The organism is Roseburia hominis (assembly GCA_040702975.1).
GTDB lineage: Bacteria > Bacillota > Clostridia > Lachnospirales > Lachnospiraceae > Allocoprococcus > Allocoprococcus hominis_A.
On the sequence record CP159990.1, the window covers coordinates 4,209,602 to 4,257,935 of the forward strand.

A 48,334-nucleotide genomic window follows, 5' to 3' on the forward strand; every position below is an offset into this window, starting at 1 on the left:
TTCATCTTGTTTTACAGTATGTCCGATGAGAAACGCCCCTGCCGCATCTTCATCGTTCTTTTCGCAAATGTGGTTTAAAAATGTATCTACGTAATCTTCTACATAAATCTTTGGAGTATCGCTTACATTTCCTATCTGGCGTACGTTTTTCGGAAATCTGTTTTCCATATACTCTCACCTCAATTTGCATATTTTTGATTATGATAGCATAGGGAAAACGCTGATTTTATCGCTTTATGTCTACGAGATAGGTAAAACGCTCGACAAGCCGGGACAAATCCCTTCGGATTCTGGTGGTATCTACGTCTTTTCGCCGGCTGGTCTCACAGCTTCCGCAGTATTTGTCCGTGAGTGTCGTGATCCAGCCTTCTTTTGTATGCGGAAGGGTAAACAATGTCACGGGCCACATATGACTGCGAATGACATCTTTCTCCGTATCGTTCAGGTCAAAGAATTTTTCCGCATTTTTAAGCGCCACCGCCGGGTGCGTCATACCGTGAAAATGATCGCCGGTCTTCTTTGCATGGGTATGCCAGTCATACAGGAAAAGATCGTGAAGCATACCGCCGCGGGCGGCTGAGCGGGCGTCTAATTTTAGGAAACGGCACCACTGGTAATTGTAATATGCCACATGGATACAGTGCTGATAGCAGTTGCTGCCTCCGTGATGCGGGTAGAGCTTCATGCGAAGGACTACGGGGTGTGTTGCAATGTCTCGTATATTTTCGTAAAATTCTTCATTCCATTTTTGGCGGACGTCCTTTAGTCGTTCGGATAGGTCTCTTCGGATTCTCAGCATAACTGGCTCCTTTGGTTCTTTCTGTGATGGGCGAAATGTTCTGCCATGGTTAAGTATAGCAAAAATGGGAGGGTGAGGGAAGAGGGGGTGGGGAAAATTAGGAAAATCATAAGAAATGTGGGGTGTGGAAAGGGGGACGCGCCCGGAGGATATTAGTATCCGGCACTCGCTCTCGCTCGGACGAAAACGCAGCGGTACGTACGATGCCAGAGGCGCCGCCTGGAAGGGCGACTGCTGCCATCTAGTGCCGGCGTTTTCGACGGTGCCGGATACCAATATCCTCCGGGCGCTGGCTTGTTCCACACGGGGAGAAGCACATAATGGGGTTGCGTGGGGAGCGTTGTTATTTTTTTGGGAGGGTAAATATTATCAACTGGGTGAGAATTCACGACTAATCTGCCTTTTGGGGCCAGTTGTTATCAAGTAGGTACCTTTTAATAAGCTCCTGACTTGGTATTTTTCTCGGGGTTTTCAGCTTTTTTCCATATCCATAGTGCATAGCTGGCAGAGATAACGCACAGTGCCATGGCAGTGGCTATGTTGAATGTCTGGGAGCCTTGAATGGCAAAAATGGTTAGTGAGTTGACGATGCCATGTGTCGCGATACATGGTAGAAGGCTTTTTCCTTTGTAGAAGATTGTTGTGAAAAGGAAGCCGATTGCGGTTGCATAACATATTTGTAGAAGAGTGGGTAATATGTCTGCACCGTTCAGTAAATTTACAATGTGGCCGATGCCAAAGGTGATACTTGAGATCAGGATTGCCTGCTTTACGTTGGTTTTGCAGATTGCTTTGAAGAGAAGTCCCCGGAAGATGACTTCTTCGATAAAGCCTACGCACAGCATGCTCAAAATGTGGAGTATAGCTTCCGTAATGGAAGTGTTCATGGCAACTCCGTTCCATAAATTTGTGGTCATAATTAGGAGAAGCGGCGCGAAGTATAAATAATCCTTGTAATTTCCTTTAAACGAACACAGACCGTATTTTTCTGACAGGTTATGGTTTCTGATCCAGATGAAAAGGAAGAGTGCAAGACATATGCCTGCCGGGGCAGTAATTATTTTTTCAAATCCTAAAGATTCTGAAAGATTATCTGCCACGCTAAACAGGACAACATAGGCGATAATCCACGCCAGTGAAAATGTTAATTCGTTTTTTTCATATAATTTACTCATTATCTTTTTCCTCCTGTAATGCCAGTATCGCTCCACGATAGGCGCGCTCCAAATGGGTTGTCACAACTCTTTCGTCATATTCCAATGCATTGTTAGCAATGATGCTTGCGTACCCGTGAACGAACATGGCAAGTGTTATAAAGACCTCTTTGATCTGGTTTGTATCAAGTCCTGTACCCAAGGGCTTCCCGTATGGGCATTCGGCTGTTTCGCAAGGTATACCCGAGGGCACCCCGCTTGGCCATTCGGCCGTTTCACAAGGTATCGCTTCCTGCATTGCGGAAATGATAGGTTTCAGTTCTTCGGAGTCTACCATTTCAAGCAAATTGTTTTCAACAGCGAAGCCTGACTGGAAGAGAAAGCGGAATAGGTTTGGTTCTTCCACTGCAAAACGGATATAATTCAGCCCAATTCCAAGCATAACGTCTTCCTTCGGATTGATATTCAGGAGATATTCTGTGTGAAACTGGCCCACTTTTTCATAAACTGCTCTTTTCATATCCTCGATTTTTGTAAAATGGTACATAATCGGCTGTGTAGAGCAGCCGAGCTTTTTTGAAACGGTCCGTGCATTGACATTTTGGGCTCCCTCTGCTCGTGTGACTTCAAACGCTGCGTCTATTACCATCTCTTTTGTGATTTTCGCTTTCGGCGGCATGTTGTCCTCCCTATTTGTAATTATTGTTATATAACATTAATTATACTTTGTGAGTCCCCGTTTTGTCAAGTTACAAAGAGGTACATCTACAAAAACGCAGTTGATTTCATGCTTTTCTGCACATAGCGCTTTCGCCCAATTTCTGCTAAACGAAAAGCAACTGGTCATTGTCCTTGTAATCTGATACAATATTCTAAAAGCGAATTTAAAATTTTTCTGCGGTGAGGGTTCCGCGATACGTATGTTGTTCTTGCGGATATTCGGAGGAGTGGATCGACAAGAAGGATATTCCCCTGTTGATTCGTAAATTCAGGTAAGGAGGACTGTTATGAGATGGCTCAGGAAATATAGTGCGCCGCTTATTATGCTGGCGATTTTTGAAGGGGTCGCGATCTCGCTTTGGCTCGGGAAGGGCAATCTGTTCTATCTGTTTAATTTCAGCTATATCGGCGGGGCGATCGCGTTAGGGCTGGTTTTGTATATCCGGAAATATAAGAATGCCCGGCGGGTCGTACAGTTTTTGGTGGGAATGTATATGCTACTGTATCTGGGGCTTCTTGGCAATGAGAATATGCAGATAGAGGGGTTCTGGTATTACCTGTTTACCGGGGTCTTTGAGGCGGCCACAATTCATTATGCAGTGGCAAAGATCTTCGGGCCTTTGTTTTTCGGGCGCGGTTGGTGCGGGTACGCCTGCTGGACGGCCATGATTCTTGATCTGCTGCCATATAAACAGCCCAAAGGTCCCCGGAAAAAGATTGGGTGGATTCGGTATGTCATGTTCGCAGGGTCCTTCGTTTTTGTCAGTATGTTATTCTTGTTTCAGGTGGGAAATCTGGAGCGCATCATGTTCTGGTGTTTTTTGTTCGGGAATCTTTTGTATTACATAATCGGGATCGGACTGGCGTTTTTGTTCAAGGATAACCGGGCGTTTTGCAAATATATTTGCCCGATTACCGTGTTTCTGAAGCCGATGAGTTATTTCTCGGCCCTGCGGGTCAAAATGGACGAAGGAAAATGCATCGGCTGCGATAAGTGCCGCCGGATCTGTCCGATGAATGTGGATATGCGGGACAATTCCCGGAAACGGGAAAATGGAACCGAGTGCATTCTGTGTATGGAATGCGTGGATAACTGTCCGAAAGGGGCTTTGAAAATATAGGAGATGGTTACAGGGCGGCGGACCGCCCTGTTCTTTACGCTTACGGAAAGTCCGGTCTTCTTAGATATTCTTTCGAACCTCTGCTAAATATTTTACTCATTATCCACTCAGGTTGTTGCATTTTTTAGTAAAAAGTGCTATTTTTACTAAAGAACGTAATGACATGATTTTGACTACTTGTTTCTTTAAAGGGGAGATAATATGGCAACATTAAAGGATATCGCTGCGCAGGCAGGCGTTTCACAGGCTACGGTTTCCCGGGTGTTAAACGGCGACCCGTCGCTCAGTGTGACGCAGGAGACCAGGAACCGCATCTGGCAGATTGCACAGCAATTAGATTATAAAACAGTGACCCAGCGGGTACAGCAGCAAACAAAAGCGCCTGGCGCTGCTCCCACTGCCACGAAGAATGAACGGGGGAAGGACGGCGACGGCCAGAGACGGATCGGTATCGCCCAGATGTTTGAACTCAAAGAGCAGATCGAGGATATTTATTATATTGTGTTAAAGCAAATGGTGGACGCAGTCTGCTTTTCCAAAGGCTGGACGACCGTCGTTCTTTCCCGGAATGAGAGCAGACATTTTGTTAAAAATGATGACATTCCGATCGACGCATTAATCGCGATTGGCCGTTTCAGCCGGGACGAGATCGCGGATTTCGAAAGCTATACGGATAATATCGTATTTCTGGACTCCACGCCGGACGCCCTTCGCTACTACAGCATCGTGCCGAATTACCATATGGCTGTCCGCCTGGCGCTGAATTATTGCTGGGATTTGAACCAGAAGCGTATTGCGTATGCGGGAGGGGTGTGTACCCTGGACGACGTCAAGGAGCTTTCAAGGGATCCGCGCTACTACTATTACCAGACCTCCATGGTCAATAAGGGGTTATTTGAGGAGGATTTGGTGATCGACTGCAATATGAATGCGCGCTCCGGCTATGAGGCTATGTGTGCTTATCTTGACAAGCATTCCACTCTGCCGGACGTGATCTTTATTGCCAGCGACGCGGTGGCGCCCGGCATTGTAAAAGCGCTCCGCGAACGGGGCATACGCATTCCGGAAGATATCGGCATCGTCACCTTTAACAACACCAGTTTTTCCGAATATTCCGAACCGCCTCTGACTTCCATTGAAGTATTTCTGGAGGAAAACGCAAAATCGGCCATTCAATGTATTGAGTTTTTGTGGAACGGTTCCAGATCACCCAAAAAGATTGTGGTTCCCTGTGCGATTGTGGACAGGGGAAGCGTAAAAAAGAAATAAGGCATCTAAAACAGAGAATGGTTATCACGCCATTCTCTATTTTAATTCCTTTTCACATTGTGTCTGAATGCACCGGGTTTCTAAATTTGACACACAATCTCCGTGATCAGTTCTTTGAACTGTTTTGCCACCCGGTCAGCCGTCTCCTGGACCTCTTCGTGATTGAGCTGCCCCGAAGATATTCCCGCCGCAAGATTCGTGATGCAGGAAATCCCACACACTTCCATTCCCATATGCCGCGCCGCCATCGCTTCACACGCGGTACTCATACCGACCGCATCTGCTCCCCATGCCCTGCACATGCGGATCTCCGCCGGGGTCTCATAGCTCGGCCCGGTAAGCTGCACATAGACGCCCTCCCTAAGCTCGATTCCAAGTCCTGCTGCCGCCTTCTTTATCACATCGCGCATGCGGGCGCTGTATACCTCGCTCATGTCCGGGAATCTTACCCCCAGCTTATCCAGGTTCTCCCCGATCAGTGGGTTCGGCACGGCCGTTGTAATGTGATCTTTGATCAACATAAAATCCCCCGGTCTGTAATCAAAATTAATGCCTCCTGCCGCATTGGTAAGGATCAGTTTTTTGGCTCCCAGCATTCCCATGAGCCACGTGGGAAGGACCACATCGGACATCGGGTAACCTTCATAGAAGTGGACGCGGCCCTGCATGATCACGACCGGAACTTTCTTCACATACCCAAACACGAATCTTCCCTTGTGCCCCTCCACGGTGGAGGTCGGAAATCCTGCGATCTCCGCATAATCTACGGTGTGCGAGATTTCAATCTCCTCGGCGTAGTCTCCCAGGCCCGATCCCAGGATCAGCGCCACCTCCGGCTGAAAATCAACCCTTTCCCGCACACTTTCCACGCACGTCATCAATTTTTCATATACTTTATTCATCATTTAGTCCCGCTCCTAATATCCAGATGTCTGTTCGTTTTTCACAATCTTCACAATGCGGCTCGTTCCAAGACGCTCTGCCCCCAGGGAAAGGAATTTCTCCGCGTCAGCCAGGGAGGAAATCCCGCCTGCGGCTTTCATCTTCACGCCCGGTCCGATGTGTTTCGCAAACAGTTCTATATCCGCAAAGGTCGCCCCGGCACTGGAAAATCCGGTGGAGGTCTTGATATAATCTGCCCCGGCCCTCGTCACGATCTCGCACATTTTCACCTTTTCTTCCTCAGTCAAAAGACAGGTCTCAATGATCACTTTGAGCACCTTATCCCCGCACGCAGCCTTCAGGGTACGAATCTCCTCTTCAATCAGTTCATATTTTTGATCCTTCACCCAGCCCATATTGATGACCATATCGATCTCGGACGCACCATTTGCGATGGCGTCTTTGGTCTCGAATTCCTTTGCCCTGGTCGTCATATATCCATTCGGAAATCCGATCACCGTGCAGATTGCCATCTTGCCCTCCACATACTCGCTCGCCTGCTTTACATAGCTTGGCGGAATGCAGACCGACGCCGTCTGATATTTGACAGCGTCGTCGCAGATCTGCCGAATCTCCTCCCACGTCGCCGTCTGTGACAAAAGCGTATGGTCTACATGTTTTAGAATCTCTTTCACATTCATGTTCCTGGTCTCCTTCTATCTCTCTTTCTTCTGGTCTTTCTGAATCAAAGTGCGAATCGCCTCGATCGCCACCTGAATCGCCATATCGGTATCATGAACGACCGGATTTTCCAGTCCCAGTCTCTCTCTTTCCTGATTCGCCACAACGAGGAAACAGGAACCCACTCTCACGCGCAGATGGCTCGCCACGACAAATAACGCCGCCGATTCCATCTCCGATGCAAGGCAGCCCAGCCGCTTCCACGCTTCCCACTTATTCATCAGCTCATAGCTTACCGGTTTTACTTCCGGCTCATGCTGGCCGTAAAAAGAGTCCTTGCACTGTACTACTCCCGTGTGGAAGGGGTATCCCTTTTTTTCCGCCGCCTCTGCCAGCGCATTCGTCACGCCAAGATCGGCAACGGCCGGAAATTCGATCGGCGCGTATTCCCGGCTGGTCCCTTCCATGCGGATCGCGCCTGTCGCCACCACGACATCGCCGCTTTTCACTTCCGGCTGCATACCGCCGCAGGTACCGATACGGACAAATGTATCGGCGCCGCACCGATATAACTCTTCCATCGCGATCGACGCCGACGGCCCGCCGATACCGGTAGATGTGACACTGACCTTTACGCCGTCTAAGGTCCCGGTGTAGGTGATATATTCCCGATTATCTGCGATCAGAACCGGATTGTCAAAATACCGGGCGATCTTCACACACCGTTTCGGGTCCCCCGGCATGATCACATAACGGCCTACCTCCCCTTTTGCCACCTGAATATGATATTGTCTGCTTGCATCTTCCGAATAGTTCTTCATAGTATCATTCCTCTCCTTTATATTATATGATATACGATGCAGTTCAAACAAGCAATGCCCTTTGAATAAACCAATTAAAATTCCCCCCTTGACGACTTCTCTTTTTTCCTATAGCATATACGGCAATTATAAATATGATAGCGACTCCTCAGAAATTTTTAGTAAATATTTTATTCTATAAACGGAATTTTTAGTAAAATATTTATTGACTTTTAGTAAAATTTGTGTTATTTTTTTATTAGAAACCACAAGACAATACGTAAGAGAAGGCTTGAATACATGGACATCTGCATTGTTTTGTAGAAAAAGGAATCCAAGTAAAACTTTTACTTCAGTAAACCTGTAACGAGTTTTTACTGAAGTATGCCCAAGGGCACTCCGTATGGCCATTCGGCCGTTTCACAAAGTATACTTGGGAGAAAAAAGGAGGAAACAATATGCAAAAAAAACTGAGTTTTATCTCAAAACTGTGCTTTGGCATCGGTGCTTTTGGTAAAGATGCCGTGTACGCAATCGTAGGTACCTATTTAATGATGTACCTGACAGACTACCGGTCTGTGGCGCCGGCTTTCGTCGGTTCGCTCTTCATGGTCGCTCGTATCTGGGACGCGTTCAACGATCCGTTTATGGGAATGGTCGTGGACAACACCCGTACCAAATGGGGCAAATTCCGTCCGTGGATCATGATCGGTACCGTTCTGAATGCCATTGTACTGGTATTACTTTTCATGGATAACGGCCTGGAAGGAAAAAGCTACCTGGTATGGTGTTCCGTATTCTACATTCTTTGGGGTATGACCTATACGATTATGGACATTCCCTACTGGTCTTTGGTTCCGGCTCTTACGGACGACGAAGACGAAAGAAGCCAGATTTCGGCTATCCCGCGTATCTTCGCAAGCTGCGCATGGCTCGTCATCAACTCATTCGGCCTTTTGATGGTATCCAAACTCGGCGCCGGCAACGATGTTAAAGGATTTTCCATCTTGGCAACCATCATTTCTATCGTATTTATTTTAGCTTCACTTGTAACCGTTCTGACCTGTAAAGAACAGGTGGTAACACAGAACGCGGAAAAAACCTCTGTCAAAGGTATGATCGATGTTTTATTCAAAAATGACCAGGTGAAAATAATCCTTGGTATTGCATTATTTTTCAACATCGCTTACCAGTTATCCAACAGTTTCGCACTCTATTATTTTAAATATGTTGCAGAACGCACCTACGCGGGCGACACGAACGGGGTCCTGTATCCGGTGTACGCAGCGGTAGCGGGATTTGCACAGATGGGTTCCATGGCGATCCTTCCGTTCCTTTCCAAAAAAATCGGGAAAAAGATTTCCTTCTTCTGTGCCAGCTTCTTCCCGGTAATCGGCTTCGCGATTCTTTGGGTGCTTGGTTACGTCGCTCCGAAAAATGTCTTTGCAGTCGGCGTATGCAGTGCTATTATTAATAGTGGTATTGGATTTATGCTGGTATTTATCACAGTCATTCTTTCAGAGGTCGTGGACTACGGCGAGTATAAGCTCGGGACCAGAAATGAGAGTATTCTGTTCTCCATGCAGACCTTTGTCGTAAAGTTTGCCGGAGCATTCAGTGGATTCGTGAGCGGAATCGGACTGACTGCCATCGGATATGTGGCGAACCAGCAGCAATCTGCAGGCGCAGAAAACGGTATGCGGATCATTATGTTCCTGATTCCGGCAGTTCTTTCTGCTCTCTGCTTCTTGATTTATATCAAAGGATACAAATTAACACCTGAATTTTACAGCAAGATGCGTGACGAACTTCATGCAAGAAAGGGGAATTAATATGTGGTTAGGCGTTGATTATTACCCGGAGCAGTGGGATATCTCCCTGCTGGATCAGGATTTGGACACCATCGTGGAGCTTGGCTGCAACGTGATCCGAATCGCCGAATTTTCCTGGCATTTGATGGAGAAAACAGAAGGAAAATACGATTTTTCTTTCTTCGATCATGTAATTGCCCATGCAAAGGCAAAGGGACTCAAAGTGATCATGGGCACTCCTACCGCCACGATTCCTGCGTGGCTGGCCAAAAAAGAGCCTTCCATTTTATCCGAATTTGAGGGCGGCAAAAAGCGCAGCTTCGGCGGCCGGCATGTATACTGTTTTAACTCACCGGTGATGTACGAATATTCTGAGAGGATCATCAGAAAGCTGGTGGAGCATTATAAGGACGAGGAGGCCATCGTTGCCTGGCAGACGGATAACGAGATCGGACATGAGGGCAGTGATGTATGCTATTGCCCGCAGTGCCAGAGGGCATTCCAGAAATATTTGTCCGAAGAATTTGAAAATAATATTGACAAGCTGAACGACATCTACGGAACGACTTTCTGGTCCCAGGAATATAACAGCTTCGATGAGATTCCGACTCCGATGGAGACCATCACCACCCACAACCCGGCGCTTCGCCTTGACTGGGAGCGTTTCCGCAGCAAGAGTATCCTGGATTTCATGAATTTCCAGGCGGACCTGATCAGAGAGATCGCTCCTGACGCCGTTGTAATCCATGATTTCCCGGGCGGAGGTCTTGCCAAGCATGTGGATTACTCCAAGGTGGCGAAGAAGCTGGACACGGTTGCCTACAATAATTACCCGGTATGGGGCGGCCAGAAGGAGCCGATCGCCCCGCACGAAATCGCGTTTGGCCTTGACTATATGCGCGGCCTGAAGGGGCAGAATTTCTGGATCACCGAGGCAATCATGGGCGCACAGGGACACGATGTCACCGGATATTCCCCGCGCCCGAATCAGGCGAAAATGTGGTCCTATCAGGGCTTTGCCCATGGCTGCGACAGCATGATGTATTTCCGTTACCGCGGCGCCACTAAGGGGGCAGAGCAGTTCTGCTATGGCGTTCTGGACGCAGATAATGTAAAGCGCAGAAAGTTCTACGAGGTGCAGAGCTGTTTCCATGAAATCATCAAATACAAAGAGGCGCTTGAGACACCGGTAAAGAGCGAGGTAGCCATCGTCTATGACTACGATTCCCTTGCCGCCTTCCGCATTCAGAAGCAGAGCTTTCTTCTGGACTGCCCGGCGGAAATGCAAAAATATTACAAGGCCTTCTATGATGTGAATGTACCGGTAGATGTTGTGCCCGAGGATACCGACCTGGCGCAATATAAGGTCATTATTTTACCGCAGATGATCATAGAGAAACCGGAATTCTCCGCCAAAGTTCAGGAATTCGTGAAAAATGGAGGCACCGCAGTGCTGACTTATCGGTGTGGCGTAAAAGATGTCCACAACAATCTGACATTTGGAGAAGTCATTCCGCTGCACTACAGCGATTTTGCCGGCGTTACACTGGTGGAGACTGAAAGCCTTCAGGAAGGCCAGGAGTTCCCCGTCATCGGCGAGGGCATCATGTCCGGCGCAGATGGAGTCGGCGGAATCTTCCGGGATATGCTGGAAGTGAGCGACGCTGAGGTTCTGTATCATTACGGCGATACGTTCTATGATGAATTTGCCGCCGTTACCCGCAAAAAGCAGGGCGAAGGTATGATCTACTACTTTGGCTGCGGCCTTGATGAGGCGACAACCAATCGGCTGATGGAGCAAATCATGACCGACTGCCAAATCGTCTCCGAGCCAAGTGCCAAAGGCGTGGAAATCTGCTACCGCGGAAATGGGGAAAATCGCGTCCGCATGGTGATGAACCACAATGGATATGCTGTCAAAAATGGAGAAACTCTTTTGCAGCCATATGAGAGCAGGATTGAAAAAGTAAAATAGAATGCTTGGCAATGCAAAAAGCGGGCGGTCTTCCATTTTTCAGGAATACCGCCCGCAAAATTTTGCCATCATGAATATCTAAGTCAAATACCCCGCAGCAAGCTACGGGGCATTTGACCCTCGCGGCAGTCGCCAAATGACTGCAAGCAGTCGCTTGGCTCGTTGCCCGCGGGAATAAACATTTTCACTCCATCAGCGAATTTATTTCACAAATTCTTTTACCTTATTGTAAATGCTTTCCGCGTCCAGACCATATTTCTTGATCAGCTCTTTCGCCGGGCCGGACTCTCCGAATACGTCCTGCACACCGATCTTCAGAACCTGTGTCGGGCATTTCTCAGAAAGGACATCACATACAGCGCTTCCAAGTCCGCCGATTACAGAGTGCTCTTCTACCGTAACCACTTTTCCGGTCTCTTTTGCTGCTGCAAGAACGAGTTCTTCGTCCAGAGGTTTGATGGTGTGGATATTGATCACCTTCGCATCAATTCCGTCTGCCGCAAGTTTTTCTGCCGCTTCCAGAGATTCGCTTACTTCCAGCCCATTTGCGATGATGGTAACATCTTTTCCTTCTCTTAACACGATACCTTTTCCAATCTCGAACTTGTAATCCGGATTATCATTGATCACCGGTACTGCAAGTCTTCCGAAACGAAGGTAAACCGGTCCCTGATGCTCATATGCTGCAAATACGGCAGCTTTTGCCTCGATATCATCAGACGGGCTGATGACTACCATACCCGGAATCGTTCTCATAAGAGCAATATCCTCATTACACTGATGGGTCGCACCGTCTTCACCAACGGAGATACCAGCGTGAGTTGCTCCGATTTTTACGTTGTTCTTCGGATATCCGATCGAGTTACGAACCTGCTCGAATGCACGTCCTGCGGCAAACATTGCAAAGGAGCTTGCAAACGGAACTTTACCTGTGGTAGCGATACCTGCCGCTACGCCCATCAGGTTGCTCTCTGCGATACCGCAGTCGATGAAACGCTCCGGGAACGCTTTCTTGAAGGTTCCGGTCTTGGTCGCACCCGCAAGGTCAGCATCCAATACGATCACGTCATCATGTAATTTACCTAATTCTGCCAAAGCATTACCGTAGCTCTCTCTTGTTGCGATCTTCTTTACTTCTGACATAATGCTTCACCTACTTTCTCTAAATCTGCCATTGCAATCTTGTATTCTTCCTCATTCGGAGCTTTTCCATGCCATCCTGCCTGATTCTCCATGAAGGAAACGTTTTTTCCTTTTACGGTCTTGGCGATGATAGCGGTCGGCATTCCTTTCGTCTCTCTTGCTTCCTTGAATGCTGCGTCGATTGCGTCAAAATCATGTCCGTCGATGTTAATTACATGGAAATTGAAGGCTTCAAATTTCTTGTCGATCGGGTACGGAGAGTTTACTTCATCAATCGGTCCGTCAATCTGAAGATTGTTATTATCTACGATCACTACCAGGTTGTCCAGCTTCTTAAAGCCTGCCAGCATGGAAGCCTCCCAAACCTGACCTTCCTGAATCTCACCGTCTCCCAGAAGGGTGTATACGCGGTAATCATCACCGGAAATCTTTGCGGAAATTGCCATACCTACTGCTGCGGAGATTCCCTGTCCCAGAGAGCCGCTTGACATATCCACGCCCGGAATGTGCTTCATATCCGGATGTCCCTGCAGATAAGAACCGGTGTGGCGAAGCGTCTTTAAATCCTCCACCGGGAAGAATCCTCTGTTGGCCAGGGTAGAATAGTATCCCGGAGCGGTATGTCCTTTGGAGAGCACGAAACGGTCACGGTCAGCCTTCTTCGGGTCAGCCGGATCGATGTTCATCTCTTCAAAAAATAAATAGGTGTAAATATCTGCTGCAGATAAAGATCCGCCCGGATGACCGGACTTAGCGTTGTAAACTGCGGTCACAATGCCTTTGCGGACTTCATTTGCAGTTTTCATAAGTTCTAACTTGTTCATGAAAGTTTGCCTCCTGAAATTGAATTGTTCATTATTCTACGCCGAATAAGCGTACAACTCACGAATTCTGCGAATTCATGCACTCCGCGCTTATTCTCCAAAGACTGCTTTGTAGTCAGCCTGGAATTTAGCGATACCAGCATCGGTCAGCGGGTGATGTGTCATCTGCTCGATTACCTTGTACGGTACGGTAGCGATGTCTGCGCCAGCCAGTGCGCAGTCGGTTACATGCATAGTATTCCGTACGCTTGCTGCGATGATCTGCGTGTCGATATCTCCTGCTACTGCGAAAATCTCAGCGATCTCACGGATCAGATCAACACCGCGTACAGAGATGTCGTCCAGACGTCCCAGGAACGGAGATACATAGGTAGCACCTGCTCTTGCTGCCAGAAGTGCCTGGTTAGCGGTGAAAATCAGGGTAACATTCGTCTTGATTCCTTCTGCGCTAAGTGCCTTACATGCTTTCAGGCCCTCTACTGTCATCGGAATCTTAACTACCATATTCGGGTGAATCTTTGCGATCTCTCTTCCTTCTGCGATCATGCCTTCTGCATCTACAGTCGTTGCTTTTACTTCCCCACTGATCGGTCCATCTACGATAGATGTGATCTCAGCGATGACCTCAGAAAATACACGTCCTTCTTTTGCGATCAGGGACGGGTTCGTAGTAACACCACAGATAACCCCCATATCATTTGCTTTTCTGATGTCGTCAACGTTGGCTGTGTCAATGAAAAATTTCATTTCCTCTTCCTCCTTGAATTTAATATACCTGTTATTTTTCCGTAATCTGACAGTTGATTCCGGTCTTGTTTTTCTGCAAATTCCTTCCTCTTTCCGGCGGACTTACAGATCCTGCTTTCACCTCTGTCTGATTTACTTTGATTATATCGCATGGGTAAAAGGTTGGTCAATAGCCTATATTTTTATTAATAATTTACGCAATTAATAATTTTAAATTATTAATTGCGTTTTTTCTTTTTTTACGTATTTAATTTCCAAGTTAGCGCTATTTTGCGCTTTTTCTTCCGGATTTATTATTAATATTTTTCCTTTTTGAACTAATTTTTGTTTTTGCATAAGAAGTCGTTCCACGCACGATCAGCTTGGGATCATACTCCACATGGTACGTACTTGTGGGCTGTATCTCCGAATATTTGCTGTTCTGGGACATAATCTTTTTTACGATAATATCGCAGGCATCTCTGCCTTTGAACACCACGAAATGTTCTATCGTGGTGAGCCCCACCTTCTGCATTCTGGCAAACAGGGTATTGTCACACCCCATCACGGATATATCCCCCGGCACCTTATATTTTTCTTCCTGCAGGGCGTCGAGAATGCCAAATGCAATCATGTCGTTAAGACCCACGATCGCAGTGATATCCCCATGCTCCTGCAAAACCTCTTTGGTCAGGTCATAGCCTATCTTATATTCGGAATCGATCATCTGCACGTCCATGTCAATCTCTTCATTCGCCGCCTTGATGATCACGTTCTCCTTCAGCCCTGCCTTTTCAAACTCCTTGAGAAAGCCTTCCACTCGCTTGGAGCGCTGCTTCTGTCTGATGGTAAGCGGCGGTGCAATGTACGCCACTTTTCGGTGCCCCAACTCCAGCAGATGCTGCGCCATAATGCGGCCCAGCTTGGAATTGTCCAGTTCCACCGCATCTACATTCAGACGTTCGTTCTGGTTATTGATAATCACGATCGGGACCCGCTTTGCAAGATCCTCCACGACGCCCATGAAACAGTGACTGGGATTACAGGTGTAAATAATCCCCAGCGGCTTTAAGTCGTGCATCATTTTCAAATACCGCTCTTCCATGCGCAGATCGCGCTGCGTGTTGCACACGAACAATGCATATCCCTGCTCCTTGGCGCGGGACTCGATTCCCTGCAAAAGCATGACATAATAGGGGTTGGTCAGGTTCGAGCAGAACACCACCAAAAGTTTTTCCTTCCGGCTGTCTTTTCTGGTCTTGCGCTTCGGAATCTCATATCCCAGCTCCCGGGCAGCTTCTTCTACCTTCTGTACGGTTTCCTTGGAAAAGGAGACATTATACTTGTGGTTCAGCACCATGGAAACCGTAGATTGTGAAACTCCCGCCGCTCTCGCGATATCGACTGACGTTACTTTCTTCTTTTTCATACCCGTAGCAGAATCCCGCCTCTTACCGGGAATCCCACGCCTCCCTTCCTATATATTTGTGTTCTTTTAAGCCCTGTATCTGCCTCTATCTTTCTAAAGCTCTGTCCGGCCTTCCAGCGCCCGCAGAAGCGTCACCTCGTCGATGTATTCCAGATCGCCGCCCACCGGAACTCCGCTGGCGATTCGGCTGACCTTCACCCCGGCAGGCTTTATCAGCTTACTGATGTACATCGCCGTAGTCTCCCCTTCCAAACTGGAATTGGTGGCAATGATGACCTCCTCCACATCTCCCTGAAGGCGTTCGATCAGCTCTTTTAAGCGAATGTCTCCCGGGCCGATTCCCAGCATAGGCGAGATTGCCCCGTGAAGCACATGATAGACGCCGTTATATTTGCCCGTCTTTTCGTATGCCGCCAGATCCCGCGGATTCTCCACGACCATGATGGTCTTGTGATCACGCTCGCTGCTGGCACAGATTGGACACAGTTCCTGATCCGTCAGTGTGCAGCACTCCTTGCAGTACCGCACATTCTTTCTGGCCTCCAAAATAGTCCCCGCCAGGCGTTCTACCTGTTCCATCGGCATATTAATCATATGAAAAGCCAGCCTTCCGGCTGACTTTGCACCGATACCGGGCAGTCTTGATAGTTCTTCAATCAGTTTACTGATCTGACTGCTATAATAATCCATCTTTTTATTCTCCTTAGAACAATCCCGGCATACCGCCGCCGAGTCCGCCGGTCAGCTTCTGCATTGCTGAGGCACTCGCCTCATCCGCTTTACGCATCGCTTCATTTACCGCTGCCACGATCAGATCCTCCAGCATCTCGATGTCATCCGGATCAACGACTTCTTCCTGCAGCTTCACTTTCAGGACTTCCTTCTTGCCGCTCACGGTCACTTCCACTGCCCCGCCGCCTGCTGTCGAGGTAAATTCCTTCGTCTCCATCTCCTTTGCCTGTTCTTCCATCTGGCGCTGCATCTTCTGCGCCTGCTTCATAAGATTTGCCATATTGCCGGGCATTCCTCCGCCCGGAAATCCTCCACGTTTTGCCATGGTCATGTCCTCCTTTTTCCATATATCTTTTCTTATCTCTATTTCATATATTTATGAGTTGTTTTTCATTTCAATACTCTGAAACTTTTCTTACTCATCTTCGATGATAATATCCATATTTATCATCTTCTCTATATCTACAAAGCTGTCCTCAAAGTGGCGGCCTTCCTCTACCTGGCGCACCTCCAGCGTGACAGTTTTGCCGATTTTCTTCTCAATAATCTCTGTCAGCTCCTGCTTATTTGACTCGCTTCCCACCATACCTACGCTGATCTCATCGGGAAGCACGATAAGGAGCTGTCCCTGGTTCCCCACGCTTAAGCGGGCCTGCTTCAGATAAGTCCGCAGCATTCCCGACGTCTCGCCTGCAATGGAGCGAAAATCCCTGACTACCTTTTTCACATCGTCCGGGATTGCCCTCGGAAGCTCTGGCTTCGGGGCGGGAGCGGAGGCTTCTCCATTCACATAGACAACCTTTTCCTGCACGGGCGGAGCCGAAAATGCTCCCTCCTCCACCTGCTTTTCCAGTGCGCGGATACGGTCAAGCAGGCTGTCTTTGCCGCTCTCCATCTGCGGACAGCAGAGCTTTATCAGGGTCACCTCCAAAAGCACCCTCTTCTGCGTCGCGTATTTCAGCTTACTCGTCAGCTCTGAAAAAATACGGATATACCGAAGCAGCACTCCCGGCTCGATCATCTGCGCCTCTTCTTTTAGCTGCGCAAGATTCTCCGCAGACACGTCCAGCACGTCTTCCATGCGATCGGACGTTGTGACCAGAAGCAGGTTCCTGAGATACCAGGTAAAATCTGCCGACATCTGCGACAGTTCTCTTCCCTGCATCACCAGCTCTTCCACCGTCCTTAGGACCGCCGGAACGTCCTGCGCTATGATTTCCCGCAGGAGACGGCTGAACACCTCCGTATCCACCGCGCCAAGGACTTCCAGAACATGTTCATACGTCAGCTTCTGTCCCAGATAAAACGCAATACACTGATCCAAAAGGCTCAGTGCATCACGCATAGAGCCATCCGCCGCCTTGGCAATATAGCGGATTGCCTTTTCCTCCACCTCTACCTGCTCCCGGACCATCAGATCCATCAGGCGGGCAGCTATGGTATCAATCGTAATTCGTTTAAAATCGTAACGCTGGCATCGCGACAGGATCGTGATCGGAATCTTGTGTGCCTCCGTAGTCGCCAAAATGAAGATCACGTATTCCGGCGGTTCTTCCAGCGTCTTAAGAAGTGCATTGAACGCGCCGATCGACAGCATATGCACCTCGTCAATAATATAGACCTTATAGCGGCCTTCCGTGGGGCGATAGGACACCTCTTCCCGGATCTCCCGGATATTGTCCACGCCGTTATTGGAAGCCGCGTCAATCTCGATCACATTCATAGATGTCCCTGCACCGATACTCCGGCACATGGCACATTTCCCACAGGGACTTCCGTTTACAGGATTTTCACAGTTCACCGCCTTGGCAAATATCTTGGCGACCGTCGTTTTTCCTGTTCCCCGGGTTCCGCAGAACAAATAAGCGTGGCCGATTCTCCCTGCCTGAATCTGATTCTTCAGTGTTGTAATAATATGGTCCTGTCCCTTTACATCTTCAAATTCTGCCGGACGAAACTTCCGGTATAAGGCAGTATATGACATCTCGCTCACCCCTGTTCCATTGGTTTATCAAAATCCGGCCCGGCAGGCCGCTTGCGGCCGCCTCACCGCTTTCTCATGAACGCAGGGATTCCCTTTCGGAAATCCCCTGCCGTTTTACTCTTTTCTTACTACTCGTCACCGAAGCTGATGCCGGTCATCTTCGCCTCTTTGATGATATCAGATTTCGGATCTACCATCTTCAGCTTGCCAGCCACTTCCTGAAGCGGAACTTTCACGATCTGCTCATTCTTGATGCCGACCATGAAGCCGTATTTCTCTTTCAGGATCAGTTCTGCTGCCGCAGCACCCAGACGGGTCGCCAGTACACGGTCATACGGACACGGAGTTCCTCCTCTTTGCATATGACCCGGAACGGTAATTCTGACTTCCTGGTCGGTACGGTTCTGAATCTTCTCAGCCAGCTCGTAAGCAACAGACGGGTATGTCTTCTTTGCCTGCTTCTCTTTTAATTTCTTCTTCGAAAGCTTTGCGTCTTCTTTGGAAATCGCACCCTCCGCCACTGCAATGATGGTGAATCTCTTTCCGGCTTTAGCACGGGCGTTAATCGCATTAACCACAACGTCCAGATCATACGGAATCTCCGGAAGCAGAATGATATCCGCGCCGCCTGCGATACCTGCGTGCAGTGTCACATAGCCAACCTTGTGTCCCATAACCTCGATAATAAACACACGGCTGTGAGAGGTAGCGGTGGTATGTATCCGGTCGATGGTATCTGTCGCAATGTCTACCGCACTCTGGAAACCAAAGGTCATATCTGTTCCCCAAAGGTCATTGTCGATGGTCTTCGGAAGTGTGATGACATTCAGGCCTTCCTCGCGCAGAAGATTCGCGGTCTTATGCGTACCATTTCCGCCGAGAACTACCAGGCAGTCCAGGTTCAGCTTGTGGTAGGTATGCTTCATTGCCTCCACCTTGTCAATTCCGTCCGGGCCCGGAACACGCATCAGCTTAAACGGCTGTCTGGAGGTTCCAAGGATCGTTCCGCCCACGGTCAGAATACCGGAGAAATCGCGGGAAGTCAGCATCTTGAAGTTCGAATAGATGAGTCCCTTATATCCTTCCTGGAATCCGTAGATCTCCACGTCATCTCTCTTGGTGAAAATTCCCTTTACAACACCGCGCATTGCCGCGTTCAGCGCCTGGCAGTCGCCTCCGCTGGTCAGCATTCCAATTCTTAACATTTTTTTCACACATCCTTTCTTTTTTCATGGACAAACATCTAATTTATTATAACCGATTCTTGTGATTGAGACAAGGGGAAATGAAGCCGTTGACTCTTTTAAACAAAAAGACTATACTAATAGAAGAAAATTTTGAAGAAAGTCAGGTAATCCTATGGAACGAAACGAATTATGCTGGTGCGGCAGTGGCAAGAAATACAAAAAATGCCATCGCATTATAGAAGATAAAATTGCTTATCATGCGGACAGAGGGGAAATCGTCCCCACCCGCGATATTTTAAAAACCATTCCTCAGATCGAGGGAATCCGCAAAAGCGCCGAGCTTAACACCGCCGTGCTGGACCACGTAGCCGCGCATATCCATGCAGGCATGAGTACGGAGGAGATTGACCGTCTGGTCTATGATTTTACCGTCTCACACGGAGGGATTCCGGCCCCGCTTAATTACCAGGGCTTCCCGAAAAGTGTGTGCACCTCCATCAATAATGAAGTCTGCCACGGAATTCCGGATGAATCCATCATACTGGAGGACGGGGACATCATCAATGTCGATGTCTCTACCATTCTGGACGGCTATTTTTCCGACGCTTCCCGTATGTTCCTGATTGGAAATGTGAGCGAGCGGGCCAAACGTCTGGTGACCGTGACCGAGGAATGCGTAAAGCTGGGACTTGCGCAGGCAAAACCCTGGAATCATCTGGGCGACATCGCTGACGCCATCAATTCCCACGCAAAAAGGAATGGATATTCTGTCGTAGAAGATATCGGCGGACACGGAGTTGGTCTGGAATTCCACGAGGAGCCGTGGGTCAGCTACGTGACTCCGAAGGGAAGCGAGATGCTTCTGGTTCCGGGCATGATTTTTACCATTGAACCGATGATCAACGAAGGCAGACCGGATTTCTTTATTGACGAAGATAATGGCTGGACGGTATACACCGAAGATGACGGGCTTTCCGCGCAGATCGAGTATATGGTGCTGATTACTGAAGACGGGGCGGAAGTGTTGACGAAATAGGGGCGTCTGCCGCAGGACTGTACAGATGCCTGACAACAGAAAAGGTCTGGACGAGATGGATTTTTCTCGCGCCAGACCTTTTCCTCTAAAAGCGATACCCTCGCTATTTCGCATACCCAATAAACGTATTTCCTCCATCTTCCACCATGCTATCCATCTGTGCAAACGTCACGGAATGCCTCTGCCCGTCGGAAGGATCAAGGTACGCCACATTCGTCTTATTATACCCAATCAGCAACACCGCACGATTCTCTCCCAGCACGGCGATCACCGGCGTCTCGCGGCTGATCGTATAGAGAATTTCCTCCGTAGTACAGCCGGACAGATCCAACCCCTCACCGCCGGTATAGGTCGCAAGGATCTGCTCCGGAGCCGTGCCATTTTTCACATCCTCCGCGAAATCCGCTTCCCTGCCTTCCTTCGCAAGAATCTGTTTCATACACGCCTCCATTGTGCTCTGGCCTTCTTCTGCCTGAAAAGCCTCCATGCCATCCACCTCATACTTGGCCGGCTTGTTTCCTCTCTCCCAAACATAAGCCTGCCGGGAAGAAACCGCTACTCCATACATGTAATCGGCCTGTCTGACAGCAAGGCCGGCATGGTCATATACCCCCTGCAATTCGCCCAGCGCAAAAACATAATATTTTCCGTTCGTCCGGGATTCATCAAAGCTGATGGTCTGCGGCTGGTCAAATAGCACCTGTTTTGGTTTCAACAATTTGGCATCTGCATCGGAAATACCGTCCGCAAAACGCAGGCGCACCACCGTACCGCGCACTTCATCGTTATATGTTTCCAAAGCGATATTACTCTCTTTTTTCTCCTCATTGTTGGTAATATAATCAGATGGCAGCTTGCTGTAAATGTTTCCATTTTTCGAAAACCGCTCCAGAGTCAGCATATTCTCATCCACATAACCGCCCAGGATATATACCTGGTCTGCCTGATACGTCTTCACCACTTCCTCTTTCTGATTCACGATCTCCACCTGGTACATTGGGATCACCGCCTCGCCGGTCACCGTCTGCCCGGCGTCTGACGCACGCAGAGTTCCATAAGCGAAATCGTCCCGGATAAATCCGATTGGTTTCAAATACTCCTCCCCTTCGCTGGTCACCTCAAAAGACTTCCCGTTCTTCAGATTCAGCACCGTCAGCTTCTGGCACTCATCGGGCCTCCCTCCCATGTTCTGATACGCCAGCAAATGTCCATCGTCAGAGACCGCATATTGTCCCGCGTCAAGACCGCGCACCAAAACTTCACGGGTATCCTCCTTCATATCCACCGAATACAATGTGCCGTCCATCATAACATACAGCTTTTCATTTTTGCTGCTGAAATAGACATGTTTGCCCAAATCCTCTTTCATGACATAGTACCCCTTCTGACTGGGCACAAACGCCTTCTCCTCCACCGAGTTCTTTTCTGCATGGAAGCTGTAAACTGCCACGCCATTCATGCCCTCATGCACTCCCCGGTTCATATACCCTGAAACAGTAAATATCGTATTTCCCTTCTTATCCACCGAAATAATATGAATCTCATGGCGGTCATAAAGATTCCGGATATCGGCACTTTCTGCATCTGCGAAGCTGAACACCAGCGACAGCTTATCCTCCTCCTTGTCATAGCTCCACAGCTCTCTATCCTGCACGAAAGAAACAATATTGCCTTCCGAATTATTCTGATATTCCAAATTCGTATCCACAACGCCCAGAAGAACTCCCTTTTGATCAAGCGAACCTTCCCCGCCGTCAAAACTCTGTTCCATCGTCCGGTCATAATCCAGGAGATATTTCTTCTCCCCCACGATCCTGATACGGAAAAATTCTTTCACGCTGTACAATGCCTCCGGGTCTTGTTTATACCCCGGACACCTCACATAATACCGAAGCTGTATCGAAGTATAGTTAGGATTACATTCCTTGACCTCCCATCTCACTTCTCCTTCCACGTCCGGCTTAAGTTCTCCCCAGGTCACATGGCTTAAGTCCGAGTGAATCGTCACATGACGGAACGTGGTATTGTCCCCCTCCGAATTGGACTCCAGGGCAGAGACAAAGCTGTCCGATGTCGTCTTGCTCAAGGCTTCCTCATGAAAATTCCCAGCATATTCAAGACAAGTCTTATAATTATTTTCCGAAGCATCTACAATCCTCGTATAATAATAAATCTCCTCTTCCTCCAGGTAGAGCGTGACCTTCAGCACACGTTCTTCATTTAACACATCTTCCGCCCGAAAACGCAGCTCGGCCGTCTCTCCTATTTCTTTTACCTCTCCGCTCTGCAGACATTCTTCCCCGTTTAAGGTGTAGACCTCCCAGCCCGCTTTTTCGACCTCGGCATCGTACCGGTCTAATTTCATCGTCAGTTTATAATCCGTCACCGGAGTCACCGTATCGCGCATCGTGGTAAGCAGCATATCGGACTTGTAGCCCGGAAGCGAATTAATCTCATATCCCTCCGTCACAAACGAGATGCGCGGCAGGGTCGCACCGCCCATATCCGCACTCATATCCGTATTACCCCTGTTGGTCAGGTAGCTGAATACTATCACCGCCGCGATAAATACCGCGGTCAACACGCCCACGCGTACCGCAATTTTTTTAATCATACTTTCTCCCCTTTTCTATGCCGGGATGACATATTCTTTCGTCTGTTCTTTTCTTATTCATCAATCTCTCCGCAAGGCGCAGGCGTACTTCCCGGCATTCCTGCGAGCAAACGCCCCAGAGTCGGGTCAATATGAAGCATCTTTCTGCACGCCTCAATCTGCTCAGAATTCTTCCCCATCTTTCCAGTATATACCGCACGAATCAAAATATTCTTCGGCGTGTGTTCCATATCAATAAATTCCAGAATCTGCGTATCATAGCCTTCCCGTTTCAAATATTCCGCACGCATAGCGTCCGTCACCAGCGCCGCCATACGTTCCTTGATAAGTCCGTAGGAAAATAACGGGGCCAGCACTTCATTTTCCATCTGCCTGTTCAGCTCATGCTGGCAGCAGGGCACCGACAGAATCACCTTTGCCTTCCACCCCACCGCCTTCGCCAGCGCAAAATCCGTCGCCGTGTCGCAGGCGTGAAGCGTCACTACCATGTCCACTTCATCGCTTCCGGTATAATCTGCAATATTCCCCTCCAAAAATTTCAGCTTCTCATACCCGTACTTTACCGCCAGCTCATTACAATGCCGAATAACATCTGTCTTCAAATCCAATCCGATAATCCGAATATCATATCCCTTTAACTCATGCAAATAATAATACATAGCAAAGGTAAGATAAGATTTGCCGCACCCAAAATCCAGGATTGTCACCTCCCGTTCTCTCGGAAGCTGCGGAAGAATATCCTCAATAAATTCCAGAAAACGGTTAATCTGCCTGAACTTGTCGAACTTGGTACGAACAATCTTCCCTTCCTGCGTCATGACCCTCAGATCCTGCAGAAACGGCACCTGCGTCCCCTCCTCCAGAATGTATTTCTTACTGCGGTTATGCGACAGATCCGCCCGCTTCACTTCCCCGCTCTGGCGTTTCTTTTGGATCGTCACCTTCCCCTTCTTGCTGACCAGCACCTGAATCCTTTGCTTCGTCGTCTCCATCTGCATCTGCCTAAAGCCCGGCAACATCTGCACGATATACTCTCCCGCCTCATCCGCCGTCAAATTCCGGTGAAACGCCTGATTGTTCCGGTATTCCTCGCACTGGAACAAAAATTCTTCCCCCTTCATGACCGGGCGGATTTTAATCTTCTGATTCCCGCCCTTATCCCGCGGGCCACTGATGATAGCGGAAATAAAATCTATATTCAAATTCTCTTTTAAACAATCTTTTAACTGCTGCATTCAAATACTCCTTTGTAAAATATGGAATATAAATATTGTAAATGCAAAAAGGGGGATATGCAAGGGGATTTCGTAAATGTGTGGACGTATGAGGAGAGGAAGAGGGGGATAGCTCCGACGCTTAGCCCCCTCCGACTAGTGCACGTAGATGTAACTGTGCGGGGTAGTCGGCCAGAGGGCCTCCTGCCCCGCGCAGTAACATCTACGGCACGGATTCTACGGGTGCGCCGCTTAACCTTCGCAATCCCCCTCTTCCTCTCCTCATACTCCTCGCATTTGACTCAAGACGGAAGTAACCATGGCGGCTTCGCCGCCACGCACTCACGTGCGTACTCAATTTTGCACCATGCCCCTTTACGCCCCCAATAGTGACCTAGCAAGAGAACAAATCAAATACTGTTAAATAGTGAAACAGTAAAAGTTGTGTGGAAAATCAAGAAAGAAATTAAGGTTAAAATTCCCCATCTCTTCCAGAACCTAACAAGAACTCCCTCCCCCTCTCCCAATCACCTCCCCTCCGGAACTCAACAACGTCCCATCAAACAACACACTTCATCCGAACCACAACCTTAAACAAATCCCCATCCAGATAAAGTTCAAAACTCCCCCCCTGAAGTTCCATCAGGTTCTTCGCAATGGAAAGTCCAAGTCCACTGCCTTCCGTGCTTCGCGACATATCGCCCCGGATAAACCGTTCCGTCAGCTCATCGGCTGTGATATTGAGTGCCTGTTCCGATATATTTTTCAAAGTAAATCCCACTTCATCCCCCGTTCTCTTCAGATCCGCATAGACACGGGTTCCCTGCATCGCATATTTTGCAGCATTATTGAAAATATTGGCAAGGACTCTCCACATTCTTCTTCCGTCGGCATTTATGATCACCGGTTCGTCGGGAACCTTTACCAGCAGGGTCAGATTTCTTGCCTCAAATTTCTCTTCCAATTCTGCGCAAGTCTGATTGATTAGTTCTACCAGGTTCAGATTCATCATCTCCAGCTTAATATTGCCGCTGCTCACCTTGGAGGCCTCCACAACGTCCTCGGTCAGGGTCTTCAGCCTCTGGGATTTTTCTTCCAGCACCTTCAGATAATTCTGAACCTTCGGATCTTCAAAATTCTCCCGTTTTAAAAGCTCTACATAATTGATAATAGAGGTAAGCGGCGTCTTGATATCGTGGGATACATTGGTAATCAGATCCGTTTTCATACGTTCATTCTTCATGCTCTGTTCCACCGCATTTTCCAGGCCGTCTCCAATCTGATTGATTGCCTGTGCCACCTTTAGCTGTTCCCCTTTCAGCCCTTCCAGAGGAATCTGGAAATCTACCTGACCGCCTGCGATTGTTTCCACTCCTCTTTTGATTCGTTCACGTCCGATTGCACTGTATGTCAGATATACAAACATAATCAAATCCACAAAAAAAATCAGCAGGAAAACAAATCCGCCTTCCATATAATAAGAACTACTATACCAGAGAATCACTAACAACTGGCATAATACAAACCCGCCAAACGCCAAAACCGTTTTCCAGATCAGATTCATATGCGAAAAAATAAGTTTCGTAAATTCTGCCAGTACTTTCAGCAAACTGTTCTCCCAGAGAGTCCTGGCTTTAATTCTGCGCGCCATTCCCAGCCACAGGAAAAGCCCTGCCGCACAATCAAGCACAGCCGCCATCGTCAGAAACAAAAGTTTATACGGCGTTATCCCCACTGTCATGGCAAGGGTTGAATATGCAATACTTTCTCCATATGTCAAATAAGAAGACATAGACTGCACATCAAAAACTGAGACCACCTCTTTGACCATTGCAACGGAAGCAATCAGCGCCAGAACCAGAACACCTCCCGCGATTGCAAGAAAAATTTCCGTCTTTATTCGGTCCACAAACATCAGACTTATGCCTTCCTCCCGGTTATTTCTGCCAGCAATCACCGTAAGCCAGATCAGGCATACCACAAATCCGATTCCGCCCAATATCATGGTCACCGCCACGACACTCGATAAGGATGTATATCGATTATATTGTTGATATTCCTGATAAAAAGAATCCTGAATCGGATACTTTGTATCCACAGCAAACACACAAATATGATTTTCGGAGGACAGATTACCATCTATCGTCTTCCAGGTGGTAGCAGACATGCCGGTATTCGTTTTAAAATCTGCGAGCTTTGGTGTAACAACTGTATATTTCCCCGATTCCGTAATGCTCTCTACATTCGCCTTCCACGAATCAAAGTTCTGATATGCCTCACGGTTGGTGTAAATGGTCTTGCTTTCCAAATCTACAATAAGATACGTAAAATTCGTATTTCCCTCAGACCATACTTCCGCACTGTTCTGACACTCATTGACTGTGGCTGAAATGCTCTCCACTGTATAAGACAGCATCTCCATGACTCTGGCTAATTTCCCGTTCCATTTTGGATTGTTGTTTACAATTTCCAAAATATTTTCAGCGCCGTCAGGAGCATATTCCTCCGCCATCTCTACCCCGTCATAAATCCAGCAATTCGTATAGATGATTTTTCTGTCCTTGTCCACCATATTCCGGGACATTTCGCTTTGCGCTCCGGCAAACAGATGGTTCAGTACATCTTCCTCGTCCTGAATTCCCCATTCCTCTTTTAACTGGTCATTAAGCAGTGCAGAGAATTGAATTTCTTTTTTCTCCACCAGTTCACGGAATTCATCGGCATAGTAATAGTGATACGTTCCGTCTTCACGCTTGCAGACTACGATATTTCCACGGGTATCCTCTTCACTTACGACGCCCCTCTCTCCCCATTTCATCAAGTCGCCCAGATGGTACGCAATTCCGCTTTGATTCTCGCCCGTAATGATATTCTTGTCGTTGTAAGCTTCCAGATCAACGAGCTTATTTTCGTCAAATGCTCCATCTGTCTCAAACTCTTTTAGAAGCGGCTGCGACCACGCCACCTCATTCGCTGCACTTAAGAACCTGGTCTCAAACGTCTGGGAATCCTCATATTCCTTCTTTGTAAAGACCACATCGTCCAGATTTGCCGCCGGATAAGATAGAAGCCAGAACAGCGAGACTACCAGCACAGCAGCAAAAATATGCTCCAGAACCACCAATGCGCCTTTGCACGGTGCGCTCCGATACCATTTATTCATAATGCCTCCTAACTGATCTTTTCCACCTTATATCCGACTCCCCATACCACCTTTAGATAACGTGGTTCTTTGGGATTGATCTCGATCTTCTCCCGAATATGCCGGATATGAACCGCAACGGTATTGTCTGCTCCGATCGCGTCCTCGTTCCAGATTCTCTCGTATATCTGATCGATGGAAAATACCTTTCCCTGATTTTTTACCAACAGTAACAAAATATTGTATTCGATAGGGGTCAGCTTCACCGCCTCCCCATCGACAGTCACCTCTTTTAAGTCGTCCCGGATAACAAGACCTCCTGTCCGGTATTCGTCTTTGTTTTCCTGATTTGCCGTGCTGCCAAGCTGCGTATAACGGCGGAGCTGGGATTTGACGCGTGCCACCAGTTCAAGCGGGTTAAATGGCTTGACCATGTAATCGTCCGCCCCCACATTCAGTCCCAGAATCTTGTCTGCGTCTTCCGACTTGGCCGACAAAATAATGATCGGCAGGCGCATCTCTTCCCGAATCTTAAGAGTCGCCCGAATCCCATCCAGGCGCGGCATCATGACATCCATGATCAAGAGGTCCACATCATTTGCCTTCAGGACCTTGATTGCTTCCTCCCCGTTATATGCTTTTAGTACCTTGTACCCTTCCTGGGTCAGGTAAATATCGATCGCTTCTACAATATCTTTATCATCGTCACATACTAAAATCGTAGACATTATTCATCACCTCCCTTATAGTATACAAGAATAACAGGGAATTTTTAAGAGAGGGAAAGGAGATTTATTAAAAATTCTTTAAGATATAAAATAACAGGACAGAGGCCGTACTCATGCAGTCTCTGTCCTGTTATTCTCATTTATTTACTATTCATTCTCCTTCTTTTTTGCCAACACCGTCAAATCTTCCGGAATTGTCCTCTCATGACGGTCCAGACTTTCATAAAGACTATCATATAACATCTGCGGATTCTGTTCACGCAATGCCTTTAGGAAAACTTCATGATCTTTAATAATATAAAACGCTGTCGTTGAATCATTAGAGTGATGCTTTCCGTAGGTCAGCTTATAAAATGCAAGGCTGTTCCACAGGCTTTCCGCCATTTCCGTTAGTTTTGGGAGGCCTGATTCTCTGTATATTGCGAAATGAAATTCTTTATTGTATTTGAACAATTGCCTCGCATCATACGATTCCATGGTACAGGTTTCCAATAATTTCTGCTGAATTTCTTCAATCTCGGCTAATTTCTCAGCAGTTATATTTGCACACGCATGGTATGCAAGAAGAGGTTCCAGTGCTTTTCTCCCAAGATATATTTCCTTGACATCCTTCTCATCCAAACTGGCAACGTGGACGCCTACATAAGGCTCTGAGACGATCAGCCCCATTCTTGTCAGCGTTTTAAACGCCTCACGAACAGGGGTCTGGCTTACCCCAAGACTCGTTGCCACCTCATCCAATGTGAGTTTTTCTCCCATTTTTAATGTTCCATCCATGATGAGGTTAATGAGCGCTTCTGTAGTCATTTCAGATAAACTCTGGTGTTTTTTCTTAATTGGAGCAATCTTATTCATATATCAAACCTATCTTTCCCTTTATTTTGTTTCTGTCAAAAAATGTAATACACATCCATAACATAAACAGTATACCATATATTACCAATTTTTAAATATTTAATATTTGATATTTTGTATCTGATCTATCTTTTTCAGAGGACGCCTGCACTTTCATCCCAAAATTGTATCCCAAATATATCCCAAATAAGAAAGTGCAGGCTTAGTAGATAGGCTGTGTCAGACGCTTTTCTTCGACCTGCGCGTACGGGTAACAATGTCGATCCATACCATGAGAATGATAACAACACCCACCGCAAAATTCTGCCAGTTCGAATTCACTCCTACTATATTCATAATATTTACTATAATCGTCAGGATAATCGCTCCAATAATGGTTCCTATGACTCCGCCCTGACCGCCGAGAAGAGAGGTCCCTCCCATCACGACTGCTGCCACAATCTGAAGACCATAGGTTTCACTCATCCCCGCATCAGCAGCATTCAGCCTTGCTGTCATCATAATGCCGCCCAAAGAACCGGTAGCTCCGCAAAGTATATAAGATGCCAGAAGTGTTCCAAGGCAGTTGATCGCAGAATAGTTCGCTGCATCCATATTAAACCCGATCATATAAATATTCCGTCCAAATGTTGTCTTTTGCAGTAAAACATACATGATCAAAACCATGACCCCTGAAATGATGATCGGCAGCGGGATTGGTCCAATATATCCGATTCCAATATATGTGAAATGCGACGGCAGGCCGTAAATCACTCCACCATTCATAACAATCATCGCAATCCCCGACGCTACCATATTCATACCGTAGGTCGCCACAAAAGACGGCAGCCTCAGCACCCCGACGAGCAATCCATTAATGATTCCGATTATCACACCAATCGACATGCTCAGTATCATGGCAAGCGGCATGGAGACCTCTGACACCAAAAGCTGTGCACAGACACACCCCGTAAGGGCCGCGCAGGACCCCACCGAAAGATCAATATTTCCCGTCAGTACCACTGCCGTAAGCCCCAGGCTCAGCATTAATAAAATGCTCGCCTGCCTTAAAATAGTGATGAAGTTACCGATCGTCAAAAAGGACGGACTTAAGCAGGTCGACACGATAATCATTAATATAAGGCTCATCACTACATAAAAATAATTGGTATCCATAATTTTACGGAGAAATGTATTTTCTGTTGTTCTTTTCTTATCACTCATACAAATCACCTACATTTCCTGATGCTTCTTAATAAAAGCATCAAATATAATAGCCGCAAGCACTACTACTCCGATAATCGCATTCTGGAAAATGGATGAAATTCCAACCTGAGTCAGCCCGCTTTTCAGCACTTGAATCAACAGCACGCCAAAAATTGTTCCGCCCACGCCACCGCGTCCTTCACGCATAGAGGTCCCGCCAAGCAGAACTGCAGCAATCGCATTAAATTCAAACCCCGTTCCCGAGTTCGGGTTACCGGATTCGATTCGGCAGCATAGAAGCAAGCCGCCAATCCCCGCCATCACCGCTGCATATACAAACGCTTTTATCGTATTTTTGCTGACAGATGCTCCCGCCAGCGTCAGCGCTTCTGAATTTCCTCCAAGACCAGTTACCTTCATTCCAAATCTTGTCCTGCGAAGAACAATCCATGTGAACCCAAAACAAGCCAGTGCAATCCACACCGAATATGGTAAGCCCAGAAATTTTGTTTTGGCAATGGCCCGGAAAATCGGGTGGCTGAAATAAACCGTCTTGCTGTCACACGCAAGCAGTGCGATGGATTTGATAATATTCTGGGTACCCAAGGTTACAATAAATGCAGGAATCATGCCCTTTGCCACAATAAATCCATTTAAAAAACCAAATACGGCCGTGATAAGCAGCACGATCAAAATCGCCGCCCCCATCATAAACCCCTGGTTCAGCAGGACAATCCACAATACTGAGGTCGCACTGACGATGGATCCCAGAGACAGATCCGTTCCCTGAAGCAGAACGATGAGGGTCTGTCCGCAGGCAACCACAAGCAGCGGCGCAGCCTGGCTGAAAATATTGGTAATATTTTGTACGGTAAAATAATTGTCAACCAGCAAACCATAAATACACATGAGAATCAGCATCATATAGAGAGCCGGCGGTATTTTTGTCAGTCTTAATTTTTCCTTCACTTCCTCCACCTCAACTTCCCAAAAGCATCATTTGGCCGATCTTTTCCTGCGAAAACTCGCTGCGCTCCATCTGACCGACGATTCTGCCATTATTCATGATATACATTCTGTCACTCATACCGATAATTTCCTGCATTTCAGAAGAAATCATAAGAATGGATTTTCCCTCACTCGCAAGCTGATCCATAAGCGCATAGATTTCCATCTTCGCTCCTACGTCGATTCCTCTCGTCGGTTCGTCAAAAATTATGACGTCCGTATTAGCCGACAGCCATTTCGCCACAACAACCTTCTGCTGGTTACCTCCCGAAAGCGCAACCGCCAGCTTTTTGACACTGGGCGTCGCAATTTTCAGGCTTTTTACATAATCCTCGGCAACGCTGTCATTTTTCTTCTGATCGATCAGAAAATGTGGAAAAATTTTCTTTATGCTCACTGCCACCACGTTCCAGGAAATCGGAGCTCTCACTGCAAGCCCCAGCCTCTTTCGATCCTCCGGAAGAAGTCCGAGCCCCTGGCTTACTAAATATTTCGGTCGCTTTCGAGTTACATTTTTACCGTGAAGATAGACTTCTCCACTTTGTATTTTATCAATTCCAAATACCAGCCTTGCCATCTCGGTTCTGCCTGCACCGACAAGTCCTGCAAGTCCTACAATCTCCCCTTTGTTCACGACCAGAGAACATTCCTTTACCTTGCCTGCTTTGTCGCAAAGCTTCTCTGCTCTTAATGCTTCCCCTTCAAACTCATTGGGCGTTCTTACATAGACCTGACTGATATCACGTCCTACCATGAGATTTACCAGTTCCTCATCGGACAGATCGCCCTGCCTGAGAGTCTGAATGTATTTTCCATCCCGCAGCACCGTGATCCGGTCACCGATATATTGAAATTCTTTCATTCTATGTGAAACATAAATAATTCCGATATTTCGCTTTTTTAATAGATGAATCTGCTGAAAAAATGATTCCACTTCCCTGTCCGACAAGGTTGCTGTCGGCTCATCAAACACGATTATTTTAGGATCCGTAGATATTGCTTTTGCAATCTCTATCATCTGCTGCTCAGCAACGCCCAGATATTTCACCGGCTTTGTCGTATCTATATTTTCACAATTCAGGGTTTTTAAAATTTCTTTTGCCTGCTTCTGCATCAGCTTCTGATTCACAATACAGGTTCCTTTGTACACAGGCTCACGATTAAAAAAAATATTCTGTGCCGCATTTAAGTGCGGAATCATAGTCAATTCCTGATATACGGCCACAATTCCATTGTCGAGCGCCTCTTTCGGCGTCTTAAAATTCACCTTTTTCCCCTGGAAATAGATATCCCCTTTTTCGGGCTGATAAGCGCCCAGAATACATTTGGACAAAGTACTCTTCCCGGCCCCGTTTTCCCCTACCAGAATATGAACTTCCCCGGGGAACAAATCAAAATTCACATTATCCAGCGCCTTAACACCGGGAAATTCTTTTGTTAAACCTTCTACCTTTAAAATTGGTTCCATAGGGTCACCTCCACCTTTACTGAACTGCCGCGTCAGACAATGCCTCACTCATAACTTCAAGAGGGGTTCGCTATTGACATCGGCACCTTACCTGATACGGCAGTTCACTCAGTTTCTAAATACACCTGATCAGATGTCTATAGAACATCCGTATAAATGATTAATCGTACCAGGCTTCATCGCTCATATATCCGTCAATATTTTCAGATGTAATGAGTGGATTGTGTCTTTCCGCCGGAAACGGAATAAAATATTCTTCCGGAAGTGTTCCGTCATTCAGATACTGAACCAAATAGATCACCGCCAAATAAGTGGAACCATACGGGTCTGTATTATACGTACAATAAAGATCTCCATCCTTAACTGCCTGAGCCGCATCCTTGGATGCATCTGCGCCACCCACATAAACGCCGTCTATATTCATGGCTTTTAGTGCCTGGATCGCTCCAATCGCCATCTCATCATTACAGCTTGCAACGATTGTCAATTCATCCGCCACGCCTTCTCCCTGAAGCAGATTCTCCATGACCTGCATTCCTTCCGCACGTTTACAGTTCGCAGTTTGTGAAGCAATAATCTCAATATCCGGATACTCTGCCAGTGCATCCTCTATTCCCTGTTTTCTTTCTTCCATATTCTGAACACCTGCAGGGCCTTCCAGAATGATTGCTTTTCCTTTACCACCAGCAGCCTCACAGAGTTCTTTTGTTACCAGATAACCTGTCGCATAATAATCAACGCCGGTTCTCATAAAAGCGCCCTTTTCCGGTGCTGTTCCGATTGCCACTACCGGAATTCCCTTTTCATTCGCCAGATCAACAGCCGGCTGAATTCCCTTTGAATCAGAAGGATGAATTACAAATGCATCCACTCCCTGCTCAATCAGGGACTCCATAATAGAAACCTGCTCTTCAATAGAATCCTGTGTTGCAGGCGCCAGTGTCTGCACCGTGATATCAAGGTCTTTTCCTGCCTGTGCTCCGCCATCCCACATACCGATCATATAGGGGTTCGTAGAATTTCGGGTCATGACTACAATATTATATTTGTCCTTTGCCTTGACTTCTGTCCCAACAGACCTTCCAATACCGGTAATCGGCAGTGGCAGTTCATTCATCGCATAATCACTCGCACGGTTGACATTTACATTGAGGCTGAAGTCTTCGTTCACTTTTGCGCCTTCTTCTGCTTTCTCTACATCGACAGCTAATTCATCCCCGGTCTTGGTGCTGCCATCTGTTTTCTTACCTGTACATCCGGTCATCATCCCAAAGACCAATACCGTTGCCAATAATGCAGATACGATTCTCTTTTTCATTCTTTTTCCTCCTTAATGAAGTTTTGTCTTTTTCTGCATAATGCATTAGACATTTGATATTTTATTTTATATAAACTTACCATCTATTTGTACATTTTGTCAATATTTTTTCTCACTATTTTTATTTTTTAGATATTTTCCAACATTTTTCTCTTGACTATCCCGTTTTTTGTTGATATATTCTATATTAGATATTTGATATTTTATAAAATGTAGCTTTTAACCAAAATTCACTTATTACGAAAGGAAATTTATTATGAAAATTACAGTTCTTCTCGAAAACACAAGTATGTACAGCAAATATTTAAATTCCGAGCATGGCTTTTCAGCATGGATCGAAGATGAGGATGTCAAGATTCTTCTGGATACAGGATTTTCAGATAAGTTTATTCAAAATGCAGAAGCCCTTGGCATCGATCTTCGCCTTGCCGATTATGTCATTCTCTCCCATGGTCACTGGGACCACACCGGCGGCTTAAAACATCTTATTAAATATTACAAGGATAAGGCCATGGCAAAGAAGCCTATTCTTTTGTACACCAGCGATGATATCTTTTTAAAGAGATATGAGTTCAATTGGAACACTCCGGTCGGAATGGACGTCAGCAAAGAGGTGCTGGAGCAATACTTTGATGTCAGAGTAACTCCGGAGCCATTGTGGCTGACAAAGAATCTTGTGTATCTTGGCCTGACGGAAAGGACCAATGATTTTGAGCATGTTCATCCGCAGACTTCCCAGCAGCTTCGGGACGGCGTATGGTGCGATGACTGTGTTGACGAGGATACCGAACTTGCATATCTCCACAAAAACAAACAGGAGGTCAGCATCGTTGCAACCTGTGCACACTATGGAATATGTAACATTATGGAATATGCCAAAAAAGTGACCGGGGCAACACAGGTTAATACCTACCTGGGCGGTTCACACCTTCGTATTGATGAGGTTCCTCAGTCACAGGTTGACAAGACTTGCGAGTATGTGTCAAAGGCTAACCTTAAAAGCTTTTATATCTGTCATGATACAGATCTTCATTGCAAACGTGCTCTTTGGAACGCAACTCCGGAGGCAGCAAAAGAAACCGGAACAGGCCATGTGTTAGAATTGGAATAAGATTAAGATAAAAGGTTACTCTGTGTTTCTTTAGCTTAGTAACCTGAATGCAGACAGCCTCTCCATCCACTTTTCAGGACGGGGAGGCTGTCTGCATTCTGCAAATGAGATATTTTACAAATTTCTGCAAACTTGCAAAGTAACCATTGTATTTCTGATTTTCCGTGCTATAATTCTTTAGAGAAGTATCAGATTCTGAGCAGACAAAAAGAGCAGTTCGGAATAAACAAGAACTGCTCTGAATGTGATTCTTCTCAATTGTACCAATTCGCGGACGTTTAGCCTGAAATGATATGGGGATAGTATTTTCCCTCATTTGATAAAAATTCCAGATTTCGGATAAAACTGTAAGAAATCAATGGAAAAACCGGCCGAAAAAATTTTTTTGGGCATGCTTCGCAGACCTTCCGTTGGGAGGTCTTGAAAAAACAGTATGAATGGAACTGCTGTTTAGCTTGGTTTTGCATATGTCCTTCCGAGTTGTTCCATACTCGCACAGCCACATTCCGGACAGACACGGATATCATAATTCCAGACAGCCTTTAACAGTTCTGCTATAGATAAATCTGTATATTGTCGCTTGAATTTCTGGTATCCTTGTAGTTTGAAAATCAATTTCAGATTTTTTGATTTCATACGGTTATTTAGGAAACCATAGTAACGGATTTTTTGGAATCCTGATGGAAGTACATGCATCAGAAATCTTCGGATGAATTCTGTGTTCGGAAGAGTGATTTCCCGTTTAGGGTCACCGGGTTTTATTCCACGTGCCGAAAAAGTGGTTTCTGATTGTGTGACAGAGAGAATCCTGCTGTTGGAAATAGCAATCTTATGGGTATATCGTCCCAGATATTCGATTGCATTCCCAAAACCATTGAACGTCTCTTTGATGTAAGGACACCAGTCTTTTTCATATAGATTGTTTTTCCATTCTTTCCAACAGTAAGAGTTCTGGAGTTCTTTACAGGAAGAGGAAAAGGACAGCATTCTGTTCCGATAATAATTCTCTAGATGGGCAAGATATTTTCCTTTGAATTTATCGCGAAGCACTTTAACGGGAATAAAAAAAGTCCCTTTGGATTTCCGGATCTTTTGATCAGCAGTCAGACCGCCTCCGGATACGATACAATGCATGTGCACATGATAATCCAGTTCCTGGTTCCACGTGTGAAGAACCTGAATAATGCCGGGCGTTGCTCCGAGATACCTCTGATTTTGGGATAATTCCAGAAGTGTTTCGGCGGAACATCTGTGCAGAAGATTGTACAGGAGTTTCTGATTACAGTAGATCAGGGAGTTCAGTTCATGTGGGAGTGTGAACACCACATGAAAGTAAGGGGTGTCAATGACCTCTGCTCTCCGCTTATCTGCCCAGATTTCCATTCGTACAGCCTGGCAGTTGGGGCAGTTCCGATTCCGGCAGGAATTGTGGTGGACTTGCGTATGTCCACAGACTGTACATTGGCTGATGTTACAGCCGAGTTTTCCGGTTTTACAGTTAAGGATGGCATGAGAAGTCTTTTCCTGAACACCGGACTGGTGATGTAAGGCAGAAAAATTTTCATAGGAATAGTGCCAGATTTGGGAAATTTTACTGTTTGTCAACAAGAGCACCTCCAAACTGGTCAAAAGGACTAAGTGCCGCCTGTACCCCATTACTGGCAAGATGGACATAAATAGTGGTGGATAACAGTGATTTATGTCCAAGGAGCTCTTTGATTGTGAGCAGGTCAGTGCCATTTTCATAAAGATGGGTGCCAAAAGCATGGCGAAACGAGTGGCAGGTGAGTTTCTCATTCCAACGAAAAGTTTTGCGGTATTGCACAAATTTATTAGAGAAACTAGTAGAGCTATAGGGTGCATTTTCCTTTCGGTTCGCAGGGAAAAGCCAGTTTTTGGGTTTTCCACATTGGAACCAATAAGCAGTAAGTAAATCCAGGGCATACTTTGAAAGGATAGCGTACCTGGAAGAACGGTTCTTTGCATGCCGGATAAAGATCCTCATCTGTTTGCGGTCGATATCCTCATAACGGAGGGAACAGACTTCACCGAGACGAAGCCCGGAAGAATACATGAGAACAAGCATGGTTTTTTCTTTTATATCAGGGATATCGGAAAAATAACCAGAGATTTCTTCTCTTGTAGGGACAAACGGGATATAAGTGTCGAACTTACGTAGGGGGAGGTGGGTAGCATCCCAGGGCTTATGAAGAACATACATGGTAAAAAAACGGAGCTGGGAAATCGCACAGTTAATGGTGCGGTCAGACAGGTTTCTGCTATATGAAAGCCATCTGACAAAATCACGCAGTTCTGACCATGTCACTTCTTCAGGCTGTTTATGAAGAAAGCATTCAAGATAGTCCAGGTAAGCGCGAATGTAGGTACAGTAAGCAGATAAGGTATGGTCAGTAAGACCGCGAAGGGAAATCATTTCCCGAAAAGTATTGAAATATTTGTCCATGATAAAAAACTCCTTTGTGATGAAATGAAAAGTAATGTATTCCTCACGCAAGAAGGCGGTGGACGAATAAAAAAATAAGATAAGTAGTTGTTGAGTTTAAAAATCCATGATAAACTAAGCATAGCAGTTTTCTTGTATTGTTTTAGGTTGTCTTGTGGTGATTCAACAATAAAACAAATATAAAAAAACTGCTACTTTTATTTTGAGAAAAATGAAATTTTCAAGAAAAAGTAGTGGAATCACGTACTTAGGGCTAGCCGTCGCGTTAGCGACTTGGTACAATAATTTATATGGAAGCATAGCTCAGCTGGGATGAGCGTTCGCCTCACACGCGAGAGGTCATGGGTTCGAGCCCCGTTGCTTCCATTTTTTGATGGAATCCTTTAAAACTGCAGGTCCCAGTAACCATGCGGGTTTTGAGGTTTTCTATGTGGAAATTTTACTATCCTGATAGACATGTTTTTTCTTGGTTATGCAACACAAAATGTAACGCGAAAATAGAGGGGCATTCTTTGAAATAACGAAGCTGCCGTCGGCAATGACGGCGGCTTCAGCCTTACATTGAATACATTTATACTATCATTTATTGATTAAATGTAGAACATCGAACTTCATTTGTTTTTATTTAAGTTCTCGAAAAATATTAATTTCCCAGTTTTCATAATGAAAACTGGGAAATTAATATTTACTTTATTTCTTATTAAATCTTTATACTTTTTAATTCACTCAATATGGAACGCAAATAGCATACCCCTTAATATGCCCACTTGCACTCCAAATATAATATGTTAAAAAACAGAACCAATATCTTAGATAATTTTCAAATCACTTTTGGCGATTGTGTTTTATGCATACTTAACTTCAATTTTGGGCTTTTTTCCACATATGCGTTCATCCCCATATCCACCATCGCCTTTTTTTGCTTATTTGCCTTAACTTTTTTGAAACAATTTCGTTCTAATACGTTTTTCATAGAATACCTCCTCTCGCCTTAAATAGTTCAGGAACTTTCTCATGTAACTGCTGGGTATAGTTAAGAATAAGATTTGATAAAGCCTCCTGATTTTCATTTGTTACTTTTATTTCATTCTTACTGTCAAAGGCTACTATCGAATCAATATTTCCATCTTCACTAAAAGTCGGACATACTATAATAAACCTCAAATCACTAGTTTTGTTTTTCTGATAATCGTTTAAATTGTAATCTTTTTCATTACTAATAATTAAATTATCATCGTAGACCATTCTTCTAAAAGAAAAGCACTCTCCAACTAATCCTTGTTTATCAGCCTCAGGCAACACCTGAAACTTCAGATTGTTTGTCACTCCCGCTTCAGCCAGACCATCAATATTTTTAATACAAAAATAGAGTTCTTTTTCTTTTGAAAAAAAATTTTTTAAGTTCAACCAAATGCTTCTCTTTGGAACAAAAATACGGATATTTATATCACAATACTCTTTCCCTAAGCTTTTTGTTAAAGCCGCCACCATTATCTCTTTCGTATATTTCATTAACTCTGTGGCTTGCCTTCTATGTATGCTTTCCTTTATTTCAGCCATAATTAGATTTGATGTTAACAATACGAAAGTTAAAGATATGCCTAGAAAAGAAAAAGCATTTTTTAAAAACTCAACATCAATACCCGCTCCAACATATTGTTGTTTTTGCGCCCATTCAAGAACATTCGTCGAACCTAAAAAACTAAATAAAGCGGGAATTAACGAAAATATAACACCTCTTACCAATATAGCTTTTATGCTTCTCATCTTGCCGCCTCATATAATTATATTATATCATGAAATTGATGAATTATCCACATGATTTTTATAGTTATCCACACCATCCTTTGCGTTTTCCACACCTACTCTATGTTTTATGTGGATATATTAGCACATTTCCAATGTATTTTCAATAAGAGCGTAGTACTTGTCGAAATATGGCGAATTCGTTTTACAAACATAATATATACTTTTAACGCATAAAGCCCCGTGGTGAAAGTAACCAAAGATTTATAGCCAATGCCGAGAAATAGGATTTTCTCCATTTGTTATAGAAAAACCGCAGGCTCCAACTCAATAAACTGCTGTTTTATCATGCTCATCACATTTTCCTCTAAAAATGCTTTTTCTGCGCATGCTTCCCATAATCTAAGCGAGCTTTGAACCTCCGTAATAATTTTTTTCGCTTTCGCTTTTGATAAGTTCATTGCGCTGCCGCATTTATAAAAATCATCTAATGTAAAATGTTCCGCTTTCCCATTCATTGTCATCTGATGTCTGGCAAGCCAATGGTTTGATGCATCGTTTGCGTATGTAATATCATAAGCCGGGGCCAGATGCCATTTTCCTGCCTTGTCCATTAAAAATGAAATATTTTTCACATGGTCATCCTGGTTCCTGGCAAGTATATTAAAGGTCATTCTGCGAAACAACTGTTCAATGGCTTTTTGTCCTAAATGAAGTCGATTCATAATATAAGCCGCCTGCTCATAACTATATGCTCCCGGCATATTATAATCGTAATGCGCCATCGCCCCCAATGATTGCATATGAATCTTCTTACCTTCCTTATCCCGATCAAAACGTTTCGTCATGAAGTGATAGTGTCCAGACTCCTGATACAGTTGGCACTCATTCATGACAATGCCTGCTGCTTTTGCCATCAAATAGTAAGCATATTCTATTCTCGTATAGGCCGGGCTATCCGCCTTCTCTCCTTTATCTTTATTATTTTCCACGCCATCAAATTTAATCAGCCAATACTCATAGCCGTTTCCAGCATCAATCTGCCCTGACCGCACATCTCTCGTTTTGGGGTTCCATGCTATAATTGCTTTTGCTCTTGCACCGCCCGCTGAGGTTCCCACATTGATAATCTGTTCCATTGTACGTTCGTCTGCTCGTATATGAACATTTTCCCTTTCCAACAAAATCGCGGATGCCAATTCTACCAGCGCACTAATGTTGATAGATGTATCCGTCACCTTGGCGTAATCTTTTTGCGGAGCATACTCAAGGGCACCCATTCCACGCTTCCCTGTATATAAAAGTCGTTCCACTGCCGTTAGAGAACGAATATCCCGTCCTTGCTCTTCCAGATAGCGCTCTATCAATTTTGTTCCAAATTTGTCTGGAAGCGAATCTGCAAGAAGGCCCGGAAGACCGTGAAATGTTTCCTTTGCCAATGCCGGGAAGGAATAAATCCTCTCCGACAGAGGCATAGCAATCGGTGCCACTTCGATTTGGCTTAGCAAAAAATTCCTGTCATAATTAAATCTTGGCACATCGCCAATCCCTTCCTGTGCTACTGCCCCAATTCGCGTTCCCCATAAATATACTTCCGCAACGTTCATTCTTCATCACCCCATGTCCACATTTTATGATCCGGGCTCTTCCTTACTCCCGTAACACGTTTTCTCTTCTTGCCTATATCCACCATTTCCGTCGGCGCAAGCTCCTGTTCCTGAAGAAGTAAATTCAGGTTTTCCAATACGCCCAATACACGAAGCACATTCAACATACTATCTAAATAAACGCTTTCCCCTTTTTCCATCCGAACAATTGTTCTAATTGCCACTCCGGATTGTTCTGCCATACCTGCCTGAGTTATCTGCATCCTGATTCTGGTATCCCGGATTCTCTGACCAAGTTCCATCATAATTGTCTCGTTATTTTCATTTCCATAAATTGTCACAGCAATATTCTCCTATCCGAAAATGTCATATCTGTCACTTATTGTACCAAGTCGCTAACGCGACGGCTAGCCCTAAGTACGTGATTCCACTACTTTTTCTTGAAAATTTCATTTTTCTCAAAATAAAAGTAGCAGTTTTTTTATATTTGTTTTATTGTTGAATCACCACAAGACAACCTAAAACAATACAAGAAAACTGCTATGCTTAGTTTATCATGGATTTTTAAACTCAACAACTACTTATCTTATTTTTTTATTCGTCCACCGCCTTCTTGCGTGAGGAATACATTACTTTTCATTTCATCACAAAGGAGTTTTTTATCATGGACAAATATTTCAATACTTTTCGGGAAATGATTTCCCTTCGCGGTCTTACTGACCATACCTTATCTGCTTACTGTACCTACATTCGCGCTTACCTGGACTATCTTGAATGCTTTCTTCATAAACAGCCTGAAGAAGTGACATGGTCAGAACTGCGTGATTTTGTCAGATGGCTTTCATATAGCAGAAACCTGTCTGACCGCACCATTAACTGTGCGATTTCCCAGCTCCGTTTTTTTACCATGTATGTTCTTCATAAGCCCTGGGATGCTACCCACCTCCCCCTACGTAAGTTCGACACTTATATCCCGTTTGTCCCTACAAGAGAAGAAATCTCTGGTTATTTTTCCGACATCCCTGATATAAAAGAAAAAACCATGCTTGTTCTCATGTATTCTTCCGGGCTTCGTCTCGGTGAAGTCTGTTCCCTCCGTTATGAGGATATCGACCGCAAACAGATGAGGATCTTTATCCGGCATGCAAAGAACCGTTCTTCCAGGTACGCTATCCTTTCAAAGTATGCCCTGGATTTACTTACTGCTTATTGGTTCCAATGTGGAAAACCCAAAAACTGGCTTTTCCCTGCGAACCGAAAGGAAAATGCACCCTATAGCTCTACTAGTTTCTCTAATAAATTTGTGCAATACCGCAAAACTTTTCGTTGGAATGAGAAACTCACCTGCCACTCGTTTCGCCATGCTTTTGGCACCCATCTTTATGAAAATGGCACTGACCTGCTCACAATCAAAGAGCTCCTTGGACATAAATCACTGTTATCCACCACTATTTATGTCCATCTTGCCAGTAATGGGGTACAGGCGGCACTTAGTCCTTTTGACCAGTTTGGAGGTGCTCTTGTTGACAAACAGTAAAATTTCCCAAATCTGGCACTATTCCTATGAAAATTTTTCTGCCTTACATCACCAGTCCGGTGTTCAGGAAAAGACTTCTCATGCCATCCTTAACTGTAAAACCGGAAAACTCGGCTGTAACATCAGCCAATGTACAGTCTGTGGACATACGCAAGTCCACCACAATTCCTGCCGGAATCGGAACTGCCCCAACTGCCAGGCTGTACGAATGGAAATCTGGGCAGATAAGCGGAGAGCAGAGGTCATTGACACCCCTTACTTTCATGTGGTGTTCACACTCCCACATGAACTGAACTCCCTGATCTACTGTAATCAGAAACTCCTGTACAATCTTCTGCACAGATGTTCCGCCGAAACACTTCTGGAATTATCCCAAAATCAGAGGTATCTCGGAGCAACGCCCGGCATTATTCAGGTTCTTCACACGTGGAACCAGGAACTGGATTATCATGTGCACATGCATTGTATCGTATCCGGAGGCGGTCTGACTGCTGATCAAAAGATCCGGAAATCCAAAGGGATTTTTTTTATTCCCGTTAAAGTGCTTCGCGATAAATTCAAAGGAAAATATCTTGCCCATCTAGAGAATTATTATCGGAACAGAATGCTGTCCTTTTCCTCTTCCTGTAAAGAACTCCAGAACTCTTACTGTTGGAAAGAATGGAAAAACAATCTATATGAAAAAGACTGGTGTCCTTACATCAAAGAGACGTTCAATGGTTTTGGGAATGCAATCGAATATCTGGGACGATATACCCATAAGATTGCTATTTCCAACAGCAGGATTCTCTCTGTCACACAATCAGAAACCACTTTTTCGGCACGTGGAATAAAACCCGGTGACCCTAAACGGGAAATCACTCTTCCGAACACAGAATTCATCCGAAGATTTCTGATGCATGTACTTCCATCAGGATTCCAAAAAATCCGTTACTATGGTTTCCTAAATAACCGTATGAAATCAAAAAATCTGAAATTGATTTTCAAACTACAAGGATACCAGAAATTCAAGCGACAATATACAGATTTATCTATAGCAGAACTGTTAAAGGCTGTCTGGAATTATGATATCCGTGTCTGTCCGGAATGTGGCTGTGCGAGTATGGAACAACTCGGAAGGACATATGCAAAACCAAGCTAAACAGCAGTTCCATTCATACTGTTTTTTCAAGACCTCCCAACGGAAGGTCTGCGAAGCATGCCCAAAAAAATTTTTTCGGCCGGTTTTTCCATTGATTTCTTACAGTTTTATCCGAAATCTGGAATTTTTATCAAATGAGGGAAAATACTATCCCCATATCATTTCAGGCTAAACGTCCGCGAATTGGTACAATTGAGAAGAATCACATTCAGAGCAGTTCTTGTTTATTCCGAACTGCTCTTTTTGTCTGCTCAGAATCTGATACTTCTCTAAAGAATTATATCACAATTGACTTTAATACGTCAATTGTGGCATATTATGTTTATCCCCCAGATTTTCTTTTTTATTTCTGCTTAATAAATCATTAATAAATTTTCGATTTCTTTTAGAATCTAATCATATTTTAGACACATTTAGGGGATATACCCTGACTTTTGCAGGAAAAATAAGCTAAAAAAGGCCGCAAGTCCAGTATTTATGCTGGTTTGCGGCCTTGACATTTTGTCATTTTTTCATAGGGATTTTTCTATTTTTTTGTATCCGCCAAAATTTTTTTTATTTCTCCAAGTGTACGGATCCGTTTGCTGAAATCAATGTTCATCACTTTGCCTATATCTTTAAGTGTTTCATCATAATAGTCGAACAGATAATAATTCTGTTGGAGCAGACTACATTCCGCTTTTGAAAGCGCATCTAGTATAGTTCCAATGCTGTACTTTCTCTCTAGCTTCATTTCTAGTATCCTGGCAATGGTAAGTGCAACAAAGCAGGTAAGAAAGTGCGCTTCGATGTGTTCTTTTGTCCAAACATATACAGGCCTGGCTTCCAGTTCGCTTTTGGTGACTTTAAAGGACTCTTCAATTCTCCAAAGTCCTCGATATATGTCTATTATCTCATCATCTGATGTTTCCATCTCACTGGTCAGAAGCATGTAATAACCGTCAAATGCTTCTTCTTCCCTGAGCTTTTCTTCATCGATATCCAGAATGGAAGAAGCAGTAAGGATTTCCCCGGTTTCTTTATCAAAATCTATTTTTTTTATATACTTTGCTGCTCCATAGGAAGTGGATCTTTTGTAGTTGCCGGGATTTGCAGCAAGCTCTCTTGCTTTTGCCAGTGCAGCTTCCCGTTCGGCTTTTGCTCGTTTTGCATATTTTGCGCTCCAGAATACGACTTGTTTTTCATCTACCTGTTTGTTGAGTTTTTTCCCGGTAACAGAGGTTACCCGGATAGTCCTCGGATACCTTCTGGATTTTCTTTTATATTCTTTGTCAAGCCATTCATAACCATTTTCATCCAAAACATAATCCTTTATACTTTTTTCAGCTCCCCGGATGGACATGCTGAACACGTAGCCATCATGAGTGGGAGTATTTATGGTGTACCAGATATTATCCCCGGTAGTCATTCCTTTATCTGCCACAGAGATTACCCGTCCAAGATCAAACTGTTTTTTGATGCGCCCGAAGTTTGGCCGGTAGGTAAGGCAGTCATTGGTATTCCCAGGAAAAAGTTCATAAGTGATGGGAATACCATTTTGATCCATGAAAAGGCCCATCTGGATAATCGGGTTGGGGCGATGTTCTTTGGAAACGCCTTTATGCAGGAAATCATCCTGCCTGTCCGACTCAAAGTAATAGTTGGTGACATCATAGTAAATAAGGCTGGTATCCCTGCCGTAATTCTTTTTGATTCTGTCATTGAGCCAGAACTGTAGATTTTCCTTTTGCTTGTCCAATAATGTCAGACAACGATAAACATCATCGAGAGAGTAGTCAGTCTTTTCAAAAAATCTGTGCCGGTTATCATAGGAAGATTTTTTGGAAGCTGGGAAAAGGAGTCTGGAATAGACAAGCATTTTCATGATCGTATTGGCGTCATACTGTTCTTTTGAGTGGCGCTGCCGATTGATGAGGAAAGTATGGATGCCAAGCTCATGATAGATTTTACTTAAAGCGGCATATCCAAAGTTTTTCCGGAAGTCATCACCGACGCATAATCGGTCGGAATCAAAGAAAGTAAAGTTGATTGGAGCTTGCCGAGCTTTTTTTTCAGCTTTTAATTGCTCGACCCTTTTTGTAAAGTGAGCGATAGGGTCATCGTATTGCTTTTCTAACTCGTCCAGCCAGCCAAGAGATTCTATTGTTTTTTGGCGTGCATATTTTTTCTCTTTATCATAATAAGAATCTACAATGGAAAGCCGGATACGACCTTTAGGATTGGGTGTTTTTTTAAGATGCATATATTTTAAACTCCTGTCAATATAATATTAATTGTACCAAGTCGCTAACGCGACGGCTAGCCCTAAGTACGTGATTCCACTACTTTTTCTTGAAAATTTCATTTTTCTCAAAATAAAAGTAGCAGTTTTTTTATATTTGTTTTATTGTTGAATCACCACAAGACAACCTAAAACAATACAAGAAAACTGCTATGCTTAGTTTATCATGGATTTTTAAACTCAACAACTACTTATCTTATTTTTTTATTCGTCCACCGCCTTCTTGCGTGAGGAATACATTACTTTTCATTTCATCACAAAGGAGTTTTTTATCATGGACAAATATTTCAATACTTTTCGGGAAATGATTTCCCTTCGCGGTCTTACTGACCATACCTTATCTGCTTACTGTACCTACATTCGCGCTTACCTGGACTATCTTGAATGCTTTCTTCATAAACAGCCTGAAGAAGTGACATGGTCAGAACTGCGTGATTTTGTCAGATGGCTTTCATATAGCAGAAACCTGTCTGACCGCACCATTAACTGTGCGATTTCCCAGCTCCGTTTTTTTACCATGTATGTTCTTCATAAGCCCTGGGATGCTACCCACCTCCCCCTACGTAAGTTCGACACTTATATCCCGTTTGTCCCTACAAGAGAAGAAATCTCTGGTTATTTTTCCGACATCCCTGATATAAAAGAAAAAACCATGCTTGTTCTCATGTATTCTTCCGGGCTTCGTCTCGGTGAAGTCTGTTCCCTCCGTTATGAGGATATCGACCGCAAACAGATGAGGATCTTTATCCGGCATGCAAAGAACCGTTCTTCCAGGTACGCTATCCTTTCAAAGTATGCCCTGGATTTACTTACTGCTTATTGGTTCCAATGTGGAAAACCCAAAAACTGGCTTTTCCCTGCGAACCGAAAGGAAAATGCACCCTATAGCTCTACTAGTTTCTCTAATAAATTTGTGCAATACCGCAAAACTTTTCGTTGGAATGAGAAACTCACCTGCCACTCGTTTCGCCATGCTTTTGGCACCCATCTTTATGAAAATGGCACTGACCTGCTCACAATCAAAGAGCTCCTTGGACATAAATCACTGTTATCCACCACTATTTATGTCCATCTTGCCAGTAATGGGGTACAGGCGGCACTTAGTCCTTTTGACCAGTTTGGAGGTGCTCTTGTTGACAAACAGTAAAATTTCCCAAATCTGGCACTATTCCTATGAAAATTTTTCTGCCTTACATCACCAGTCCGGTGTTCAGGAAAAGACTTCTCATGCCATCCTTAACTGTAAAACCGGAAAACTCGGCTGTAACATCAGCCAATGTACAGTCTGTGGACATACGCAAGTCCACCACAATTCCTGCCGGAATCGGAACTGCCCCAACTGCCAGGCTGTACGAATGGAAATCTGGGCAGATAAGCGGAGAGCAGAGGTCATTGACACCCCTTACTTTCATGTGGTGTTCACACTCCCACATGAACTGAACTCCCTGATCTACTGTAATCAGAAACTCCTGTACAATCTTCTGCACAGATGTTCCGCCGAAACACTTCTGGAATTATCCCAAAATCAGAGGTATCTCGGAGCAACGCCCGGCATTATTCAGGTTCTTCACACGTGGAACCAGGAACTGGATTATCATGTGCACATGCATTGTATCGTATCCGGAGGCGGTCTGACTGCTGATCAAAAGATCCGGAAATCCAAAGGGACTTTTTTTATTCCCGTTAAAGTGCTTCGCGATAAATTCAAAGGAAAATATCTTGCCCATCTAGAGAATTATTATCGGAACAGAATGCTGTCCTTTTCCTCTTCCTGTAAAGAACTCCAGAACTCTTACTGTTGGAAAGAATGGAAAAACAATCTATATGAAAAAGACTGGTGTCCTTACATCAAAGAGACGTTCAATGGTTTTGGGAATGCAATCGAATATCTGGGACGATATACCCATAAGATTGCTATTTCCAACAGCAGGATTCTCTCTGTCACACAATCAGAAACCACTTTTTCGGCACGTGGAATAAAACCCGGTGACCCTAAACGGGAAATCACTCTTCCGAACACAGAATTCATCCGAAGATTTCTGATGCATGTACTTCCATCAGGATTCCAAAAAATCCGTTACTATGGTTTCCTAAATAACCGTATGAAATCAAAAAATCTGAAATTGATTTTCAAACTACAAGGATACCAGAAATTCAAGCGACAATATACAGATTTATCTATAGCAGAACTGTTAAAGGCTGTCTGGAATTATGATATCCGTGTCTGTCCGGAATGTGGCTGTGCGAGTATGGAACAACTCGGAAGGACATATGCAAAACCAAGCTAAACAGCAGTTCCATTCATACTGTTTTTTCAAGACCTCCCAACGGAAGGTCTGCGAAGCCTGCCCAAAAAAATTTTTTCGGCCGGTTTTTCCATTGATTTCTTACAGTTTTATCCGAAATCTGGAATTTTTATCAAATGAGGGAAAATACTATCCCCATATCATTTCAGGCTAAACGTCCGCGAATTGGTACAATTGAGAAGAATCACATTCAGAGCAGTTCTTGTTTATTCCGAACTGCTCTTTTTGTCTGCTCAGAATCTGATACTTCTCTAAAGAATTATACCATAAAACGCGACATAACGCAATATAAATATGACGAAAACTAGAAATAAAAAAAGCTTGAAATCCTGTGTT

The 48,334-nt window shown here is 45.1% G+C and carries 42 protein-coding genes and 1 tRNA gene (1 of these 43 only partly in view); 12 read left to right on the forward strand and 31 right to left on the reverse strand.

Translation table 11 applies throughout. The annotated features are described in order from the left end of the window. Together ABXS75_19590 and ABXS75_19595 are read right to left on the reverse strand one after the other, a co-directional pair. Positions 1 to 168, reverse strand: the 5' end (the start) of a protein-coding gene (locus tag ABXS75_19590; GenBank protein XCP85190.1) for a LysM peptidoglycan-binding domain-containing protein. The gene continues 1,017 nt to the left of window position 1, outside the view; only the first 168 of its 1,185 coding nucleotides appear in the window; the start codon lies at positions 166 to 168; its stop codon lies off the left edge, out of view. 58 nt (positions 169 to 226) lie between these two features. Next, positions 227 to 799: a phosphohydrolase gene (locus ABXS75_19595; protein ID XCP85191.1), complete on the reverse strand. Its 573-nt coding sequence runs from the start codon at positions 797 to 799 to the stop codon at positions 227 to 229. A gap of 115 nt (positions 800 to 914) precedes the next feature. Between ABXS75_19595 and ABXS75_19600 the strand changes: the two genes are divergently transcribed. Continuing rightward, entirely contained in the window at positions 915 to 1,226 is a 312-nt protein-coding gene (locus ABXS75_19600) for a hypothetical protein (protein ID XCP85192.1), read from the forward strand. A 7-nt stretch (positions 1,227 to 1,233) separates the two neighbouring features. On the opposite strand, the gene ABXS75_19605 is transcribed toward ABXS75_19600, so the two are convergent. Then, positions 1,234 to 1,974, reverse strand: a complete 741-nt coding sequence (locus ABXS75_19605) for a type II CAAX endopeptidase family protein (protein ID XCP85193.1) — start codon at positions 1,972 to 1,974, stop codon at positions 1,234 to 1,236. Next, on the reverse strand, positions 1,967 to 2,632 hold the full coding sequence (locus ABXS75_19610; GenBank protein ID XCP85194.1) for a TetR/AcrR family transcriptional regulator: 666 nt from the start codon (positions 2,630 to 2,632) through the stop codon (positions 1,967 to 1,969). The genes ABXS75_19605 and ABXS75_19610 overlap by 8 nt, the downstream gene beginning before the upstream one ends. A 328-nt stretch (positions 2,633 to 2,960) precedes the next feature. On the opposite strand from ABXS75_19610, the gene ABXS75_19615 reads away from it, so the two are divergent. Together ABXS75_19615 and ABXS75_19620 are read left to right on the forward strand one after the other, a co-directional pair. Then, the gene (locus tag ABXS75_19615; protein XCP85195.1) at positions 2,961 to 3,794 is read left to right on the forward strand and encodes a 4Fe-4S dicluster domain-containing protein; all 834 of its coding nucleotides are present in this window, start codon (positions 2,961 to 2,963) and stop codon (positions 3,792 to 3,794) included. 201 nt (positions 3,795 to 3,995) lie between these two features. Then, on the forward strand, positions 3,996 to 5,063 hold the full coding sequence (locus ABXS75_19620; GenBank protein XCP85196.1) for a LacI family DNA-binding transcriptional regulator: 1,068 nt from the start codon (positions 3,996 to 3,998) through the stop codon (positions 5,061 to 5,063). An 80-nt stretch (positions 5,064 to 5,143) separates the two neighbouring features. Here ABXS75_19620 and ABXS75_19625 read toward each other — a convergent pair whose 3' ends face one another. Genes ABXS75_19625 through udp form a run of 3 tightly spaced genes read right to left on the reverse strand, consistent with a single transcriptional unit; the run spans position 5,144 to position 7,447 of the window. Further along, entirely contained in the window at positions 5,144 to 5,965 is an 822-nt protein-coding gene (locus tag ABXS75_19625) for a purine-nucleoside phosphorylase (protein ID XCP87203.1), read from the reverse strand. Positions 5,966 to 5,980: 15 nt separating this feature from the next. After that, positions 5,981 to 6,646, reverse strand: coding sequence for a deoxyribose-phosphate aldolase (deoC, locus tag ABXS75_19630; GenBank protein ID XCP85197.1), 666 nt, complete (start codon positions 6,644 to 6,646; stop codon positions 5,981 to 5,983). Between the two features lie 15 nt (positions 6,647 to 6,661). Next, the gene (udp, locus tag ABXS75_19635) at positions 6,662 to 7,447 is read right to left on the reverse strand and encodes a uridine phosphorylase (GenBank protein ID XCP85198.1); all 786 of its coding nucleotides are present in this window, start codon (positions 7,445 to 7,447) and stop codon (positions 6,662 to 6,664) included. Positions 7,448 to 7,884: 437 nt separating this feature from the next. Here udp and melB point away from each other — a divergent pair, with 437 nt between their 5' ends. Together melB and ABXS75_19645 are read left to right on the forward strand one after the other, a co-directional pair. Next, positions 7,885 to 9,258, forward strand: a complete 1,374-nt coding sequence (melB, locus tag ABXS75_19640) for a melibiose:sodium transporter MelB (protein ID XCP85199.1) — start codon at positions 7,885 to 7,887, stop codon at positions 9,256 to 9,258. Between the two features lies 1 nt (position 9,259). Further along, the gene (locus tag ABXS75_19645; protein XCP85200.1) at positions 9,260 to 11,212 is read left to right on the forward strand and encodes a beta-galactosidase; all 1,953 of its coding nucleotides are present in this window, start codon (positions 9,260 to 9,262) and stop codon (positions 11,210 to 11,212) included. 201 nt (positions 11,213 to 11,413) lie between these two features. On the opposite strand, the gene ABXS75_19650 is transcribed toward ABXS75_19645, so the two are convergent. From ABXS75_19650 to ABXS75_19685, 8 genes are all read right to left on the reverse strand, one after another. After that, positions 11,414 to 12,355 carry a transketolase family protein gene (locus ABXS75_19650; protein XCP85201.1) on the reverse strand — a complete coding sequence of 314 codons (942 nt, stop codon included), beginning with the start codon at positions 12,353 to 12,355 and terminating at the stop codon, positions 11,414 to 11,416. Further along, on the reverse strand, positions 12,343 to 13,179 hold the full coding sequence (locus ABXS75_19655) for a transketolase (GenBank protein XCP85202.1): 837 nt from the start codon (positions 13,177 to 13,179) through the stop codon (positions 12,343 to 12,345). The genes ABXS75_19650 and ABXS75_19655 overlap by 13 nt, the downstream gene beginning before the upstream one ends. 90 nt (positions 13,180 to 13,269) lie before the next feature. Further along, the gene (fsa, locus tag ABXS75_19660; GenBank protein XCP85203.1) at positions 13,270 to 13,926 is read right to left on the reverse strand and encodes a fructose-6-phosphate aldolase; all 657 of its coding nucleotides are present in this window, start codon (positions 13,924 to 13,926) and stop codon (positions 13,270 to 13,272) included. 265 nt (positions 13,927 to 14,191) lie between these two features. Beyond that, positions 14,192 to 15,334 carry a LacI family DNA-binding transcriptional regulator gene (locus tag ABXS75_19665; GenBank protein ID XCP85204.1) on the reverse strand — a complete coding sequence of 381 codons (1,143 nt, stop codon included), beginning with the start codon at positions 15,332 to 15,334 and terminating at the stop codon, positions 14,192 to 14,194. Positions 15,335 to 15,427: 93 nt separating this feature from the next. Then, entirely contained in the window at positions 15,428 to 16,024 is a 597-nt protein-coding gene (gene recR / locus ABXS75_19670; GenBank protein XCP85205.1) for a recombination mediator RecR, read from the reverse strand. 13 nt (positions 16,025 to 16,037) lie between these two features. Continuing rightward, positions 16,038 to 16,391, reverse strand: a complete 354-nt coding sequence (locus ABXS75_19675) for a YbaB/EbfC family nucleoid-associated protein (protein ID XCP85206.1) — start codon at positions 16,389 to 16,391, stop codon at positions 16,038 to 16,040. 90 nt (positions 16,392 to 16,481) lie between these two features. Continuing rightward, the gene (gene dnaX / locus ABXS75_19680; protein XCP85207.1) at positions 16,482 to 18,050 is read right to left on the reverse strand and encodes a DNA polymerase III subunit gamma/tau; all 1,569 of its coding nucleotides are present in this window, start codon (positions 18,048 to 18,050) and stop codon (positions 16,482 to 16,484) included. Positions 18,051 to 18,178: 128 nt separating this feature from the next. After that, positions 18,179 to 19,255 carry an ATP-dependent 6-phosphofructokinase gene (locus ABXS75_19685; protein ID XCP85208.1) on the reverse strand — a complete coding sequence of 359 codons (1,077 nt, stop codon included), beginning with the start codon at positions 19,253 to 19,255 and terminating at the stop codon, positions 18,179 to 18,181. A 154-nt stretch (positions 19,256 to 19,409) separates the two neighbouring features. Between ABXS75_19685 and ABXS75_19690 the strand changes: the two genes are divergently transcribed. Beyond that, complete coding sequence (locus ABXS75_19690) at positions 19,410 to 20,273, forward strand: methionyl aminopeptidase (protein ID XCP85209.1); 864 nt, start codon at positions 19,410 to 19,412, stop codon at positions 20,271 to 20,273. A 103-nt stretch (positions 20,274 to 20,376) separates the two neighbouring features. Here the strand turns inward: ABXS75_19690 and ABXS75_19695 are convergent, their stop codons facing one another. From ABXS75_19695 to ABXS75_19735, 9 genes are all read right to left on the reverse strand, one after another. Continuing rightward, on the reverse strand, positions 20,377 to 22,887 hold the full coding sequence (locus ABXS75_19695) for a hypothetical protein (GenBank protein XCP85210.1): 2,511 nt from the start codon (positions 22,885 to 22,887) through the stop codon (positions 20,377 to 20,379). A gap of 53 nt (positions 22,888 to 22,940) precedes the next feature. Further along, complete coding sequence (locus ABXS75_19700; protein XCP85211.1) at positions 22,941 to 24,122, reverse strand: SAM-dependent methyltransferase; 1,182 nt, start codon at positions 24,120 to 24,122, stop codon at positions 22,941 to 22,943. Positions 24,123 to 24,660: 538 nt separating this feature from the next. Further along, the gene (locus ABXS75_19705; protein ID XCP85212.1) at positions 24,661 to 27,264 is read right to left on the reverse strand and encodes a HAMP domain-containing sensor histidine kinase; all 2,604 of its coding nucleotides are present in this window, start codon (positions 27,262 to 27,264) and stop codon (positions 24,661 to 24,663) included. Between the two features lie 8 nt (positions 27,265 to 27,272). Next, positions 27,273 to 27,971, reverse strand: coding sequence for a response regulator transcription factor (locus ABXS75_19710; GenBank protein XCP85213.1), 699 nt, complete (start codon positions 27,969 to 27,971; stop codon positions 27,273 to 27,275). A gap of 147 nt (positions 27,972 to 28,118) precedes the next feature. Then, complete coding sequence (locus ABXS75_19715) at positions 28,119 to 28,826, reverse strand: GntR family transcriptional regulator (protein XCP85214.1); 708 nt, start codon at positions 28,824 to 28,826, stop codon at positions 28,119 to 28,121. Between the two features lie 219 nt (positions 28,827 to 29,045). Beyond that, the gene (locus tag ABXS75_19720) at positions 29,046 to 30,029 is read right to left on the reverse strand and encodes an ABC transporter permease (protein ID XCP85215.1); all 984 of its coding nucleotides are present in this window, start codon (positions 30,027 to 30,029) and stop codon (positions 29,046 to 29,048) included. Between the two features lie 9 nt (positions 30,030 to 30,038). Then, a complete protein-coding gene (locus tag ABXS75_19725) occupies positions 30,039 to 30,980 on the reverse strand; it encodes an ABC transporter permease (protein XCP85216.1) in 942 nt (313 codons plus the stop codon). Between the two features lie 10 nt (positions 30,981 to 30,990). Then, complete coding sequence (locus ABXS75_19730; GenBank protein XCP85217.1) at positions 30,991 to 32,487, reverse strand: sugar ABC transporter ATP-binding protein; 1,497 nt, start codon at positions 32,485 to 32,487, stop codon at positions 30,991 to 30,993. Between the two features lie 160 nt (positions 32,488 to 32,647). Continuing rightward, positions 32,648 to 33,805: a sugar ABC transporter substrate-binding protein gene (locus tag ABXS75_19735; GenBank protein ID XCP85218.1), complete on the reverse strand. Its 1,158-nt coding sequence runs from the start codon at positions 33,803 to 33,805 to the stop codon at positions 32,648 to 32,650. 256 nt (positions 33,806 to 34,061) lie between these two features. On the opposite strand from ABXS75_19735, the gene ABXS75_19740 reads away from it, so the two are divergent. After that, on the forward strand, positions 34,062 to 34,916 hold the full coding sequence (locus ABXS75_19740) for an MBL fold metallo-hydrolase (GenBank protein ID XCP85219.1): 855 nt from the start codon (positions 34,062 to 34,064) through the stop codon (positions 34,914 to 34,916). 450 nt (positions 34,917 to 35,366) lie between these two features. Here ABXS75_19740 and ABXS75_19745 read toward each other — a convergent pair whose 3' ends face one another. Both ABXS75_19745 and ABXS75_19750 read right to left on the reverse strand, forming a co-directional pair. Next, positions 35,367 to 36,590, reverse strand: coding sequence for an IS91 family transposase (locus tag ABXS75_19745; GenBank protein ID XCP87204.1), 1,224 nt, complete (start codon positions 36,588 to 36,590; stop codon positions 35,367 to 35,369). After that, positions 36,508 to 37,380, reverse strand: a complete 873-nt coding sequence (locus ABXS75_19750; GenBank protein ID XCP85220.1) for a tyrosine-type recombinase/integrase — start codon at positions 37,378 to 37,380, stop codon at positions 36,508 to 36,510. The genes ABXS75_19745 and ABXS75_19750 overlap by 83 nt, the downstream gene beginning before the upstream one ends. A 292-nt stretch (positions 37,381 to 37,672) precedes the next feature. Between ABXS75_19750 and ABXS75_19755 the strand changes: the two genes are divergently transcribed. Further along, a tRNA-Val gene (locus ABXS75_19755) sits at positions 37,673 to 37,746 on the forward strand. A 454-nt stretch (positions 37,747 to 38,200) separates the two neighbouring features. Here ABXS75_19755 and ABXS75_19760 read toward each other — a convergent pair. From ABXS75_19760 to ABXS75_19775, 4 genes are all read right to left on the reverse strand, one after another. Beyond that, positions 38,201 to 38,353, reverse strand: a complete 153-nt coding sequence (locus ABXS75_19760; GenBank protein XCP85221.1) for a hypothetical protein — start codon at positions 38,351 to 38,353, stop codon at positions 38,201 to 38,203. After that, on the reverse strand, positions 38,350 to 39,147 hold the full coding sequence (locus tag ABXS75_19765) for a hypothetical protein (protein XCP85222.1): 798 nt from the start codon (positions 39,145 to 39,147) through the stop codon (positions 38,350 to 38,352). Before ABXS75_19765 ends, ABXS75_19760 begins: the two co-directional genes overlap by 4 nt. Before the next feature lie 281 nt (positions 39,148 to 39,428). Next, a complete protein-coding gene (locus tag ABXS75_19770) occupies positions 39,429 to 40,733 on the reverse strand; it encodes a type II toxin-antitoxin system HipA family toxin (GenBank protein XCP85223.1) in 1,305 nt (434 codons plus the stop codon). Further along, positions 40,730 to 41,074: a hypothetical protein gene (locus ABXS75_19775; protein ID XCP85224.1), complete on the reverse strand. Its 345-nt coding sequence runs from the start codon at positions 41,072 to 41,074 to the stop codon at positions 40,730 to 40,732. The genes ABXS75_19770 and ABXS75_19775 overlap by 4 nt, the downstream gene beginning before the upstream one ends. A gap of 323 nt (positions 41,075 to 41,397) precedes the next feature. Here ABXS75_19775 and ABXS75_19780 point away from each other — a divergent pair, with 323 nt between their 5' ends. Then, a complete protein-coding gene (locus ABXS75_19780; protein ID XCP85225.1) occupies positions 41,398 to 42,270 on the forward strand; it encodes a tyrosine-type recombinase/integrase in 873 nt (290 codons plus the stop codon). Beyond that, positions 42,206 to 43,411 (forward strand): IS91 family transposase, encoded by a 1,206-nt coding sequence (locus ABXS75_19785; GenBank protein XCP85226.1) that lies wholly within the window; start codon positions 42,206 to 42,208, stop codon positions 43,409 to 43,411. The genes ABXS75_19780 and ABXS75_19785 overlap by 65 nt, the downstream gene beginning before the upstream one ends. A 526-nt stretch (positions 43,412 to 43,937) precedes the next feature. On the opposite strand, the gene ABXS75_19790 is transcribed toward ABXS75_19785, so the two are convergent. Beyond that, positions 43,938 to 45,653 (reverse strand): IS1634 family transposase, encoded by a 1,716-nt coding sequence (locus ABXS75_19790; GenBank protein XCP85227.1) that lies wholly within the window; start codon positions 45,651 to 45,653, stop codon positions 43,938 to 43,940. A 313-nt stretch (positions 45,654 to 45,966) separates the two neighbouring features. Here ABXS75_19790 and ABXS75_19795 point away from each other — a divergent pair, with 313 nt between their 5' ends. Next, positions 45,967 to 46,839, forward strand: a complete 873-nt coding sequence (locus ABXS75_19795) for a tyrosine-type recombinase/integrase (GenBank protein ID XCP85228.1) — start codon at positions 45,967 to 45,969, stop codon at positions 46,837 to 46,839. After that, a complete protein-coding gene (locus ABXS75_19800; protein ID XCP85229.1) occupies positions 46,775 to 47,980 on the forward strand; it encodes an IS91 family transposase in 1,206 nt (401 codons plus the stop codon). The genes ABXS75_19795 and ABXS75_19800 overlap by 65 nt, the downstream gene beginning before the upstream one ends. Positions 47,981 to 48,334: the final 354 nt, after the last annotated feature.

What these genes read in the sequence shown, in the direction of transcription:
- ABXS75_19790 (XCP85227.1), bottom strand. Translation starts at nt 45,653, where the DNA reads ATGCATCTTAAAAAAACACCCAATCCTAAAGGTCGTATCCGGCTTTCC.
- melB (XCP85199.1), top strand. Translation starts at nt 7,885, where the DNA reads ATGCAAAAAAAACTGAGTTTTATCTCAAAACTGTGCTTTGGCATCGGT.
- udp (XCP85198.1), bottom strand. Translation starts at nt 7,447, where the DNA reads ATGAAGAACTATTCGGAAGATGCAAGCAGACAATATCATATTCAGGTG.
- ABXS75_19620 (XCP85196.1), top strand. Translation starts at nt 3,996, where the DNA reads ATGGCAACATTAAAGGATATCGCTGCGCAGGCAGGCGTTTCACAGGCT.
- fsa (XCP85203.1), bottom strand. Translation starts at nt 13,926, where the DNA reads ATGAAATTTTTCATTGACACAGCCAACGTTGACGACATCAGAAAAGCA.
- ABXS75_19730 (XCP85217.1), bottom strand. Translation starts at nt 32,487, where the DNA reads ATGGAACCAATTTTAAAGGTAGAAGGTTTAACAAAAGAATTTCCCGGT.
- ABXS75_19700 (XCP85211.1), bottom strand. Translation starts at nt 24,122, where the DNA reads ATGCAGCAGTTAAAAGATTGTTTAAAAGAGAATTTGAATATAGATTTT.
- ABXS75_19615 (XCP85195.1), top strand. Translation starts at nt 2,961, where the DNA reads ATGAGATGGCTCAGGAAATATAGTGCGCCGCTTATTATGCTGGCGATT.
- ABXS75_19720 (XCP85215.1), bottom strand. Translation starts at nt 30,029, where the DNA reads ATGAGTGATAAGAAAAGAACAACAGAAAATACATTTCTCCGTAAAATT.
- ABXS75_19645 (XCP85200.1), top strand. Translation starts at nt 9,260, where the DNA reads ATGTGGTTAGGCGTTGATTATTACCCGGAGCAGTGGGATATCTCCCTG.
- ABXS75_19765 (XCP85222.1), bottom strand. Translation starts at nt 39,147, where the DNA reads ATGAGAAGCATAAAAGCTATATTGGTAAGAGGTGTTATATTTTCGTTA.
- ABXS75_19780 (XCP85225.1), top strand. Translation starts at nt 41,398, where the DNA reads ATGGACAAATATTTCAATACTTTTCGGGAAATGATTTCCCTTCGCGGT.
- ABXS75_19740 (XCP85219.1), top strand. Translation starts at nt 34,062, where the DNA reads ATGAAAATTACAGTTCTTCTCGAAAACACAAGTATGTACAGCAAATAT.
- ABXS75_19655 (XCP85202.1), bottom strand. Translation starts at nt 13,179, where the DNA reads ATGAACAAGTTAGAACTTATGAAAACTGCAAATGAAGTCCGCAAAGGC.
- ABXS75_19605 (XCP85193.1), bottom strand. Translation starts at nt 1,974, where the DNA reads ATGAGTAAATTATATGAAAAAAACGAATTAACATTTTCACTGGCGTGG.
- ABXS75_19595 (XCP85191.1), bottom strand. Translation starts at nt 799, where the DNA reads ATGCTGAGAATCCGAAGAGACCTATCCGAACGACTAAAGGACGTCCGC.
- ABXS75_19760 (XCP85221.1), bottom strand. Translation starts at nt 38,353, where the DNA reads ATGAAAAACGTATTAGAACGAAATTGTTTCAAAAAAGTTAAGGCAAAT.
- ABXS75_19705 (XCP85212.1), bottom strand. Translation starts at nt 27,264, where the DNA reads ATGAATAAATGGTATCGGAGCGCACCGTGCAAAGGCGCATTGGTGGTT.
- ABXS75_19710 (XCP85213.1), bottom strand. Translation starts at nt 27,971, where the DNA reads ATGTCTACGATTTTAGTATGTGACGATGATAAAGATATTGTAGAAGCG.
- ABXS75_19695 (XCP85210.1), bottom strand. Translation starts at nt 22,887, where the DNA reads ATGATTAAAAAAATTGCGGTACGCGTGGGCGTGTTGACCGCGGTATTT.
- deoC (XCP85197.1), bottom strand. Translation starts at nt 6,646, where the DNA reads ATGAATGTGAAAGAGATTCTAAAACATGTAGACCATACGCTTTTGTCA.
- ABXS75_19770 (XCP85223.1), bottom strand. Translation starts at nt 40,733, where the DNA reads ATGAACGTTGCGGAAGTATATTTATGGGGAACGCGAATTGGGGCAGTA.
- ABXS75_19690 (XCP85209.1), top strand. Translation starts at nt 19,410, where the DNA reads ATGGAACGAAACGAATTATGCTGGTGCGGCAGTGGCAAGAAATACAAA.
- ABXS75_19745 (XCP87204.1), bottom strand. Translation starts at nt 36,590, where the DNA reads ATGTCCATCTTGCCAGTAATGGGGTACAGGCGGCACTTAGTCCTTTTG.
- ABXS75_19610 (XCP85194.1), bottom strand. Translation starts at nt 2,632, where the DNA reads ATGCCGCCGAAAGCGAAAATCACAAAAGAGATGGTAATAGACGCAGCG.
- ABXS75_19750 (XCP85220.1), bottom strand. Translation starts at nt 37,380, where the DNA reads ATGGACAAATATTTCAATACTTTTCGGGAAATGATTTCCCTTCGCGGT.
- ABXS75_19625 (XCP87203.1), bottom strand. Translation starts at nt 5,965, where the DNA reads ATGAATAAAGTATATGAAAAATTGATGACGTGCGTGGAAAGTGTGCGG.
- ABXS75_19715 (XCP85214.1), bottom strand. Translation starts at nt 28,826, where the DNA reads ATGAATAAGATTGCTCCAATTAAGAAAAAACACCAGAGTTTATCTGAA.
- ABXS75_19800 (XCP85229.1), top strand. Translation starts at nt 46,775, where the DNA reads ATGGGGTACAGGCGGCACTTAGTCCTTTTGACCAGTTTGGAGGTGCTC.
- ABXS75_19785 (XCP85226.1), top strand. Translation starts at nt 42,206, where the DNA reads ATGGGGTACAGGCGGCACTTAGTCCTTTTGACCAGTTTGGAGGTGCTC.
- ABXS75_19675 (XCP85206.1), bottom strand. Translation starts at nt 16,391, where the DNA reads ATGGCAAAACGTGGAGGATTTCCGGGCGGAGGAATGCCCGGCAATATG.
- ABXS75_19665 (XCP85204.1), bottom strand. Translation starts at nt 15,334, where the DNA reads ATGAAAAAGAAGAAAGTAACGTCAGTCGATATCGCGAGAGCGGCGGGA.
- ABXS75_19795 (XCP85228.1), top strand. Translation starts at nt 45,967, where the DNA reads ATGGACAAATATTTCAATACTTTTCGGGAAATGATTTCCCTTCGCGGT.
- dnaX (XCP85207.1), bottom strand. Translation starts at nt 18,050, where the DNA reads ATGTCATATACTGCCTTATACCGGAAGTTTCGTCCGGCAGAATTTGAA.
- ABXS75_19685 (XCP85208.1), bottom strand. Translation starts at nt 19,255, where the DNA reads ATGTTAAGAATTGGAATGCTGACCAGCGGAGGCGACTGCCAGGCGCTG.
- recR (XCP85205.1), bottom strand. Translation starts at nt 16,024, where the DNA reads ATGGATTATTATAGCAGTCAGATCAGTAAACTGATTGAAGAACTATCA.
- ABXS75_19650 (XCP85201.1), bottom strand. Translation starts at nt 12,355, where the DNA reads ATGTCAGAAGTAAAGAAGATCGCAACAAGAGAGAGCTACGGTAATGCT.
- ABXS75_19735 (XCP85218.1), bottom strand. Translation starts at nt 33,805, where the DNA reads ATGAAAAAGAGAATCGTATCTGCATTATTGGCAACGGTATTGGTCTTT.
- ABXS75_19600 (XCP85192.1), top strand. Translation starts at nt 915, where the DNA reads ATGTGGGGTGTGGAAAGGGGGACGCGCCCGGAGGATATTAGTATCCGG.